This window comes from Ramlibacter sp. GCM10027632, assembly GCF_042675325.1.
Classification (GTDB): domain Bacteria; phylum Pseudomonadota; class Gammaproteobacteria; order Burkholderiales; family Burkholderiaceae_C; genus Ramlibacter.
Genome location: NZ_JBHTGW010000013.1, coordinates 1 through 55,391 on the forward strand (window position 1 = coordinate 1; position 55,391 = coordinate 55,391).

52 protein-coding genes are annotated in these 55,391 nt (G+C 70.9%); 36 read left to right on the top strand and 16 right to left on the bottom strand.

Features of this window, described 5'->3' with window-relative positions:
- Positions 1–188: 188 nt before the first annotated feature.
- Positions 189–1,112: an MBL fold metallo-hydrolase gene (locus tag ACFQZY_RS17050; protein ID WP_377418039.1), complete on the bottom strand. Its 924-nt coding sequence runs from the start codon at positions 1,110–1,112 to the stop codon at positions 189–191.
- 75 nt (positions 1,113–1,187) lie between these two features.
- Here ACFQZY_RS17050 and ACFQZY_RS17055 point away from each other — a divergent pair, with 75 nt between their 5' ends.
- Entirely contained in the window at positions 1,188–2,153 is a 966-nt protein-coding gene (locus tag ACFQZY_RS17055) for an esterase/lipase family protein (RefSeq protein ID WP_377418041.1), read from the top strand.
- On the opposite strand, the gene phhA is transcribed toward ACFQZY_RS17055, so the two are convergent.
- Positions 2,104–2,919, bottom strand: a complete 816-nt coding sequence (gene phhA, locus ACFQZY_RS17060; RefSeq protein WP_377418043.1) for a phenylalanine 4-monooxygenase — start codon at positions 2,917–2,919, stop codon at positions 2,104–2,106. The genes ACFQZY_RS17055 and phhA overlap by 50 nt on opposite strands.
- Positions 2,920–2,935: 16 nt before the next feature.
- The gene (hppD, locus tag ACFQZY_RS17065; protein ID WP_377418045.1) at positions 2,936–4,078 is read right to left on the bottom strand and encodes a 4-hydroxyphenylpyruvate dioxygenase; all 1,143 of its coding nucleotides are present in this window, start codon (positions 4,076–4,078) and stop codon (positions 2,936–2,938) included.
- Between the two features lie 133 nt (positions 4,079–4,211).
- On the opposite strand from hppD, the gene ACFQZY_RS17070 reads away from it, so the two are divergent.
- The 10 genes from ACFQZY_RS17070 to ACFQZY_RS17115 all read left to right on the top strand — a co-directional run bounded on the left by ACFQZY_RS17070 (position 4,212) and on the right by ACFQZY_RS17115 (position 15,237).
- Entirely contained in the window at positions 4,212–4,691 is a 480-nt protein-coding gene (locus tag ACFQZY_RS17070) for an Lrp/AsnC family transcriptional regulator (RefSeq protein ID WP_377418047.1), read from the top strand.
- Between the two features lie 84 nt (positions 4,692–4,775).
- A complete protein-coding gene (locus ACFQZY_RS17075; RefSeq protein WP_377418049.1) occupies positions 4,776–5,432 on the top strand; it encodes a GNAT family N-acetyltransferase in 657 nt (218 codons plus the stop codon).
- Positions 5,433–5,528: 96 nt separating this feature from the next.
- Positions 5,529–6,416 (top strand): HlyC/CorC family transporter, encoded by an 888-nt coding sequence (locus tag ACFQZY_RS17080; protein ID WP_377418051.1) that lies wholly within the window; start codon positions 5,529–5,531, stop codon positions 6,414–6,416.
- On the top strand, positions 6,413–7,909 hold the full coding sequence (gene lnt / locus ACFQZY_RS17085; RefSeq protein WP_377418053.1) for an apolipoprotein N-acyltransferase: 1,497 nt from the start codon (positions 6,413–6,415) through the stop codon (positions 7,907–7,909). Before ACFQZY_RS17080 ends, lnt begins: the two co-directional genes overlap by 4 nt.
- A 37-nt stretch (positions 7,910–7,946) precedes the next feature.
- Positions 7,947–8,852: a glycine--tRNA ligase subunit alpha gene (gene glyQ, locus ACFQZY_RS17090; RefSeq protein ID WP_377418055.1), complete on the top strand. Its 906-nt coding sequence runs from the start codon at positions 7,947–7,949 to the stop codon at positions 8,850–8,852.
- 4 nt (positions 8,853–8,856) lie between these two features.
- Positions 8,857–10,968 carry a glycine--tRNA ligase subunit beta gene (glyS, locus tag ACFQZY_RS17095; RefSeq protein ID WP_377418057.1) on the top strand — a complete coding sequence of 704 codons (2,112 nt, stop codon included), beginning with the start codon at positions 8,857–8,859 and terminating at the stop codon, positions 10,966–10,968.
- A gap of 34 nt (positions 10,969–11,002) precedes the next feature.
- Complete coding sequence (gmhB, locus tag ACFQZY_RS17100) at positions 11,003–11,560, top strand: D-glycero-beta-D-manno-heptose 1,7-bisphosphate 7-phosphatase (protein WP_377418059.1); 558 nt, start codon at positions 11,003–11,005, stop codon at positions 11,558–11,560.
- Entirely contained in the window at positions 11,560–12,345 is a 786-nt protein-coding gene (locus ACFQZY_RS17105) for a lysophospholipid acyltransferase family protein (protein WP_377418189.1), read from the top strand. Before gmhB ends, ACFQZY_RS17105 begins: the two co-directional genes overlap by 1 nt.
- Positions 12,317–13,300 (top strand): M48 family metallopeptidase, encoded by a 984-nt coding sequence (locus tag ACFQZY_RS17110; protein ID WP_377418061.1) that lies wholly within the window; start codon positions 12,317–12,319, stop codon positions 13,298–13,300. Before ACFQZY_RS17105 ends, ACFQZY_RS17110 begins: the two co-directional genes overlap by 29 nt.
- A gap of 5 nt (positions 13,301–13,305) precedes the next feature.
- Complete coding sequence (locus ACFQZY_RS17115; protein WP_377418063.1) at positions 13,306–15,237, top strand: ATP-binding protein; 1,932 nt, start codon at positions 13,306–13,308, stop codon at positions 15,235–15,237.
- A gap of 33 nt (positions 15,238–15,270) precedes the next feature.
- Here the strand turns inward: ACFQZY_RS17115 and ACFQZY_RS17120 are convergent, their stop codons facing one another.
- Complete coding sequence (locus ACFQZY_RS17120; protein ID WP_377418065.1) at positions 15,271–16,326, bottom strand: MBL fold metallo-hydrolase; 1,056 nt, start codon at positions 16,324–16,326, stop codon at positions 15,271–15,273.
- Between the two features lie 96 nt (positions 16,327–16,422).
- Between ACFQZY_RS17120 and ACFQZY_RS17125 the strand changes: the two genes are divergently transcribed.
- Genes ACFQZY_RS17125 through ACFQZY_RS17175 form a run of 11 tightly spaced genes read left to right on the top strand, consistent with a single transcriptional unit; the run spans position 16,423 to position 25,680 of the window.
- The gene (locus ACFQZY_RS17125; RefSeq protein WP_377418067.1) at positions 16,423–16,893 is read left to right on the top strand and encodes a MerR family DNA-binding transcriptional regulator; all 471 of its coding nucleotides are present in this window, start codon (positions 16,423–16,425) and stop codon (positions 16,891–16,893) included.
- A 58-nt stretch (positions 16,894–16,951) separates the two neighbouring features.
- Positions 16,952–17,416 (top strand): PaaI family thioesterase, encoded by a 465-nt coding sequence (locus ACFQZY_RS17130; RefSeq protein ID WP_377418069.1) that lies wholly within the window; start codon positions 16,952–16,954, stop codon positions 17,414–17,416.
- A 45-nt stretch (positions 17,417–17,461) separates the two neighbouring features.
- Complete coding sequence (locus ACFQZY_RS17135) at positions 17,462–18,640, top strand: isovaleryl-CoA dehydrogenase (protein WP_377418071.1); 1,179 nt, start codon at positions 17,462–17,464, stop codon at positions 18,638–18,640.
- A gap of 38 nt (positions 18,641–18,678) precedes the next feature.
- Complete coding sequence (can, locus tag ACFQZY_RS17140; protein WP_377418073.1) at positions 18,679–19,338, top strand: carbonate dehydratase; 660 nt, start codon at positions 18,679–18,681, stop codon at positions 19,336–19,338.
- 31 nt (positions 19,339–19,369) lie between these two features.
- The gene (gene aceK / locus ACFQZY_RS17145) at positions 19,370–21,175 is read left to right on the top strand and encodes a bifunctional isocitrate dehydrogenase kinase/phosphatase (RefSeq protein WP_377418075.1); all 1,806 of its coding nucleotides are present in this window, start codon (positions 19,370–19,372) and stop codon (positions 21,173–21,175) included.
- Positions 21,172–22,356 (top strand): acetyl-CoA C-acyltransferase, encoded by a 1,185-nt coding sequence (locus tag ACFQZY_RS17150; protein WP_377418077.1) that lies wholly within the window; start codon positions 21,172–21,174, stop codon positions 22,354–22,356. The genes aceK and ACFQZY_RS17150 overlap by 4 nt, the downstream gene beginning before the upstream one ends.
- 1 nt (position 22,357) lies before the next feature.
- Positions 22,358–23,026: an SDR family oxidoreductase gene (locus ACFQZY_RS17155; RefSeq protein WP_377418079.1), complete on the top strand. Its 669-nt coding sequence runs from the start codon at positions 22,358–22,360 to the stop codon at positions 23,024–23,026.
- Between the two features lie 18 nt (positions 23,027–23,044).
- Entirely contained in the window at positions 23,045–24,172 is a 1,128-nt protein-coding gene (locus ACFQZY_RS17160; protein ID WP_377418081.1) for an acyl-CoA dehydrogenase family protein, read from the top strand.
- Between the two features lie 28 nt (positions 24,173–24,200).
- On the top strand, positions 24,201–24,596 hold the full coding sequence (locus ACFQZY_RS17165) for a YchJ family protein (protein ID WP_377418083.1): 396 nt from the start codon (positions 24,201–24,203) through the stop codon (positions 24,594–24,596).
- Entirely contained in the window at positions 24,593–25,282 is a 690-nt protein-coding gene (locus ACFQZY_RS17170; protein WP_377418085.1) for an HAD family hydrolase, read from the top strand. Before ACFQZY_RS17165 ends, ACFQZY_RS17170 begins: the two co-directional genes overlap by 4 nt.
- Before the next feature lie 11 nt (positions 25,283–25,293).
- A complete protein-coding gene (locus ACFQZY_RS17175) occupies positions 25,294–25,680 on the top strand; it encodes a YkvA family protein (protein WP_377418087.1) in 387 nt (128 codons plus the stop codon).
- 7 nt (positions 25,681–25,687) lie between these two features.
- On the opposite strand, the gene ACFQZY_RS17180 is transcribed toward ACFQZY_RS17175, so the two are convergent.
- A complete protein-coding gene (locus ACFQZY_RS17180) occupies positions 25,688–25,957 on the bottom strand; it encodes a SemiSWEET transporter (RefSeq protein WP_377418089.1) in 270 nt (89 codons plus the stop codon).
- A 54-nt stretch (positions 25,958–26,011) separates the two neighbouring features.
- Between ACFQZY_RS17180 and ACFQZY_RS17185 the strand changes: the two genes are divergently transcribed.
- Positions 26,012–26,575 carry a restriction endonuclease gene (locus tag ACFQZY_RS17185; RefSeq protein WP_377418091.1) on the top strand — a complete coding sequence of 188 codons (564 nt, stop codon included), beginning with the start codon at positions 26,012–26,014 and terminating at the stop codon, positions 26,573–26,575.
- 24 nt (positions 26,576–26,599) lie between these two features.
- Here the strand turns inward: ACFQZY_RS17185 and ACFQZY_RS17190 are convergent, their stop codons facing one another.
- The gene (locus ACFQZY_RS17190; protein ID WP_377418093.1) at positions 26,600–26,959 is read right to left on the bottom strand and encodes a cupin domain-containing protein; all 360 of its coding nucleotides are present in this window, start codon (positions 26,957–26,959) and stop codon (positions 26,600–26,602) included.
- A 31-nt stretch (positions 26,960–26,990) separates the two neighbouring features.
- Positions 26,991–28,028 carry an AraC family transcriptional regulator gene (locus tag ACFQZY_RS17195; protein ID WP_377418095.1) on the bottom strand — a complete coding sequence of 346 codons (1,038 nt, stop codon included), beginning with the start codon at positions 28,026–28,028 and terminating at the stop codon, positions 26,991–26,993.
- Positions 28,029–28,123: 95 nt separating this feature from the next.
- Between ACFQZY_RS17195 and ACFQZY_RS17200 the strand changes: the two genes are divergently transcribed.
- Genes ACFQZY_RS17200 through ACFQZY_RS17240 form a run of 9 tightly spaced genes read left to right on the top strand, consistent with a single transcriptional unit; the run spans position 28,124 to position 35,560 of the window.
- Positions 28,124–29,731 carry a carboxyl transferase domain-containing protein gene (locus ACFQZY_RS17200; RefSeq protein ID WP_377418097.1) on the top strand — a complete coding sequence of 536 codons (1,608 nt, stop codon included), beginning with the start codon at positions 28,124–28,126 and terminating at the stop codon, positions 29,729–29,731.
- A gap of 39 nt (positions 29,732–29,770) precedes the next feature.
- Positions 29,771–30,022 (top strand): type II toxin-antitoxin system VapB family antitoxin, encoded by a 252-nt coding sequence (locus tag ACFQZY_RS17205; protein WP_377418099.1) that lies wholly within the window; start codon positions 29,771–29,773, stop codon positions 30,020–30,022.
- Positions 30,009–30,410, top strand: coding sequence for a PIN domain nuclease (locus ACFQZY_RS17210; RefSeq protein ID WP_377418101.1), 402 nt, complete (start codon positions 30,009–30,011; stop codon positions 30,408–30,410). The genes ACFQZY_RS17205 and ACFQZY_RS17210 overlap by 14 nt, the downstream gene beginning before the upstream one ends.
- 24 nt (positions 30,411–30,434) lie before the next feature.
- On the top strand, positions 30,435–31,214 hold the full coding sequence (locus ACFQZY_RS17215; RefSeq protein ID WP_377418103.1) for an enoyl-CoA hydratase/isomerase family protein: 780 nt from the start codon (positions 30,435–30,437) through the stop codon (positions 31,212–31,214).
- Positions 31,215–31,236: 22 nt separating this feature from the next.
- Complete coding sequence (locus ACFQZY_RS17220) at positions 31,237–33,231, top strand: acetyl/propionyl/methylcrotonyl-CoA carboxylase subunit alpha (protein ID WP_377418105.1); 1,995 nt, start codon at positions 31,237–31,239, stop codon at positions 33,229–33,231.
- A 20-nt stretch (positions 33,232–33,251) separates the two neighbouring features.
- Positions 33,252–34,160, top strand: coding sequence for a hydroxymethylglutaryl-CoA lyase (locus tag ACFQZY_RS17225; protein ID WP_377418191.1), 909 nt, complete (start codon positions 33,252–33,254; stop codon positions 34,158–34,160).
- Positions 34,160–34,663 carry a YbaK/EbsC family protein gene (locus ACFQZY_RS17230; RefSeq protein ID WP_377418107.1) on the top strand — a complete coding sequence of 168 codons (504 nt, stop codon included), beginning with the start codon at positions 34,160–34,162 and terminating at the stop codon, positions 34,661–34,663. The genes ACFQZY_RS17225 and ACFQZY_RS17230 overlap by 1 nt, the downstream gene beginning before the upstream one ends.
- On the top strand, positions 34,663–34,899 hold the full coding sequence (locus tag ACFQZY_RS17235; RefSeq protein ID WP_377418109.1) for a DUF1289 domain-containing protein: 237 nt from the start codon (positions 34,663–34,665) through the stop codon (positions 34,897–34,899). The genes ACFQZY_RS17230 and ACFQZY_RS17235 overlap by 1 nt, the downstream gene beginning before the upstream one ends.
- A gap of 22 nt (positions 34,900–34,921) precedes the next feature.
- The gene (locus ACFQZY_RS17240) at positions 34,922–35,560 is read left to right on the top strand and encodes a 2-hydroxychromene-2-carboxylate isomerase (RefSeq protein WP_377418111.1); all 639 of its coding nucleotides are present in this window, start codon (positions 34,922–34,924) and stop codon (positions 35,558–35,560) included.
- A gap of 5 nt (positions 35,561–35,565) precedes the next feature.
- Here the strand turns inward: ACFQZY_RS17240 and ACFQZY_RS17245 are convergent, their stop codons facing one another.
- The 3 genes from ACFQZY_RS17245 to ACFQZY_RS17255 all read right to left on the bottom strand — a co-directional run bounded on the left by ACFQZY_RS17245 (position 35,566) and on the right by ACFQZY_RS17255 (position 36,876).
- Complete coding sequence (locus tag ACFQZY_RS17245; RefSeq protein WP_377418113.1) at positions 35,566–36,132, bottom strand: hypothetical protein; 567 nt, start codon at positions 36,130–36,132, stop codon at positions 35,566–35,568.
- Positions 36,133–36,198: 66 nt separating this feature from the next.
- The gene (locus ACFQZY_RS17250; protein WP_377418115.1) at positions 36,199–36,549 is read right to left on the bottom strand and encodes a hypothetical protein; all 351 of its coding nucleotides are present in this window, start codon (positions 36,547–36,549) and stop codon (positions 36,199–36,201) included.
- A gap of 15 nt (positions 36,550–36,564) precedes the next feature.
- Positions 36,565–36,876: a hypothetical protein gene (locus ACFQZY_RS17255; RefSeq protein ID WP_377418117.1), complete on the bottom strand. Its 312-nt coding sequence runs from the start codon at positions 36,874–36,876 to the stop codon at positions 36,565–36,567.
- Positions 36,877–36,977: 101 nt separating this feature from the next.
- On the opposite strand from ACFQZY_RS17255, the gene ACFQZY_RS17260 reads away from it, so the two are divergent.
- The 3 genes from ACFQZY_RS17260 to ACFQZY_RS17270 all read left to right on the top strand — a co-directional run bounded on the left by ACFQZY_RS17260 (position 36,978) and on the right by ACFQZY_RS17270 (position 39,359).
- Positions 36,978–37,289 carry a DUF4212 domain-containing protein gene (locus ACFQZY_RS17260; RefSeq protein WP_377418119.1) on the top strand — a complete coding sequence of 104 codons (312 nt, stop codon included), beginning with the start codon at positions 36,978–36,980 and terminating at the stop codon, positions 37,287–37,289.
- Positions 37,290–37,465: 176 nt separating this feature from the next.
- Complete coding sequence (locus ACFQZY_RS17265; RefSeq protein ID WP_377418121.1) at positions 37,466–39,136, top strand: MFS transporter; 1,671 nt, start codon at positions 37,466–37,468, stop codon at positions 39,134–39,136.
- Positions 39,137–39,212: 76 nt separating this feature from the next.
- The gene (locus ACFQZY_RS17270; protein ID WP_377418123.1) at positions 39,213–39,359 is read left to right on the top strand and encodes a hypothetical protein; all 147 of its coding nucleotides are present in this window, start codon (positions 39,213–39,215) and stop codon (positions 39,357–39,359) included.
- A gap of 112 nt (positions 39,360–39,471) precedes the next feature.
- Here the strand turns inward: ACFQZY_RS17270 and ACFQZY_RS17275 are convergent, their stop codons facing one another.
- The 4 genes from ACFQZY_RS17275 to ACFQZY_RS17290 form a co-directional block, all read right to left on the bottom strand.
- Positions 39,472–40,170 (bottom strand): hypothetical protein, encoded by a 699-nt coding sequence (locus tag ACFQZY_RS17275; protein WP_377418125.1) that lies wholly within the window; start codon positions 40,168–40,170, stop codon positions 39,472–39,474.
- Between the two features lie 112 nt (positions 40,171–40,282).
- Positions 40,283–41,827, bottom strand: a complete 1,545-nt coding sequence (locus ACFQZY_RS17280) for a methyl-accepting chemotaxis protein (protein WP_377418127.1) — start codon at positions 41,825–41,827, stop codon at positions 40,283–40,285.
- Positions 41,828–41,862: 35 nt separating this feature from the next.
- On the bottom strand, positions 41,863–43,575 hold the full coding sequence (locus ACFQZY_RS17285) for a methyl-accepting chemotaxis protein (RefSeq protein ID WP_377418129.1): 1,713 nt from the start codon (positions 43,573–43,575) through the stop codon (positions 41,863–41,865).
- Positions 43,576–43,706: 131 nt separating this feature from the next.
- Positions 43,707–46,667 (bottom strand): PAS domain S-box protein, encoded by a 2,961-nt coding sequence (locus ACFQZY_RS17290; protein WP_377418131.1) that lies wholly within the window; start codon positions 46,665–46,667, stop codon positions 43,707–43,709.
- A gap of 226 nt (positions 46,668–46,893) precedes the next feature.
- Here ACFQZY_RS17290 and uvrA point away from each other — a divergent pair, with 226 nt between their 5' ends.
- Positions 46,894–52,590: an excinuclease ABC subunit UvrA gene (gene uvrA, locus ACFQZY_RS17295; protein ID WP_377418133.1), complete on the top strand. Its 5,697-nt coding sequence runs from the start codon at positions 46,894–46,896 to the stop codon at positions 52,588–52,590.
- Between the two features lie 25 nt (positions 52,591–52,615).
- Here uvrA and ACFQZY_RS17300 read toward each other — a convergent pair whose 3' ends face one another.
- Positions 52,616–53,593 (bottom strand): tripartite tricarboxylate transporter substrate binding protein, encoded by a 978-nt coding sequence (locus tag ACFQZY_RS17300; RefSeq protein WP_377418135.1) that lies wholly within the window; start codon positions 53,591–53,593, stop codon positions 52,616–52,618.
- 100 nt (positions 53,594–53,693) lie between these two features.
- Positions 53,694–55,325 (bottom strand): peptide chain release factor 3, encoded by a 1,632-nt coding sequence (locus tag ACFQZY_RS17305; protein ID WP_377418137.1) that lies wholly within the window; start codon positions 55,323–55,325, stop codon positions 53,694–53,696.
- Positions 55,326–55,391: the final 66 nt, after the last annotated feature.

The following is a 55,391-nucleotide window of genomic DNA, read 5'->3' on the forward strand; positions in this document are numbered from 1 at the left end:
CCGAACAGGACAGTGAAACGCCTCTGCGCCGATGATAGTGCGGATTCCCGTGTGAAAGTAGGACATCGTCAGGCTCTTACAGCAGCAAATACCCCCTGTGTCGAAAGATACAGGGGGTTTTTGTTTTTGCGCCTGGGTTGTCGGTTTGCAGAAATGACGCCGCAGGTTTGCGATCCTGCTGATGGCTATCAGGCGTCCACGATGTCCGTGCCCTCGCGGCGCAAGGCGCCCGAGGCGGCCAACTCGTCGACCACCTGGTCCAACCATGCCGAGGGCTCGATTCCCGGCGCCCAGCGCTCACGCACCAGACCCAGGTAGCGCGTGCGATCAGCCCAGCCGCGCAGCTCATCCTGGGTGAATCGCTTCAGTTCGAGGAGCTTGTATTTCAACAGCACCTTGGCGGCATAGCGGGCGTGGCGCGCCGGGTCCTCTTCGAACCCGCGAAGGCGCTTGCGCGCGGTGGCCAGCGCTCCCGTGACATCGGTGAAGACCGGGCCGTGACCCGGGATGACCACGCGGGGAGCCAGTGACTCGATGAGGTCCAGGGTCTGCCCGACTTCCGCGAAGGCGGACTCGCCCTCCAGCTCCGGGAAGACCACGCCAAAGCCGCTTTCCCACAACGCATCGGCCGAAACCAGGGTGCGCGAGGCTGGCTCGAAGAGGATGACCGAGTGCGGGTCGTGGCCCGGGGCCGCGTGGACTTCCCAACTCTGGGCACCCATGGCGAGCATACTGCCCGGAACGAGCGCCGCGTCGAGCCGGAAGCGAGGACACAGCTGGCCCGTGGGCTCGTAGGTGAGGGCCACCGGATCCCAGTCCCGCACCTGCTGCGCATGGCCCGGTGGAACCAGGGTCCGGGCTGCGGGATAACGCGCCTGGAGGGCCGCGTTTCCACCGCAGTGGTCGCTGTGAAGGTGGGTGTTCACCAGCAGGTCGAGCGGGCGTTCGCCCAGCGCGCGGGACACCAGCGCCAAGGTCTGTTCGGCGTGCGTGCAGTAGCCGCTGTCGATGAGGGTGGACGGGCCGTCGCCGACCAGCAGGATGTTGTTCGCGGAGAGCCATCCGCGTTCAAACACGGAAACACCGGCGGGCAAGGGGAGGGCGTGCGTCATGAAGCGCCCATTCTCCCGCGCAACCGCAGGAGCGCGCCCCCGGGACTGTCCGGAGCGCCGCGGCATACTGGGGCCATGCCCGCGCCTTCGTCCCTCGCACGCCTGCAACAGGTGATCACCGTGTGGGTGGCTGCGTGCGCACTCGGCTGGGCCTGGGCCTGGTGGGATCGGGCGGCGGCCGTCGCGATCCTGGGGGCGCTGGTGATCGCGTTCACTCACGCCTGGGTGATGGGCGCGGAGTTCCTGATGCTGCGCGAGGTCCGGCGTGAAGACCCGGCGCCTCGGGCGAGCGGGCGGCAGCTCCTTCTCGCCTGGGGCGCCGAGGCCTGCCTGGGCCTCCTGGTCTTCGCCTGGCGCCAGCCATTCCGCTGGCGCGCCATCCCGGACCGCCTCCAGGGACCGCGGGTGGCCGGCCGGCACGGGGTCGTGTTCGTGCATGGCTTCGTCTGCAACCGCGGATTCTGGACCCACTGGCGCCGCCGGCTCGAATCCGAGGGGCGGGCGCATGTGTCGGTGAACCTGGAGCCGGTGTTCGCCGCGATCGACGTCCACGTGCCGACCCTGGACGCCGCCGTGCAGGCGGTGCGGCAGGCGACGGGCCTGCCGCCGCTGCTGGTGTGCCACAGCATGGGCGGACTGGTCGCGCGCGCCTGGCTGCGCGAGCAGCGCGATGACGGGGCCGCGGCGCATGTGGTCACGATCGGCAGCCCGCATGCCGGCACCTGGCTCGCGAGGTTCAGCCACCTTCCCAATGGCCTGCAGATGCGCCAGGGCAGCGCCTGGCTGCGGGCGCTGGCTGAGGCGAGCCCCGCCGGGCGCGCTGCGCGCTTCACCTGCTGGTGGTCCAACTGCGACAACATCGTGATGCCCCCGTCCACCGCCAGGCTGGCGGACGCGGACAACCGCTTCGTGCCGGGCGCCGCCCACGTACAGCTGGCGTTCCGCCGCGAGGTGATGGCGGGCACGCTGGCCCTGCTCGCGGACCTGGACGCTAAGGCTGCAGCTCCGGAAGTCCGCGCAGCCGCTCGTAGATCGGCGTGAAGTCCGGCGCGGTCTTGTCGAACAGTTCCTGGAAGCTGTCGATGACGAAGTACGTGTGCTGGAAGGTGTCGATCTTGTAGCGCGTGCGCATGACGCGCTCGACGTCCAGCGCAAGCCGCTGCGGCTGCGGGCTTTCCACGGCGTAGCGCAGTTCACCAGGTGAACTGAGGATGCCGGCCCCGTAGGCGCGCAGCGCGCCCCGCTCGCGGATCAGGCCGAATTCCACCGTGTACCAGTACAGGCGGGACAGCTGCTCGCAGGCGCCGAGCCTGTGGGCCTTGAGGCCGCCCTGGCCATAGGCCTGCATGTGGTCGGCGAACACCGGATCGAACAGCAGCGGAACATGGCCGAAAAGGTCGTGGAAGACATCCGGCTCGACGATGTAGTCGAACTCCTCGGGCCTGCGGATCCAGTCGGTGACCGGGAAGCGCCGGTTCGCCAGCAGCGTGAAGAACGGCACCTCGGGGATCAGCCCGGGAACGCCCACGATCTCCCAGCCCGTGGCGCGCCGCAGGCGTTCGTTGATCGCCTCGAAGCGGGGAATGCGGTCGCTCGCGCCGAGCGCCGGCAGCGCCCGCACGAAGGCCTCGCACGCGCGCCCTTGCACCAGGGCAGCCTGGCGCGCGTAGAGGCGACGGTAGGTGTCGTGGTCCTGGGCCGTGTAGGCGCCAGGGTCCTGCGCGCAGGTGTAGTCGTCGGCCGCGCGGCTGTAGTCGCCGCGGGGCGGCCGGTCACTGGTGCCATAGACGACGGGCTGGACAGCCAAGGGACCTCCTGCGGGATCAGGGCGTCGCGGCGCCGGGGGCGAGCACGCCGCGGCGCATCTGGTCCAACTCCATGGACTCGAACAGCGCCTTGAAGTTGCCCTCGCCGAAGCCCTCGTTGCCCTTGCGCTGGATGAACTCGAAGAAGATCGGCCCGAGCTGGTTTTCGCTGAAGATCTGCAGCAGCAAGGCGTCAGGCAAGCCGTCGACGAGGATGTTGCGCTGGCGCAGGGCCTCCACGTCCTCGCGCAGGTCGGGAATGCGCCGGGGCAGCAGCTCGTAGTAGGTGTCGCTGGTCTCCAGCAGCTTCACGCCGGAGAGCTGGAGCGCGTCGACCGTCTCGTACAGGTCGGTCGAGGCCAGCGCGATGTGCTGGATGCCCTCGCCGTGGTAGCGGTCCAGGTACTCCTGGATCTGGCCGGCCTTGTCGTTGCCCTCCTCGTTGATCGGGATGCGGATCTTGCCGCACGGGCTGGTCATGGCCTTGCTCTTGACGCCGGTGGCCTGGCCCTCGATGTCGAAGTAGCGGACCTCGCGGAAGTTGAACAGCCGCTCATAGAACTCCGCCCACTCGTTCATGCGGCCCCGGTGCACGTTGTGCGTCAGGTGGTCGATGACGGTGAGGCCGAAGCCCGCCGGGTCCAGCGCCTCGACGCCGCGCGCGCCGGGCAGCGGTTCGAAGTCCACGTCGTAGAAGCCGATGTTGCCGATGTCGCCGGCTTGCGCGCCGTTCTTGCCGCGCCAGCGGTCCACCAGGTAGATGAGGCTGTCGCCGATGCCCTTGATGGCCGGGATGTTGAGCTCGCCCGGGCCGGCCTGGCCCGCGTAGCCCCACGCGCCCAGCGCGATCGCGCGCTCGTAGGCCGCCTTGGCGTCCTGCACCCGGAAGGCGATGGCGCAGATGCTCGGCCCGTGCTGGCGCGCGAAGCGCTGGGCGAAGGAGTCCGGCTCGGCATTGACGATGAAGTTGATGCCGCCCTGGCGGTACAGCGTCACGTCCTTGTGGCGGTGCCTGGCGATGGCTCGAAAGCCCATGCGCTCGAACAGCGCGCCCATGGCGGCCGGGTCGGGCGCGGCGTACTCGATGAACTCGAAGCCGTCGGTTCCCATGGGGTTGTCCCAGGTGGCCGCCGTCGTGCCGGCGGGCAGGGGGGCATTCATGCGCGTGTCTCCTTCAGGTGATTGACGCACTGTAGGCGGCTTGATCTTCACGATTCGTGCGATCTGGTGCCGTCAAAGCCAGCGACTTTGCAGGTTTTTTGCGTGCGCCCGCCGCGATGCAGATAATTCCAGCATGCCAGCCGCTGACCTCGACAAGCTCGACCGTGCAATCCTGCGCCTGCTCCAGGCCAACGGGCGCGAAACCTACGACGTGATCGGCGGCCAGGTGGGCCTGTCGGCCTCGGCCGTGCTGCGGCGGGTCAAGCGGCTGGAGGAAACCGGGGTGATCGACCGCTACGTCGCCCTGGTCCGGCCGGAGACCGTGGGCCTGGGCCTGACCGCCTACCTCAACGTGCGCCTGGAAAAGCACACCGAGAGCCACAAGCGCAACCCGATGGACCTGTTCCGCGCCAGCGTGCAGACCTGGCCGGAGGTGGTGGAGTGCGCCGCCCTGACCGGGGAGATGGACTACCTGCTGCGCGTGGTCGTCGAGGACATGGCGCACTACAGCCGCTTCATCATGGACACGCTGCTCAAGCACCCCAGCGTGGAGGACTGCAAGACCAGCTTCGTGCTCGACCGGGTCAAGGCCACCACCGCCGTGCCGCTCTGACCGGTTCCCTACCCGAAGTCCTGGCTGTAAGGTTGAGTAATTTTCTTGCTGCAGTGCAGCAGGAAATGCCCGACAATCCGACCCATGCCCGAGTCGTCCGACCTCCGGTCGAAGTTGTTCCACGTCCCCATCCGCTCGCTGGGCCCCGCCCACCGCGAGAAGATCGCCGAGCACCTGCTGGCGCTGGACGAGCACGACCGGTATCTGCGGTTCGGCTACATGGCCACGGACGAGCAGGTCCGCAAGTACGTCGACTCGCTGAACTTCGACCGTGACGAGATCTTCGGCATCTACAACCGCTGGCTCGAGCTGGTCGCCATCGCCCACCTCGCGTTCTCCGACCATCCCGGCTCGGCCAACTGCGCCGAGTTCGGCGTGTCGGTGGCGAAGAAGGCGCGCGGCCGCGGTTTCGGCTCGCGACTGTTCGACCGCGCCGTCATGCATGCGCGCAACGAGGGCGTGGAGCTGTTGTTCGTCCACGCGCTCAGCGAGAACGCCGCGATGATCAAGATCGCGCGCAACGCCGGCGCCACGGTTGAACGCGATGGCACCGAGACCGAGGCCCACCTGCGCCTGCCCCCGGCGACGCTGGACACGCGCGTGACCGAGCTGCTCGAGGAGCAGATGGCCCAGACCGACTACCGGCTCAAGCAGCAGGCGCGCCAGTTCTGGGACTTCCTCGGCGGTCTGCAGGAGGTCCGGCGGGGCGTGCGCGAAGGGCGCTACAAGTCCGGCCGCTGAAGCCGTGGCGGCCCCCGGTGCGCCGGGCGTGGCTGTCATTCGATTGGGCTATCCTTGGAGCCCTCCCAACGACCGCATGTCCTGCACCTCCTGACTGTGTCAGACCCCCACCCTGCGCGCGCTCCTGGCGAAAAGGAAGACAAGCGCACGTTCCTGCAAAAGCTGGCGGAATTCATCCACCCGGGCCCGGATTCGAAGGCCGAACTGATCGAGACGCTGGCGGACGCCGAGGACAACGACGTCATCGGGCCCGAGTCCCGCGTGATGCTCGAAGGCGTGATCCGCATGGCCGACCTCACCGCCGGTGACGTCATGGTGGCTGCGCCGCGGATGGACCTGGTCAACATCGACGCGCCGTACGAGGAGATCCTGCACCTGGTGATCGAGACGGCGCACTCGCGCTTCCCGGTCTACGAGGGGGACCGCGAGAACATCATCGGCATCCTCCTGGCCAAGGACCTCCTCAAGCTCCAGCGCGCGCCCGAGCTGAACCTGCGCGCGCTGCTGCGCCCGGCCTCCTTCATCCCCGAGAGCAAGGGCCTGAACGACCTGCTGCGCGAGTTCCGCGGCAACCGCAACCACCTGGCCATCGTGATCGACGAGTTCGGCCGTGTCGCCGGGCTGGTCACCATCGAGGACGTGCTCGAGCAGATCGTCGGCGAGATCGAGGACGAGTTCGACATCGCCGAGGACGAGGGCGACATCTTCGGCCTGGCCGACCAGACCTACCGCGTGAGCGGCGACACCACCCTCGAGCGCGTGAACGAGGCCTTCAGCGTGACGCTCGCGCCCAGCGACGCCGATGATGCCGACCTGCGCATCGAGACCATCGGCGGCCTGGTCGCCCACGAGATGGGCCATGTCCCCAAGCGCGGCGAGCGCACCTCCCTGGGTGGGCTCGATTTCGTCGTGCTCCACACCAAGGGCGGAGCGGTGCGCTGGTTCAAGGTGTCGCCGGCTGCGGCCCGCGACAGCACCGGTTGATCGCCGCCCGCCTGGCGCTGGCGCTCGCGGCCGGCGCCGCCCAGGGCCTGTCCATCGCCGCGCCCTGGGACGGCCAGCCCCTGTGGTGGCTGCAATTGCTGTCGCTGGGCGCGCTGGCGCTGCTGGTGCGCGACGCGCCCTCCTGGCGGCAGGCCGCGGCCACCGGCTGGGGCTTTGCCGTGGCCTGGCTGGCCGCCACCTGGTGGTGGCTGTTCATCTCCATGCATGTCTACGGCGGACTGGCCGCGCCCCTGGCGGTGCTCGCCGTGCTGGCCCTGGCCGGCTTCCTCGCCCTGTACTACGGCGCCGCCGCGGCGGTGGCCTGGCGCTGGGGGCGCGGCGGCGCGCTGGCGCTCGCGGGCGCCTGGCTCCTGGCCGAACTGATGCGGGCGCGCTGGTTCACCGGCTTCCCCTGGGGCGCCGGCGGCTATGCCCACGTGCAGGGGCCGCTGGCGGGCCTGGCGCCCTGGGTCGGGGTCCACGGCATCGGCTTTGCCGCGACCCTGCTGGCGGGCCTGCTGGCCGCCCTCGTGCGACCGGCGGGGCGCCGGCCCTGGGGCGCGACCGCGGGCGTGCTGGCCGTCGCCGCCGCGGCCGCCTGGGCGCCGGCCGGCGAGGGCGCGAGCGCGGGGCGGCTGCCGGTGGCGCTGCTCCAGGGCAACATCCCGCAGGACGAGAAGTTCCACTCCGGCACCGGCGTGCCCCAGGCGCTGGCCTGGTATGCCGACATGCTGCGCGCCGCGCCGGCCTCGCTGGTGGTGGCGCCCGAGACGGCCATCCCCCTGCTGCCCGCCCAGCTCCCGCCGGACTACCTCGACGGCATCGCCGCGCACTTCCAGGCCGGGCCGCAGGCGGCGCTGGTCGGCATTCCCCTGGGCAGCTACGCCGAGGGCTACACCAACTCGGTGGTGGGGCTGCGGCCGGGCGGGGGCGCCTACCGTTACGACAAGCACCACCTCGTGCCCTTCGGCGAGTTCATCCCGCCCCTGTTCCGGTGGTTCACCGACCTGATGCACATTCCCCTGGGCGACTTCAACCGCGGCGGCGTGGGCCAGGCCTCGTTCGAGTGGCAGGGCCAGCGCCTGGCGCCCAACATCTGCTACGAGGACCTGTTCGGCGAGGAGCTGGCGGCCCGCTTCGCCGACCCGGCGCGCGCGCCCACCGTCTTCGTGAACGTGAGCAACATCGGCTGGTTCGGCAACACCGTCGCCATCGACCAGCACCTGGCGATCAGCCGCATGCGCGCGCTGGAGTTCCGCCGGCCCGTGATCCGCGCCACCAACACCGGCGCCACCGCCATCGTCGACCACCGCGGCGTGGTCACCCACCGGCTCGCGCGCCACACCCGTGGCGTGCTGGCCGGCGAGGTCGAGGGCCGCGAAGGCCTGACCCCGTTCGCGCGCTGGTCCGCAGCCTTCGGCCTGTGGCCAGCCTGGGGGTTCGGCGTTGCTATCGTTTTGCTAGCTGGAAGGCGTTCCCGGCGCGTTGCCTGACCCGGGGCAGCCTCGGCCGCGACCTTAAAATCGGCCGATGCTCACCTTCCAGCAAATCATCCTGAAGCTGCAGTCCTACTGGGACGCGCAGGGCTGCGCCCTGCTGCAGCCCTACGACATGGAGGTCGGTGCCGGCACCTCGCACACCGCCACCTTCCTGCGCGCGCTCGGCCCCGAGCCGTGGAAGGCCGCCTATGTCCAGCCGAGCCGCCGCCCCAAGGACGGCCGCTACGGCGAGAACCCGAACCGCCTGCAGCACTACTACCAGTACCAGGTGGTGCTCAAGCCCGCGCCGGCCAACATCCTCGAGCTGTACCTCGGCTCGCTCGAGGCCCTGGGCTTCGACCTGAAGAAGAACGACATCCGCTTCGTCGAGGACGACTGGGAGAACCCCACGCTGGGCGCCTGGGGCCTGGGCTGGGAGGTCTGGCTCAATGGCATGGAGGTGACGCAGTTCACCTACTTCCAGCAGGTCGGCGGCATCGACTGCAAGCCCATCACCGGCGAGATCACCTACGGCCTGGAGCGCCTGGCCATGTACCTGCAGGGCGTGGAGAACGTCTACGACCTGAAGTGGACCGAGGGCCTGTCGTACGGCGACGTCTACCTGCAGAACGAGAAGGAGCAGTCGGCCTACAACTTCGAGCACAGCGACGCCGACTTCCTCTTCACCGCCTTCGCTGCCCACGAGAAGCAGGCCAAGTACCTGATGGAGCAGCAGCTGGCCCTGCCGGCCTACGAGCAGGTGCTCAAGGCGGCCCACAGCTTCAACCTGCTGGACGCGCGCGGCGCGATCAGCGTGACCGAACGCGCCGCCTACATCGGCCGCATCCGCAACCTGGCCCGCGCCGTGGCCCAGAGCTACTACGACAGCCGCGAGCGCCTGGGCTTCCCCATGGCGCCGAAGGAGTGGGTGGCCGAGATGACCAAGAAGGCCGCCTGACACCATGACCACTTCCCAGAACCTGCTCGTCGAACTGTTCGTCGAGGAGCTGCCTCCCAAGGCGTTGAAGAAACTGGGCCAGGCCTTCGCCGGCGTGCTGTTCGAGCAGCTGCAGGCCCAGGGCCTGGCGGGCGCCGGCTCCGAGCTGACCGCGTTCGCCTCGCCGCGCCGCCTGGCCGCGCACATCACCGCGGTGGCCTTCCAGGCCGCCGACAAGGCCGTCTCGCAGAAGCTGATGCCGGTGAGCGTCGGCCTCGACGCCGCGGGCAACGCCACCCCGGCGCTGCTGAAGAAGCTGCAGGCCCTGGGCGCCGATGCGTCCGCGGTGGCCGGCCTCAAGCGCGCGCCCGACGGCAAGGCCGAGGCCCTGTTCTACGAGAGCACCGCGCGCGGCGCCACGCTGGCCGAGGGCCTGCAGAAGGCGCTGGCCGAGGCCATCGCCAAGCTGCCGATTCCCAAGGTCATGACCTACCAGCTGGCCGACGGCTGGACCGACGTGAAGTTCGTGCGCCCCGCCCACTCGCTGGTGGCGCTGCATGGCGGCGCCGTGGTGCCTGTCACCGCGCTGGGCCTCACCGCCGGCAATACCACCCAGGGCCACCGCTTCGAGGCGGCGAGCCCGGTGGTGACCATCCCCGCGGCCGACGCCTATGCCGAGGTGCTGCAGCGTGACGGCGCCGTGATCCCCGGCTTCGAGGCGCGCCGCGCCGAGATCGCGCGCCAGCTCGCGCAGGCCGCGGCCCAGGTGGGCGGCGGCGCCCGCCCCATCGAGGACGAGGCCCTGCTCGATGAAGTGACCGCGCTGGTTGAACGCCCCAACGTGCTGCTGTGCCAGTTCGAGAAGGAATTCCTCGACGTGCCGCAGGAGTGCCTGATCCTCACGATGAAGGCCAACCAGAAGTACTTCCCGCTGCTGGACGCGGCCGGCAAGCTCACCAACCGCTTCCTGGTCGTGAGCAACATCCGCCCGGCCGACGCCAGCGCCGTCACCGGCGGCAACGAGCGCGTGGTGCGCCCGCGCCTGGCCGATGCCAAGTTCTTCTTCGACCAGGACCGCAAGAAGACCCTGGCCTCGCGCGCCGAGGGCCTGGCCAAGGTGGTCTACCACAACAAGCTCGGCACCCAGGGCGAGCGCACCGCCCGCGTGCGCGAGCTCGCGCAGGTGATCGGCGCCCAGCTCGGTGACGACCACCTGGCCTGGAAGTCGGACCTCGCCGCCAGCCTGGCCAAGGCCGACCTGCTCACCGACATGGTGGGCGAGTTCCCCGAGCTGCAAGGCATCATGGGTCGCTACTACGCCCAGGCCGACGGCCTGGACGCCGACGTCGCCGACGCGATCGAGGACCACTACAAGCCGCGTTTCGCCGGCGACGAGCTCCCGCGCAATTCCGTGGGCCTGGTGGTCGCCCTGGCCGACAAGCTCGAGACGCTGGCCGGCCTGTTCGCCATCGGCCAGCTGCCCACTGGCGACAAGGACCCGTTCGCGCTGCGCCGCCACGCCCTGGGCGTGGTGCGCATGCTCATGGAGCGTGACCTGTCGCTGTCCCTGGGCGAGATCCTGGCCGCGGCCGTGGGCCTGTTCCCGCAGGCCGGCGCCGAGACCACCGGGCAGCTGGCCACCTTCATCTACGAGCGCCTGGCCGGCATGCTGCGCGAGCAGGGCTACAGCGCCCAGGAAGTGGACGCGGTGCTGGCCCTGCAGCCGCAGCGCCTGGGCGATGTCGCCAAGCGCCTGGCGGCGGTGCGCGCCTTCGCCGCGCTGCCCGAGGCGCCGGCCCTGGCCGCTGCCAACAAGCGCATCGGCAACATCCTCAAGAAGGCCGACGGCGTGGTCGATGCCCATGTCAGCGAGGTGCTGCTGCGGGAGGATGCCGAGAAGGCCCTGTTCGCCGCCACCCGCCAGCTGGCCCCCGAGGCCGGGGCGAAGTTCGAGGCCGGCGACTACACCGGCTCGCTGCAGACGCTCGCCGCGCTGCGCGGCCCGGTCGACGCCTTCTTCGACGACGTGATGGTCAACGCCGAGGAGACCGACCTGCGCCTGAACCGCCTGGGCCTGCTGGCGACGCTGCACCGCGAGATGAACCGCGTGGCCGACCTGTCGCGCCTGGCGGCATGAGGATCATGAGCGCAGCGCCGAGCGTGGGGGCCGGATGAACCTGAAGCTGGTCATCCTGGATCGGGACGGCACGATCAACGTCGACAGCGACGAATACGTCAAGTCCGCCGAGGAGTGGGTGCCGCTGCCCGGCGCGCTGGAGGCCGTCGCGCGCCTGAACCACGCGGGCTGGCACGTCGCCGTGGCGACCAACCAGTCCGGCCTCGGGCGCGGCCTGTTCGACGTGGCCGCCCTCAACGCCATGCACGCCAAGATGCACAAGCTGCTGGGCGCGCAGGGCGGGCGCATCGACGCGGTCTTCTACTGCCCGCACGGCCCCGAGGAGAACTGCACCTGCCGCAAGCCGCAGCCGGGCCTGTTCGAGCAGATCGGCGAGCGCTTCGGCGTGGACCTCAAGGGCGTGCCCTGCGTGGGCGACACCCTGCGTGACCTGCAGGCCGGCGCCGCGGTGGGCTGCGAGCCGCACCTGGTCCTCACCGGCAAGGGCGCGGGCTTCCGCGGCCGGCCGCTGCCCGAGAACTTCCCCCCCGGCACCCGGGTCCATGAGGACCTCGCGGCCTTCGCCGACTACCTGATACGCCAGCCCCGATGATGAATTTCCTGCGCTCCCTCGTTCACGGCCTGTGGATGCTGGTGTCCGTGATCCCCTGGGGGCTGCTGATGCTGCTGGTGTCGGTGCGCGTGCGCGGCATTCCCCTGTACTGGATGGCGGCGCGCTGGCTGCGTGGCGCGGTCACCGCGGCGCGCTGGATCATCGGCATCCGCGTGCGCGTCACCGGCATGGAGCACCTGCCCCAGGGCGAGACCAGCCCGGCGATCCTGCTGGTCAAGCACCAGTCCACCTTCGAGACCTTCCTGATGCCCACGCTGATGCCGCACCCGCTGGCCTACGTGTTCAAGAAGGAGCTGCTGCAGATCCCGTTCTTCGGCTGGGCCATGGCCCGCCTGGACATGATCCACATCGACCGCAGCCAGCGCGCGGCCGCCTTCAACAAGGTGGTGTCGCAGGGCCAGGCGCTGCTGGCGCGCGGCATCTGGATCATCATGTTCCCCGAGGGCACGCGCATCCCGCGCGGCGAGAAGGGCACCTACAAGACCGGCGGCACGCGCCTGGCGATTGCCACTGGCGCGCCGGTGATCCCGGTGGCGGTGACCTCGGCCAAGGTCTGGCCGCGCAAGGCCTTCGTCAAGCGCCCGGGCATCGTCGATGTCTCCATCGGCCGCCCCATCCCCAGCGAGGGCCGCGACGCCGATGAGCTGATGCGCGAGGTCGAGGCCTGGATCGAATCCGAGATGCGCCGCCTCGACCCCGAGGCCTACCCCCCGCAAGCCCGGGCCGTGGCGGACGATGAACAGGCTCCTGCAACTCGCGCTTGACCTGTTCGACGCGCCGGCTCCCGCCAGCGCGCCACCCGCGCCGCCCGCGGCACCCGCGCCGGCCGCCTTTCCGGCCTCCACGCCGTCCCCCGCCCCGGCCGGCGTGACGCCCACCGGGGCGCCCCGGGTTCCCACGGCCTCCGCACCGGCCGCCCCGCCCGCGGAGCCCCTGTCCCGGGTGCTCGAGCCGGTGCGCTTCGCGCACCCGCGCGCCAACCGGGAGTCCCTGCTCGAAGGCACCCGCGTGGCCTACGAGCTGCGCCGCGCGCGCCGGCGCACCATCGGCTTCAGCGTCGGCGCCGAGGGGCTCACCGTCAGCGCGCCCCAGTGGGTCACGCTGCGCGAGATCGAGGACGCGCTGCGCCACAAGTCCGCCTGGATCGTGCGCAAGCTCGCCGAGATGCGCGATCGCGATGCCCGCCTGGAGGGCGCGCGCATCGAGTGGCGCGACGGCGCGGTCCTGCCCTTCCTCGGCGAGGACGTGATCGTGGTGCTCGACCCGCGCCATGGCTTCGAGGGTGGCGGCGTGCTGCACACCGACGCCCAGGCCCTGCCGGGCGTGCCGCGGCTCACCCTGCACCTGGGGCTGTCGCAGCAGGCCGGCCCCGTGCAGATCCGCGACGCCGCCCAGGCCTGGCTGATGCGCCAGGCGCGCCGGCTGTTCACCGAACGCCTGGAGCACTACGCCCCGCAGCTGGGGGTGCGCTGGACCAAGCTCAGCCTGAGCAGCGCCGCCACCCGCTGGGGCACGGCCAGCGCTGACGGCGCCATCCGCCTGAACTGGCGCCTGGTCCACTTCCGCCTGCCGGTGATCGACTACGTGGTGGTTCACGAGCTCAGTCACCTGCGCGTGATGGACCACAGCCCGCGTTTCTGGGAAACGGTGGGCACGGTGGTGCCCGATTACGCGGCGCTGCGCGCCGAACTCAGGGCCGACCCGCTGCCGCCCTGGTAGACCCCATGGCCTCCCGGGCCCAGGTGCGTGACAATCGCGTCCATGACTGCCCGGGGCCCGAGATGATCAGCCGCCTGAGCCTGAGCCTGCGACTGCGGCTGATGGCGCTGGTGCTGGCCACGCTGCTGCCGCTGGGAGCGCTGTCCATCTGGTCGGCGTATGCGGCCTCGCGCAGCGCGCTGGCGCAGACCTACGACCAGCTCGCGCTGACCGCCTCGCTGGTGGCCTCGCAGCAAGACCGCCTGGCCGACGCCGCCGAGCACCTGCTGGCGGTGATCACCGCCATCCCCGAGATCCGCCACCTGGAACGCGATCGCTGCGTCGATTACATGGCCGGCCTGCGCGGGCGCTACCCGATCTACGGGAACATCGGCATCCTCGACCTGCAGGGCAACCTGACCTGCCACGCCGGCGGCCGCCAGGGCGACTTCAACGCCGCCGACCGCGTCTACTTCCAGGACGCCATCCGCCTGCGCCGCTTCGTCATGGGGGACCTCGTCGTCGGCCGCACGATGAACCGCCCCGTCATCACCTTCGCCATGCCGATCCTCGAGGGCGGCGAAGTGCGCGGCGTCGCCTTCGCCGGCATCGACGTGGCGCAGATGCAGGCCGACCTCAACGAGGTGCCCCTGCCGCCGGGCGTGCGCCTGGTCCTCACCGACGTGGCGGGCCGCATCGTCATCGAGCGGGATGCCGGCGGGCTGGCCCCACGCCCGCCCGGAACACCCGCGGCCTCGCCGGCGCTGCGTGACGCCGCCGTGCGCATGGCGAGCGGCCAGGCCCGCACCAGCGGCCGCGACGGCACCCAGCGCATCTTCTCCTACCAGCCGACCCAGGCGGTCGGCGAGCGAAGGTTCATGGTCTTCGCCAGCATGGACGAGGCGCTCGTCGACGCCACCACCTGGGGGCGCGCCTGGCGCGAGCTGGGCGTGCTGGCCGCGGCGCTCGCACTGTGCCTCGCCGCGGCCTGGCTGGTGGGCCGGCGCATGATCACCGCGCCGGCCGCCGAGGTCGAGGCCGTGGCTCGCCGCCTCGCCAGGGGCGACCTGGCGGCGCGCGTGCCGCTGGCCACCGAAGGCCCCTATGACGAATTCGGCCACATTGCCGCGGCGCTGAACCAGCTGGCCGCCTCCCTGCAGGAGCGCCAGCGCGAGGTCGAGGCCGAACTGGCCAACACCCGGCAGGCCCACGCCATGCTGGACGAGATCAACCGCACGCTGGAGGACCGCGTCGCCGAGGCCACCGCCAGCCTGCGCCAGGCCAATCGCGACCTCGAGGCCTTTTCCTACTCGGTCTCCCATGACCTGCGCGCGCCCCTGGCAGCCATCGGCGGCTTCGCGCGGGCCGTGGCCGAGCGCATCGCCCCCGGGGCCGACCCCAAGCTGCACCACTACCTGGACCGGATCCAGTCCGGCGCCCTGCAGATGGAGCAGCTGATCGAGGGCCTGCTGCAGCTCTCGCGCGCCGTGCGCGACCCGATGGAGCAGGCGCGCGTGGACCTCACCACCCTGGCGCGGGATACGCTCGAGGGGCTGCACATGCAGGAGCCGCTGCGCGCGGTCCGCAGCACCGTGCAGGAGGGCCTGGCCGTCACCGGCGACGGCCGCCTGCTGCAGACGGTGATGCAGAACCTCCTGGGCAACGCCTGGAAGTTCACGTCGGGCCGGGAGCAGGCGACGATCGAGGTCGGCGCTGCCAGGCGCGAGGGCCGGGTCGAGTACTACGTGCGGGACAACGGCGCCGGCTTCGACATGGCGCACGCGCAGCGGCTGTTCAAGCCGTTCCAGCGGCTGCACCCGGCCAGCGAGTTTCCGGGCACGGGCATCGGCCTGGCGACGGTGCAGCGGGTGATCGAGCGCCACGGCGGAACCCTGCGTGCCGAGTCGGCGCCGGGCCAGGGCTGCACCATCTGGTTCACGCTGCCGCCGGCCGAGTGAGCGCGGGCCGTGACGCGCCGGGGCGCCCGCGCGTCACGCGGCCTCGAAGCGCCAGGCCCCGTCCTCGCCGCGCCGGCGGCGCAGCCTGCCCTGGCCACGCAGCGCGTGCAGGTGCGCCAGCGACTCGCCCAGGGCGAACAGCGTCTGCTGCGCGTCCAGCGTGCGGCGGAACAGGACCGGCAGCATGTCGACGGCGGTGTGCGGGCGCGCGCGGCAGGCGGCCAGCACCTCGGCCAGGCGCTCCTCGTGGTGGGCGAGCAGCTGGCCGACGCGCGCATGCAGCCCGGTGAACGGCCTGCCGTGCGAGGGCAGCACCAGCGTGGCGGCCGGCAACGCCAGAAACTTCTGCAGCGAGGCGAGGAAGGCGGTCAGCGGGTCGGCCTCGGGCTCGATGTCGTAGACGCTGATGTTGGTGGAGATGCGGGGCAGCACCATGTCACCCGAGACCAGCACGCCCAGCTCCCCGCAGTACAGGGCCATGTGGTCGGGAGAGTGGCCCTGCCCGCTGATGCACAGCCAGTCGCGCCCGCCGATGCGCAGCGTCGCGCCGTCGGACAGGCGCCGGAAGCGGGGCGGCAGCGCCGGCACCAGCGAGGCGTAGTGGCCCTCGCGCGAGCGCACCAGCGCCAGCACCTCGGCGTCCGCGAGGCCGTGTGACGCGAAGAACCGGGCCGTCGCCTCGCCGCCGAAGCCGGCCAGGCCCGCGGTGCCGGTGCAGGCCGCGTAGTAGTCCAGCGCGCTGATCCACAGCTCGCACTGCCAGCGCTCGCACAGCGCGTGGGCGAAGCCGACATGGTCCGGGTGCATGTGCGTGACCACCACCCGCAGCACCGGCAGGCCCTGCATCTCGCCGGCGAACAGCTGTTCCCACTGCGCGCGGGTGTCCGCGTGATGGATGCCGGTGTCGACCACGGTCCAGCCCTCGCGGCCGTCCAGCGTGTCGCGCAGCAGCCAGAGGTTGATGTGGTCCAGCGCGAACGGCAGGCCCATGCGGATCCAGCGCACGCCGGGCGCCACCTCGATCGTGGTGGCCGGCTCCGGCTGGCGGTCGGCGAACGGGTAGTCGAGCGTGGACGGTGGCGGCGGCATGCGGCTCCTGCGATTGACGTTGACGTAAACGTCAGATGTAATGCGGCATTCTAGGCGGGCCCCCGGCAGGGGGCCCGCATCTGCGAGACGGATCCCATGGCCACCACCACCTACACCATCAGCGACCTGGCGAAGGAATTCGACCTGACCACGCGCGCCATGCGCTTCTACGAGGACATGGGCCTGCTGCAGCCGCAGCGCACCGGCCCCGGCGGGCGCAACCGCATCTACAGCGCGCGCGACCGCACCCGCCTCAAGCTCACGCTGCGGGCCAAGCGCCTGGGCCTGTCCCTCACCGAGGCGCGTGACCTGATCGACATGTACGACAGCCCGCGCGACACCGGCCCGCAGCTACGCCGCTTCCTGGACATCCTGGCCCAGCACCGCCGCCAGCTCGAGGACCAGATGGCCGACCTCCAGGCCAACCTCGACGAGGTCAAGGTCCACGAGAAGGAGGCCCGGGCCCTGCTGGGGCGCATCGGCAGCGGCGAGAAGGGCGCGAAGGCGGAGGCGGCCGACAAGTCCGCAAAAGGCAGCGGGTCCCGGCCCCGGGCCAAGGCGGCATAATTGACGTTTACGTAAACGTCAATTTCGGGCCCGCCACAACGACACGGAGACCACCGCGATGCAGAACCCCCGCTTCGAGTCCCTCGACCCGGCCTTCGAGCCGCGCGTGCGCGCGAGTTTCAGCCGCCAGACCGCCATGGCCACGCTGGGCGCGAGGCTGCAGCGGGTGGATGCCGGCCAGGTCGAGATCGAGCTGCCGTTCGCGGCCCACATCACGCAGCAGCACGGCTTCGTGCATGGCGGCGTGATCTCCGCGGTGCTCGACTCCGCTTGCGGCTACGCCGCCTCCAGCCTGATGCCGGCCGACGCCGGCGTGCTCACCATCGAGTTCAAGGTCAACCTGCTGGCGCCCGCCAAGGGCCGCCGCTTCCGCGTCGCGGGCGAGGTCGTCAAGCCCGGGCGCACCATCACCGTGACCGAGGGCAAGGCCTGGGCCGTCGACGACGACGGCCGCGAGAAGCTGGTGGCCACCATGGTCGCCACCATGATGGTCATCACCGGACGCGACGGCATCCAGCACTGACCCCGCCGTACCGACAACCCCATTCCATCCGAAGAGAGACACGCCATGAACCTGCCCGGCCTCAATTTCCAGCTCGGTGAAGACATCGACGCCCTGCGCGACGCAGTGCGCGATTTCGCCCAGGCCGAAATCGCCCCGCTCGCCGCCGAGGTGGACCGCAGCGACCAGTTCCCCATGCACCTGTGGCGGAAGATGGGCGAGCTCGGCGTGCTGGGCATCACCGTGCCCGAGGAGTACGGCGGCGCGAACATGGGCTACCTCGCCCACATGATCGCGATGGAGGAGATCTCCCGCGCCTCGGCCTCCATCGGCCTGTCCTACGGCGCGCACTCCAACCTGTGCGTCAACCAGATCAAGCGCAACGGCACCGAGGCGCAGAAGAAGAAGTACCTGCCCAAGCTGATCTCCGGCGAGCATGTCGGCGCGCTGGCCATGAGCGAGCCGGGCGCCGGCTCCGACGTCATCTCGATGAAGCTGCGCGCCGAGGACAAGGGCGGCTACTACGTCCTGAACGGCAACAAGATGTGGATCACCAACGGCCCCGACGCCGACACCCTGGTGGTCTATGCCAAGACCGAGCCCGAGCTGGGCGCGCGCGGCGTCACCGCCTTCCTGATCGAGAAGGGCATGAAGGGCTTCTCCATCGCGCAGAAGCTGGACAAGCTGGGCATGCGCGGCAGCCACACCGGCGAGCTGGTGTTCCAGAACGTCGAGGTGCCCGCGGAGAACGTGCTGGGTTCGGTCAATGGCGGCGCCAGGGTGCTGATGTCGGGCCTGGACTACGAGCGTGCCGTGCTGGCCGCCGGCCCCATCGGCATCATGCAGTCGGTGATGGACAACGTGGTCCCCTACATCCACGACCGCAAGCAGTTCGGCCAGAGCATCGGCGAGTTCCAGTTGATCCAGGGCAAGGTGGCCGACATGTACACCGTGCTCCAGGCCGGCCGCGCCTTCTGCTACACCATCGGCAAGAACCTGGACATGCTGGGCGCCGAGCACGTGCGCCAGGTCCGCAAGGACTGCGCCTCCGTCATCCTCTGGTGCGCCGAGAAGGCCACCTGGATGGCGGGCGAGGGCATCCAGATCTTCGGCGGCAACGGCTACATCAACGAGTACCCCCTGGGCCGCCTGTGGCGCGACGCCAAGCTCTATGAGATCGGCGCCGGCACCAGCGAGATCCGCCGCATGCTGATCGGCCGCGAGCTGTTCGCGGAGACGATGTAAGGCGGCCGCGGCCTCTGGCCTCGCGGACAATCGGCACCATGACCCGAGAACTCGAAGACCTGTTTGCGCACAACCGGACCTGGGCCGCGGAGATCGAACGCGAGCGCCCCGGCTTCTTCACCCGCCTGAAGGCGCAGCAGGAGCCGCGCTACATGTGGATCGGGTGCAGTGACTCGCGCGTGCCCGCCAACCAGATCACCGGCCTGGACCCGGGCGAGGTCTTCGTCCACCGCAACGTGGCCAACGTGGTCGTGCCCACCGACCTGAACTGCCTGTCCACCATCCAGTACGCGGTGGACCAGCTCAAGGTCGAACACCTGATGGTCGTCGGCCACTACGGCTGCGGCGGCGTGAACGCGGCGCTGCGCGGCATCCGCGTGGGCCTGGCGGACAACTGGCTGCGCCACATCAAGGACGTGGCCGACCGCCACCGCGCCCTGATCGACGCCACGCCCGACGGGCACCGCCTGGACCTGCTGTGCGAGCTCAACGTGATCGAGCAGGTGGTCAACGTGGCCCACACCACGGTGGTCCAGGACGCCTGGAAGCGCGGCCAGTCCGTCACGCTGCACGGGTGGGTCTACGGCATCTCCGACGGCCTCCTCCAGGACCTGCACATGACGGTGGACTCGCCGGAGGACCTGCAGCGCGCCTACCGCGGCGCCGTCGGCGCCATCGGCGGGGCCAAGCGGGGCTGAGTCCCGCCGCCGCCCCGGGAGGCCCCTGGCGATGTTCCCCCAGCGACTCGATTCCCCGCTGGCCTACGACATCGCCCAGGCCCTGGTCGACGGCTTCGACCGGCATTACCGCCTGTTCCGCGCCGAAAGCGCGCGCGCCCGGCACCGCTTCGAGACGGCCGACTGGCACGGCCAGCAGCGCGCGCAGCGCGAACGCATCGAGTTCTACGACCTGCGGGTGCGCGAGGCCTCGCAGCGCCTGGAGACGGAGTTCCGCGCCCACGAGCAGCCGATGGAGGTCTGGCAGCAGGCCAAGCTGCACTACATCGGCCTGCTGATCGACCACCAGCAGCCGGAGCTGGCCGAGACCTTCTTCAACTCGGTCACCACCAAGATCCTGCACCGCACCTACTTCCACAACGACTTCATCTTCGTGCGGCCCGCGGTCAGCACCGAGTACATCGAGGACAACGATCCCGCCGCCAGCGCCACCTACCGCGCCTACTACCCCACGCGCGAGACCCTGCACGAGACGGTGGTGCGCATCGTCCACAACTTCCGCCTGCAGCGCCCGTTCGCCGACCTCGAGGCCGACGCGCGCCAGGCCAGCGACGCGATCGCGCAGCGCCTGGCCGGAGCCCGGCTGCGCGCCAACTTCCAGGTGCAGGTGCTGTCGTCCCTGTTCTTCCGCAACAAGGGCGCCTACGTGGTCGGCAAGGTCATCAACGGCTTCAGCGAACTGCCCTTCGCGCTGCCGATCGTGCACGGCGACGACGGCCGCCTGGTGATCGACGCCTGCCTGGTCGGCGAGGAGGACCTGCAGATGCTGTTCTCCTTCGCGCGGGCCTACTTCATGGTGGACATGGCGGTGCCCTCGGCCTGGGTGCAGTTCCTGCGGACGCTGATGCCGCGCAAGCCGCGCGCCGAGATCTACAACGCGCTGGGCCTGGCCAAGCAGGGCAAGACCCTGTTCTACCGGGACTTCCTGCACCACCTGCGCCACTCCAGCGACAAGTTCCGCATCGCGCCGGGCATCAAGGGGATGGTGATGCTGGTGTTCGACCTGCCGTCCTTCCCCTTCGTGTTCAAGGTGATCAAGGACCACTTCCCGCTGCAGAAGGAGACCACGCGCGAGCAGGTCAAGGGCAAGTACCTGCTGGTCAAGCAGCATGACCGGGTGGGGCGCATGGCCGACACCCTGGAGTACAGCGAGGTGGCCTTCGCGCGCGAGCGCTTCGAGGACGCGCTGATCGAGGAGATCCGCCGCTTCGCCCCCAGCCAGCTCGAGATCTCCGAACGCGACGGCGACGGCCGCGAGGAGGTGATCCTCAAGCACGTCTACATCGAGCGCCGCATGATCCCGCTGAACCTCTACCTGCAGGAGGCGCTGGACGCCGGCGGCGGCGAGCAGCTCGAGCGCGCGGTCATCGAGTACGGCAACGCCATCAAGGACCTGGTGGCCGCCAACATCTTCCCCGGCGACATGCTCTGGAAGAACTTCGGCGTCACCCGCAACGGCAAGGTGGTGTTCTACGACTACGACGAGATCGAGTACCTCACCGACTGCAATTTCCGCCGCGTGCCCCCGCCGCGCAACGAGGACGACGAGCTGGCCAGCGAGCCCTGGTACGCCGTCGGCCCGCGCGACGTCTTCCCCGAGACCTTCGGCCCCTTCCTCCTGGGCCACCCCGCGGTGCGCGATGTTTTCATGCGCCACCACGGCGACCTGCTCGACCCGGCGTTCTGGCAGGCCCACAAGGAGCGCATCCAGTCCGGACATGTCCTCGACGTGTTCCCCTACGACCCCGAGCGGCGGTTCGCCCGCCCACCCACCCCTTCCAAGGAGACCATGCCATGACCACCGAATCCATCGTCATCGTCGGCGCCGCCCGCACCCCCATGGGCAGCTTCCAGGGTGACTTCGCCTCGCTCGCCGCGCACGACCTCGGCGGCGCCGCCATCCGGGCCGCCATCGAGCGCGCCGGCGTGCCGGCCGACGCCGTCGACGAGGTGCTTTTCGGCAACTGCCTGATGGCCGGCCAGGGCCAGGCGCCGGCGCGCCAGGCGGCCTTCAAGGGCGGCCTGCCCAAGGGCGCGGGCGCGGTCACGCTCTCGAAGATGTGCGGCTCGGGCATGAAGGCCACGATGCTGGCGCACGACATGCTCCTGGCCGGCTCGGCCCAGGTCATGGTGGCCGGCGGCATGGAGAGCATGACCAACGCGCCGTACCTGCTGCTCAAGGGCCGCGGCGGCTACCGCATGGGGCATGACCGCGTGTTCGACCACATGATGCTCGACGGCCTGGAAGACGCCTACGAGCCCGGCCGCTCCATGGGCACCTTCGGCGAGGATTGCGCCGCCAAGTACCAGTTCACCCGCGAGCAGCAGGACGCCTTCGCCACCACCAGCGTGCAGCGCGCCCAGGCCGCCACGCAGTCGGGGGCCTTCGCCAGGGAAATCACGCCGGTCACCGTCAAGACCCGCGCCGGCGAGACCGTGGTGTCCATCGACGAGGGGCCGGGCAAGGTCAAGCTGGACAAGATCGCCTCGCTCAAGCCGGCGTTCAAGAAGGACGGCACCATCACCGCCGCCTCCAGCTCGAGCATCAACGACGGCGCGGCCGCCCTGGTCCTCATGACCGAGTCCACCGCCCGGCGCCTGGGCTGCAAGCCGCTGGCCCGCATCGTGGCCCACGCCACCCACGCGCAGGAGCCCGAGTGGTTCTCCACCGCCCCGGTGGGCGCCACGCAGAAGGCGCTGGCCAAGGCCGGCTGGAAGGTGTCCGACGTGGACCTGTGGGAGATCAACGAGGCCTTCGCCGTCGTGCCCATGGCCCTGATGGCCGAACTGGGCGTGTCGCACGACGTCGTCAACGTCCACGGCGGTGCCTGCGCCCTGGGCCACCCGATTGGCGCATCCGGTGCGCGCATCCTGGTCACCCTGATCCACGCCCTGCAGGCCCGTGGCAAGAAGCGCGGCCTGGCCACGCTGTGCATCGGTGGCGGCGAGGGAACGGCCATGGCCATCGAGCTGGCCTGACATGGGCACGGTCCTCGTCCTCGGCGCCTCGCGCGGCATCGGCCTGGAGTTCGTTCGCCAGTACCGCGCGGCGGGCGAGCGCGTGATCGCCACTGCCCGCGACGAGGCGGGGCTGGAGCGCCTGCGCGCGCTGGGCGCCACGGCGCTGCGGCTGGACGTCTGCCAGACGGCCAGCATCGCCGGCCTGGCCTGGCAGCTCGATGGCGAGAAGATCGACCTGGCGCTGTACGTGGCCGGCGTCATCGTCCGCGCCGACGCGAAGCAGCCGCCCACCGATGTCGACTTCGATCGCGTCATGCACACCAACGTGCTCGGCGCGATGCAGGCCATCCCGCAGGTCGCGCCGCTGGTGGAAGCAGCCCGCGGCCGTTTCGTCTTCGTCTCCAGCCGCATGGGCCGCATCGCGCAGGTGGAGTCCAGCGGCAGCTGGACCTACCGTGTCAGCAAGGCCGCCCTGAACATGGCGGTGGCCAGTGCCCAGCTCGAGTACCCGCAGGCCGTGATGGTGGCGATGAGCCCCGGCTGGGTGCAGACCGACATGGGCGGCGCGGTCGCCTCGCTCACCGTGGAGGCCAGCGTGGCCTCGATGCGCGGCGCCATCGCCCGCCTGACCCCTGAACACCGCGGCGCCTTCCTGGACGTCGACGGCACGCCCTTCGCGGGCTGGTAACCCTTCAATCCGACGACCATGCTGCTCACCCCCGACCAGGAAATGATCCGCGACGCCGTGCGCGCCTTCGCCCAGGACCAGCTGTGGCCCCATGCCGCCCGCTGGGACCGTGAGCACCACTTCCCGCGCGAGGCCCACCGCGGCCTGGCCGCCCTCGGCGCCTACGGGATCTGCGTGCCCGAAGCCTATGGCGGCGCCAACCTCGACTACGTCACCCTGGCCCTGGTGCTCGAGGAGATCGCCGCCGGCGACGGCGGCACCAGTACCGCCATCAGCGTGACCAACTGCCCGGTCAACGCCATCCTCATGCGCTATGGCAGCGAGGCGCAGAAGCAGCGCTGGCTCACGCCCCTGGCGCAGGGCGAGATGCTCGGTGCGTTCTGCCTGACCGAGCCGCACGTGGGCAGCGATGCCTCGGCGCTGCGCACCACCGCGGTGAAGGCGGGCGGCGACTACGTCATCAACGGCGTCAAGCAGTTCATCACCTCGGGCAAGCATGGCCACCTGGCCATCGTCATCGCGGTCACCGACAAGGGCGCGGGCAAGAAGGGCATGAGCGCCTTCCTCGTGCCGACGGACACGCCCGGCTACATCGTGGCGCGGCTGGAGGAGAAGGTGGGCCAGCACTCCAGCGACACCGCGCAGATCAACTTCGACAACTGCCGCATCCCCGCCGAGAACCGCATCGGCGAGGAGGGCGAGGGCTACCGCATCGCCCTGAGCGCGCTGGAGGGCGGGCGCATCGGCATCGCGGCGCAGAGCGTGGGCATGGCCCGCAGCGCCTTCGAGGTGGCGGTGGCCTATGCCAAGGAGCGCCAGAGCTTCGGCACCGCCATCGTCAACCACCAGGCGGTGGGCTTCCGGCTGGCCGATTGCGCCACGCAGCTGGAGGCGGCGCGCCAGTTGATCTGGCACGCGGCCAGCCTGCGCGACGCCGGCCGGCCCTGCCTCAAGGAGGCGGCCATGGCCAAGCTGTTCGCCAGCGAGATCGCCGAGAAGGTGTGCAGCGCCGCGATCCAGACCCTGGGCGGCTACGGCTACGTGGCCGACTTCCCGGTGGAGCGCATCTGGCGCGACGTGCGCGTGTGCCAGATCTACGAGGGCACCTCCGACGTGCAGAAGATCATCATCCAGCGCGCGCTCTGAGGGCCGGGGCTTCGGGGACAATCGTGGCATGCCTGATGTCGCATGTCCCTGCGGGCGCGAGTCCGCCCGCGGCCATCCCGTGAAGTTCTCCGAATGCTGCGGCCGCTGGCTGCAGCAGCCCGCCCCCGACGCCGAGTGCCTGATGCGATCGCGCTACAGCGCCTTCGTGCGCGGCGACGGCGACTACCTCCTGGCCACCTGGCACGCCAGCACCCGTCCCGCCTCGATCGACTTCGACGCCGGCACCCGGTGGCTGGGGCTGCAGGTGCGCGGCCACCGCGTCGTCGACGACACGCACGCCGAGGTCGAGTTCGTCGCCCGCAGCCGCCCCGCCGGGCCCGGCCCGGCGATGCGTCTGCACGAACGCAGCCGCTTCGTGCGCGAGGACGGCCGCTGGTACTACGTCGACGGAGACCTGCTGTGAGCCGCGCCGCCTCCCGCGCCCCGCGTTTCGACGCCGTGCTGTTCGACTGCGACGGCGTGCTGGTGGACAGCGAGCCCATCACCAACGGCCTGCTGCGCGACATGCTGGCCGAGGCCGGCTGGGAGCTCACGCCGCAGGAATGCATGCGCATCTTCCTGGGCAAGGCGGTGAAGGACGAGCGCGCCCGCATCGAGGCCCACACCGGCCGCCCGCTCACCGACGCCTGGCTCGCCGGCTTCCGAGAGCGACGCAACCAGCTGCTGCTCGAGCGCCTGACGCCGATCCGCCACGCGCCCGAGGCGGTCGAGGCCGTGCATGGCCTGTACGGCGGGCGCATCGCATGCGCCTCCGGCGCCGACCTGTACAAGGTCAAGCTGCAGTTCGAGAAGACCGGCCTCATGCGCTGGTTCGAGGGCCGCATCTTCAGCGGGCACGACCTGCCGCGGTCCAAGCCCTTCCCCGATGTCTACCTCGCCGCCGCTGCGGCCCTGGGCGCCGACCCGCGCCGCTGCGCGGTGGTGGAGGACACGGTCACCGGCGTCACCGCGGGCATCCGCGCGGGCGCCACCGTCTTCGGCTACAGCCCCTCGCCTCAGGGGCACGACGCGCCGGCTGCCCTGCGCGAGGCCGGCGCCTCGGTCATCTTCACCGACATGGCCGACCTGCCCGGCCTGCTGTCCGCCTGAGGGGCCAGGCCATGGCGCGCTGGCGAGACCGCACCCGCACCTGGGCCCGGAGCGTCAAGCGCGACGGGGTGAGCCTGTGGTTCGCGCTGCGCGACCCGCGCACGCCCTGGCCGGCGAAGCTGCTGGCGGGCATCGTCGTGGCCTACGCCCTCAGCCCGATCGACCTGGTGCCGGACTTCATCCCGGTGCTCGGCTACCTGGACGACGTGATCCTGCTGCCCGGGCTGATCTGGCTCACCGTACGGCTCATTCCGGACGATGTCCTCGCCGATTGCCGCGCCCGCGCCGAGGCCTGGATGGAGGCCCGCGGCCGCAAGCCGCGCTGGTGGCTGGGGGCGGTGCTGGTCGTGGCGGTTTGGGTGGCCGTGATGGTGGGCCTGTGGCGGTGGCTCGCCTGATGCGGGGCTACCTCTGCCCGGGCGGGTGGTAGCAGACCTTCATCGCCAGCACCGCGCACGACAGCGCCAGCGTGATCGCGTTGGCCACGATGATCGGCCACGCGCCCTGCAGCCACCCGTATGCCAGCCACAGCGCCACGCCGAGGGTGAACAGGCTGTACATGGTCAGCGAGATGCCGCTCACGTCGCGCGTGCGGAAGGTCTTCCAGGCCTGGGGCAGGAAGGCGGCGGTCGTGAGGGTGGCGGCCGCATAGCCGATCAGGTCTTTGAGCTCCATCGCGGCGGGAATTGTCCCATTGCCCGGCACAATCGCCCGGTCATGAAATTCCGGATGGCCCCCAATTCCCTGTTCGCGGTCCTGCTTCGCAAGCCGTGGTGGATCAGCCTGTTGGTCGCGGCCGTCGTCGCCGTGATCCCCTTCGCCCTGATGCCGAAGGACCTCGCCCCCTACGCGGCGGCCGGCTGCGCGCCCTTCCTGATCATCTCGGCCCTGGCCCTCAAGCGCCAGTGGCGCCTGCCCAGCGCGGCGCAGGTCGAGGCCACCACGAAAGCCGTCTCCGCCATGGGCTGGGAGGCCTTCCGCGGCGTGCTGGAGCAGGCCTTCGCGCGGGAGGGCTACGAGGTCGAGCGCCTGCACGGCGCCGCCGACCTGTGCCTGCGCAAGGGCGGCCGCAGCGTGCTGGTGGCGGCGCGCCGCTGGAAGGCCGCGCGCCAGGGAGAGGACGCGCTGCAGGCCCTGCAGGCCGTGCGCGAGGCGCAGGACGCGGGCGGCGCCATGTTCATCGCGCTCGGCGAGGTCAGCCCCCAGGCGCGCGCCTTTGCCGACGCCCGCGGCATCGCCCTCGTGCAGGGCGAGGCGCTGGCCCAGCTCCTGCGCGGCGTGGCGCTGCGCTGAGCCGGCGCCGGCAGGTTTTCCGCGCTAGGTTTCCTGTGGCCCGGTGCCGGCGTCGCCGGCATGCAGCACCAGGGTCGCCAGCACCGCGCTGTCCGCCCGGGCGCGCAGCCCGTGCACCTGGCCCGGCGGCAGCAGCACCAGCTGGCCGGGGCCGAGGCGGCGCACGCCGCCGGGCATCACCACCTCCACGTCGCCCTCCAGGCAGTGCAGGGTGCATTCGTCGTCGACATGGCGCAGGGGGTGGTCCTGGTGCGCGCGCAGCACCAGGTGCAGCAGCTGCAGGCGGCCGGCCTTGATCAGGCTGGTGCTGACGGCGGCGCCCAGCTGCGGGCCCAGGGGGCCGATGTCGATGACGTCCAGCGGGCGGGCATGAGGCAGGGCCATGGCGGGGCTCCTCTCACTCGGTGGGCGCACTCTACTCCGCGCGCACGCGCTCGCGGTACTCGGCGGGGGAGAAACCGGTCCAGCCGCGGAAGGCGCGGATGAAGCTCTTCTCGTTCAGGAAGCCCACCGCCGCCGCCACCTGCTTGACCGGCCGGCCGGTGCGATGCAGCAGCTCGCGCGCCCGCGCCGAGCGCACCTCGTCCTTCAGCGCCTGCAGGCTCGCGCCTTCCTCGCGCAGCTGGCGGTGCAGCGTGCGGGCCGACAGATTGAGCAGCGCCGCGACGCCGTCGGCGTTGTGCGCCGCCTCGGGGTGGGCGGCCAGGGCCTGGCGCACCTGCTGCACCAGCAGCCGGTCGCGGCGGTACTGGCGCACGGTGAGGGGCAGGGCGCGCTGCAGCATCTGGCGCAGGGCGGCCTCGTCCCGGCTCACGGGCAGGGCGAGGTAGCGCGCGTCGAAACGCAGGGCGGCCTGGGCCGCGCCGAAGGCGAGGGGGCCGGGGAACATGTGGCCGAAGGCGTCCGCATGCGCCGGCGCCTCGAAGGGGAAGGCCGCCCCCTGCAGCGGGATGCGCGAGTCCACGTACCAGCAGGCCAGGCCGTGGATGTTCCGCAGGATGTGGACCAGGCTGAACTCCCGCGCCTGCGGGGCCAGCGCCAGGTGCGCCGGCGACTCCTCGACGACCAGGCTGGCGGTGTCGCCGGTGGTGACCAGCCGCAGCAGCAGGTCCCGCGTGAGCAGGGCATGGTGGCGGCACCAGCGCCGCAGGGCCAGGCCCAGGTCGGGCGCGGTGAGCGAGGCGCGCGCCAGCATGCCGTAGCTGCCCCAGGGCAGCGCCCGGCCGAAGGCGCCCAGGGCCTCGTCGTCCAGCGCCTGCATGGCGGCGCCGGACAGCCACTCCATCTGCAGCGCGGTGATGCGCCCCCGCGGATTGAGCAGCTGCGATGGCGTGATCTGTGCCTGCTTCAGGACGCCTGCCGGGTCCAGGCCCCGCCGCCGGATCGCGTCCGCAATGACCCGCGCATAGGCCATGGGGGTGACGGCGGCGGGCAGTGCGGGGGCGGCGGACATGGCCGAAAGTATCCATGTCGATGGCGTGATTTGCAACCTCGCTGGCAGCACGCCGGCGACGCTCTTGCCTACAGTGGCGGGCAGCGAGGAGACCCATGCCCACGATCGAGTCCCAACTGAATCCCCGGTCCGCCGACTTCCAGGCCAATGCCGCCGCCATGCGCGGGCTGGTCGGCGAGCTCGAAGCCCAGGTCGCCCAGGCCGCCGCCGGCGGCGGCGAGGCGGCGCGCGCCAAGCACACCGCCCGCGGCAAGCTGCTGCCCCGCGAGCGGGTGCAGATGCTGCTGGATCCCGGCACCCCGTTCCTGGAGCTGTCGCCCATGGCGGCCCACGGCATGTACAACGGCGATGCGCCCTGCGCCGGCGTGATCGCCGGCATCGGCCGCGTCAACGGCGTCGACTGCATGGTCGTGTGCAACGACGCCACGGTGAAGGGCGGCACCTACTACCCGATGACGGTGAAGAAGCACCTGCGGGCCCAGGAGGTGGCGCAGCAGAACGGCCTGCCCTGCATCTACCTGGTGGACTCGGGCGGCGCCAACCTGCCGCAGCAGGACGAGGTCTTCCCCGACCGCGACCACTTCGGCCGCATCTTCTACAACCAGGCCCAGATGTCCGCGCAGGGCATCCCGCAGATCGCGGTGGTCATGGGCTCGTGCACCGCGGGCGGCGCCTACGTGCCGGCCATGAGCGACGAGACCATCATCGTCAAGAACCAGGGCACCATCTTCCTGGGCGGCCCGCCGCTGGTGAAGGCCGCCACCGGCGAGGTCGTGACCTCCGAGGACCTGGGCGGCGGCGACGTCCACACCCGCCTTTCCGGCGTGGCCGACCACCTCGCGCAGAACGACCTGCATGCCCTGGCCCTGGCGCGCCAGGCCGTGGCCAGCCTGAACCGCAAGAAGGCGGTGCCGGTGGCCCTGCAGCCGCCGCGCCCGCCCAAGTACGACCCCAGCGAGCTCTATGGCGTGGTGCCCACCGACACCCGCAAGCCCTTCGACGTGCGCGAGATCATCGCCCGCATCGTCGACGGCTCGGAGTTCCACGAGTTCAAGGCCCGGTACGGCGCCACCCTGGTGTGCGGCTTCGCCCACATCGAGGGCATGCCGGTGGGCATCGTCGCCAACAACGGCATCCTGTTCTCGGAGTCGGCGCAGAAGGGCGCTCACTTCATCGAGCTGTGCGGCCAGCGCAAGGTGCCCCTGGTGTTCCTGCAGAACATCACCGGCTTCATGGTGGGCCGCAAGTACGAGAACGAGGGCATCGCCCGCCATGGCGCCAAGATGGTGACCGCGGTGGCCACGGTCAACGTGCCCAAGTTCACCGTGATCATCGGCGGCAGCTACGGCGCCGGCAACTACGGCATGTGCGGCCGCGCCTACTCGCCGCGCTTCCTGTGGATGTGGCCGAACGCGCGGATCTCCGTCATGGGCGGCGAGCAGGCCGCCAGCGTGCTGGCCACCGTGCGCCGCGACGGCATCGAGGCCAAGGGCGGCACCTGGAGCGCGCAGGAGGAGGCCACCTTCAAGCAGCCGCTGCTGGACCAGTTCGCCCACCAGTCCCACCCGTACTACGCCACCGCCCGCCTGTGGGACGACGGCATCATCGACCCGGCCGACACGCGACGTGTGCTGGCGCTGGGGCTGTCGGCCTCGCTGAACGTGCCAATTCCGGACGCGCGGTTTGGCGTATTCCGCATGTAAAGCGTAGAGTGTGTATGAAACATCTCAACAGTACACATCATGCGCACGAACATCGAGATCGACGACGCGCTCATGGCCAACGCCATGAAGGCCGGCCCGTACAAGACCAAGAAGGACGCGGTCGAGGCGGGCCTGAAGCTGCTGGCGCGGCAGGCCGCGTACCGCGAGATCCTCCAGTGGCGGGGGCGGCTGCATTGGGAGGGCGACGAGTCGATCGACTGGACCGCCCCGGCCCCCGCCTCGCCGACGGTGCAGGAAGCCTCCGCCAAGCACCGCCGTGCTCGTCGTTGATTCCAGCGTCTGGATCGACTTCTTCGCGGACCGGCCGCAGCCGGCCTGCGACGTGCTGGCCCGCCTGCTGGATGAAGGCGAGGTCCGCCTCGTGGTGCCGGACCTGGTCTTGTTCGAAGTGCTGCGGGGCTTCCGCCACGAGCATGAATGGCGCCGGGCCCGTGCCCTGCTCGAGGCACTCGATGTCGAGCCCGCGAGCGACCCCGGCCTGGCCGTCGAGGCCGCAACCCACTACCGCGCGCTGCGCGCGGCGGGCGTCACGGTGCGCAGCCCGCTCGACTGCCTCATCGCCACCTTCTGCATCGACCGCGGCTACGCCCTGCTGCATCGCGACCGCGACTTCGATGCCTTCGAGGAATTGCGCGGCCTGCGCGCCTGGAACCCCTGAACCTCAGCGCGCCAGGAGGGCCGCATGAACCACCTGGACCTGACCTTCAACGCCGGCGTGGCCACCGTCACGCTCAATCGTCCCGAGGTGCGCAACGCCTTCAACGACGAGGTGATCGCCGAGCTCACCGCCGTCTTCGGCGAGCTGGGCCACCGGGCCGAGGTGCGCGCCATCGTGCTGGCCGCCAACGGCCCGGCCTTCTGCGCCGGCGCCGACCTGAACTGGATGAAGCGCATGGCCGGCTACAGCCGCGAGGAGAACCTCGCCGACGCCTCCGCCCTCGCGCGCATGCTGGAAGTCATCGCCAACTGCCCCCGGCCCACGGTCGCCCGCGTGCAGGGCGACGTGTACGCCGGCGGCATGGGCCTGGTCGCCGCCTGCGACATGGCGGTCTCGGCAGACACGGCGAACTACTGCCTCAGCGAGGTGAAGATCGGCCTGATCCCCGCCACCATCAGCCCCTACGTGATCCGCGCCATGGGCGCGCGCGCCGCGCAGCGCTACTTCCTCACCGCGGAGCGCTTCTCCGCGGCCGAGGCGCACCGCATCGGCTTCGTGCACGAGGTGGTGCCCGCCGCCGAACTCGACGCCCGGGTGGCCGCGCTCACCGGCGCGCTGGTCTCGGCAAGCCCCGAGGCGGTCAAGGCCTGCAAGCGGCTGGTGCACGACGTCGCCGGCCGCGAGGTCACGCCGGCGCTGATCCAGCACACCGTGGAGGGCATCGCCGACATCCGCGCGAGTGCCGAGGGCAAGGAGGGCGTGCGCGCCTTCCTCGAGAAGCGCAAGCCGTCCTGGCTGCAGTGATAAGCGAGCTAGCGGAGAGACCATGTTCAAGAAGATCCTGATTGCCAACCGCGGTGAGATCGCGTGCCGCGTGGCCGCCACCGCCCGCCGCCTCGCGGTGAAGACCGTGGCCGTGTATTCCGATGCCGACGCGAACGCCAAGCATGTGGCCGCCTGCGACGAGGCCGTCCACATCGGCGGCAGCGCGCCCAAGGACAGCTACCTGCGCTGGGAGCGCATCATCGAGGCCGCCCAGGCCACCGGCGCCCAGGCCATCCACCCCGGCTACGGCTTCCTCAGCGAGAACGAGGAGTTCGCCCAGGCCTGCGCCGACGCCGGCCTGGTCTTCATCGGCCCGCCGCCCTCGGCGATCCAGGCGATGGGCCTGAAGGCCGAGTCCAAGCAGCTGATGGAAAAGGCCGGCGTGCCCCTGGTGCCCGGCTACCACGGCAGCGAGCAGGACCCCGAGTTCCTCAAGGGCGCGGCCGGCCAGATCGGCTACCCGGTCCTGATCAAGGCCAGCGCCGGCGGCGGCGGCAAGGGCATGCGCGCCGTCGACCGGGCCGAGGATTTCGATGCCGCGCTCGCCTCCTGCAAGCGCGAAGCCGCCAACAGCTTCGGCGACGACGCGGTGCTGGTCGAGAAGTACGTGCAGCGCCCGCGCCACATCGAGATCCAGGTGTTCGGCGACACGCACGGCAACTACGTCTGGCTGTTCGAGCGTGACTGCTCGGTGCAGCGCCGCCACCAGAAGGTGCTGGAGGAGGCGCCCGCGCCCGGCATGACCGAGGCCCTGCGCCGGCAGATGGGCGAGGCCGCGGTGGCCGCCGCCCGCGCGGTGCACTACGTCGGCGCCGGCACGGTGGAATTCATCGTCGAGCAGAAGCCCTCGGGCGAGATGAGCTTCTTCTTCATGGAGATGAACACCCGCCTGCAGGTGGAGCACCCGGTGACCGAGGCCATCACCGGCCTGGACCTGGTGGAGTGGCAGCTGCGCGTGGCCTCGGGCGAGCCGCTGCCGCTGAAGCAGGAGCAGCTTCGCATCACCGGCCATGCCATCGAGGCGCGCATCTGCGCCGAGAACCCGGACAACAACTTCCTGCCCGCCACCGGCACGCTCGCGGTCTACCGCAAGCCGGCCTGCACCAGCTTCGAGCGTTCGCCGGTGCGCGTCGACGACGGCGTGCGCGAGGGCGACGCGATCTCGCCGTTCTACGACTCCATGGTCGCCAAGCTGATCGTGCACGGCGCCACCCGCGAGGAGGCGCTGGCGCGGCTGGACGAGGCGCTGGCCCAGACCCACATCGTGGGCCTGGCCACCAACGTGCAGTTCCTGCGCCAGGTGGCCCGCAGCCGCTCCTTCGCCCAGGCCGACCTGGACACCGCGCTGATCCCGCGCGAGCAGGCCGCGCTGTTCCACCAGCAGCCGGTGCCGCTGCCCCTGGCTGCCGCCGCCGCCGTGGCCCGCGCGCTGCTCGACGAGCGCGCCCTCGAGGGCGCCGACCCCTTCAGCCGCCGTGACGGCTGGCGCTCGCACGGCGTCAACGCGCGCCGTTTCGAGTTCGACTTCGCCGGCGAGCATGTCAAGGCGCTGCTCACCTACCGCCACGACGGCAGCCTGCACCTCGCGGTGGGCGAGGCCGAGGGCCTGCTCGCCTTCGAGGGCGCGGGCGACGATATCGACCTGCGCTTCGCCGGCTGGCGCGAGCGCGTGAGCGTCTACGCCCAGGGCGAGACCGACCATGTCTTCGCCGCCCGTGGCGCGGCCGCCATCGTCTCGCTGGACCTGCTGGCCCATGCGGGCGAAGGCCAGTCCGAGGGCGGGCGCCTGACCGCGCCGATGCCGGGCAAGGTGATCTCCTTCGCGGTCAAGGCCGGCGACACCGTTGCCAAGGGCCAGCCGCTGGCGGTGATGGAGGCGATGAAGATGGAGCACACCATCGCCGCGCCGGCCGATGGCACGGTGGCCGAGGTGCTGTATGCCCCCGGGGACCAGGTGGCCGAAGGCGCCGAGCTGCTGAAGCTGGCCGCGGCCTGAGGAACAATCACGCCATGTCCATGAACTATCCCCGCCAGGTCGCCATCGTCGACGTCGGCCCGCGCGACGGCCTGCAGAACGAGAAGCAGCCCGTGCCCGCCGAGGTCAAGATCGGCCTCGTCCACCGCCTGCAGGCCGCCGGCCTGCGCGAGATCGAGGCCACCAGCTTCGTCAGCCCCAGGTGGGTCCCGCAGATGGGGGACAACGCCGAGGTCATGGCGGGCATCCAGCGCCGGCCCGGCGTGTGCTACTCGGTGCTCACGCCCAACATGAAGGGCTTCGAGGGCGCGGTGGCCGCGGGCGCCGACGAGATCGTCGTCTTCGGCGCGGCCAGCGAGGCCTTCAGCCAGAAGAACATCAACTGCTCCATCGCCGAGAGCATCGAGCGCTTCGCGCCGGTGGTCGAGGCGGCGCTGGCGCGCGGCATCCGCGTGCGCGGCGCCATCTCCTGCACGGTGGGCTGCCCGTACGAGGGCGAGGTCGCGCCGGCGCGGGTCGAGATGGTGGCGCGCCTCATGAAGGAGATCGGCGTGCAGCTGGTCGGCGTGGCCGACACCATCGGCGTGGGCACGCCGCTGAAGGTGCAGCGCGCGCTGGAGGCGGCGCTGAAGCACTACGACGTCGACCATGTCGCGGGCCATTTCCACGACACCTACGGCCAGGCCCTGGCCAACACCCTGGCCTCGCTGGAGCTGGGCGTGTGGCACTTCGAGTCGTCGGTCGCCGGCCTGGGCGGCTGCCCGTACGCCAAGGGCGCCACCGGCAACGTCGCCACCGAGGACCTGGTGTTCATGCTGCACGGCATGGGCATCGAGACCGGCATCGATCTCGACCAACTGGTCGACGCCGGCGCCTACATCAGCGGGTTCCTGGGCCGCAGGCCCAACTCGCGCGTGGCCACCGCCCTCCTGAACCAGCGGGCCGGCTGATGTGCGGCGCCGAGCTCCAGGCCCTGCCTGACGGCGTGCAGCGCGTCGCCCGCGTGCTGCAGGACGCCGGCCACCCCCATGCGCCGGTGATGCTGGACGACGCGGCCCGCACCGCGCAGCAGGCTGCCGACGCCCTGGGCATCGCGCTGGGGCAGATCGCCAAGAGCATCATCTTCCGGCGCAAGGCCGACGGCGCGGCGGTGCTGGTCATCGCCTCCGGGGACCGGCGCGTCGACGAGAAGAAGGTCGATGCCCTCGTCGGCAAGACCGGGCGGGCCGATGCCGACTTCGTGAAGGCGCGCACCGGCTTTTCCATCGGCGGCGTCTCGCCCGTGGGGCATGCCGAGCCGCCGGTGACGCTGATCGACCGCGACCTGTTCCGCTTCGAGGTGGTCTGGGCCGCCGCGGGCCACCCGCACGGCGTCTTCCAGCTGCGCCCGCAGGACCTGGAGCGCCTGACCGGCGCGCCGGTCGCCGACGTGGTCAAGGAGCACGCCGCATGATGGACGCTGGCACGGCCGCCGCGCTGCGGGCGCGCGCCCGCGAGGTGCTCGAGGGCGAGGGCGCGGGCCCGGCGCCGTCGCCCTGCACCTCGGTGTGCCGCATGGACCCGGCCAACGGCCTGTGCGACGGCTGCCTGCGCAGCATCGACGAGATCGCCGGCTGGGGCATGCTGCCCGACGCGCAGCGCCGCGCGGTGTGGCGACTTCTCGAACAGCGCGCCGCGGCGCTGGCCTGACCTGACCTCACCTGGAGCGGCCATGAAGCAGATCACCTGCTACCTCGACTTCATCTCGCCCTATGCCCACCTGGCCTTCGAGCACCTGCCGCAGGCGCTGGAGGGCCTCAGCTACGCGGTGGCCTACCGGCCGGTGCTGTTCGCCGGCATGCTCAAGCACCATGGCCAGCTCGGCCCCGCCGAGATCGCGCCCAAGCGTGACTGGACCTACCGGCAGGTGCTGTGGCAGGCGCACCGCCACGGCATCGAGCTGCGCATGCCGGCCTCGCACCCGTTCAACCCCCTGCCGCTGCTGCGCCTGGCGCTGGCCTGCGGCGAGGGCGGGCGCATCAACCGCTACGTGGCCGAGACCGTGCTGCGCCATGTCTGGCGCGGCGGCGCCGACGCGGCGGACCCGCAGCGCCTGGCGGCGCTCACCCAGGCCCTGCAGCCGGCGCGCGACCCGGCGGGCGAGGCGGTGAAGGCCGAGCTCAAGGCCAACACCGACGAGGCCATCGCCGCCGGCGCCTTCGGCGTGCCCACCTTCGCGGTCGACGGCCGCCTGTTCTGGGGCTTCGACAGCCTGCCCATGCTGCGGGCCTGGCTGGAGGGGGATGCCTGGTTCGGCGGTGGCGACTGGGAAGCGGCGCAGGCGGTGTCCGCAGGGGTGCAGCGGCGCTGAGCGACTCAGCTCCGGCGTGAGAACGCCGAGGCGCGGCCGGTGCGGATCACGGCAACGATCCGGTCGGTCCACTGCAGGATCTCGGCCCAGCGCGCCGGGTCATCGCGGCCCAGGGTCCGCCGCAGCTTCTCCTCGCGGCTCGTGAAGCACTCGGCCTCGACCGCGCAGGGCAGGGCCAGCGTGAGGTCCGTCGCGTCGCAAGGCAGGCCGAGGCGGCAGGGGACCAGGCTGTAGGCCGCGGCGATCGCGGGATCTTCCGAGAGGGGGTAGGGCTGGCCGTCGAACCACACGGCCATGCCGCCTTGCTTCATCGCACCCAGGGACAGGCGCCAGCCGATGTCCTCGAACAGCCAGGGATCGGCCGTGGCCAGGACGGCAGCCACCGCCGCCTCGCGCAGGGCGGGATCGGGCGAGCGGCCCTCCCGGTGGAGCCGAAGGGGCAGCTTTGCCAGCGGGTCGCCCTGGGTGTCGGCCTCGCCGTACAGGGTGTCCAGTCGCTGTGCCGTGAGTTCGTCGTCCGCGAAGCTCGCGCAGCGCGCCTGGAGGTACTGGAAGGCCTGGAGCTGGGCCATCTGCTGCCGGGGGCCGGCCTGCGGGGGCGTGGCGGGCTGGGGGGCCTGCAGGTCGGGGTGGCCGCCTCAAACGTGGGCGCACCAGCGAACCGCCTGGGCGGCGTAGAAGACGCCCCCGGACCGGGGTTGCTTCAATGCCGAGAGGCTGAAGGAGCGCAGGTCCAGGGTCGTGGCGAATGCGCGCACCAGCGACGCCGTGCGTCGCGGGGACTCAGGGGGGCGTGCCGCATCGACGGGTTGCGCCGTGTGGTCGACCGCCAGGGGCCGAGTCCGGGCGGATGGTTGCGCCTCGAATGCGGTGGGCGCCGCTGGGGCGCTGCGGCTCCAGATCCTGGATCCCACGGCAAGGGTGGCGACCGCCGCACCCGAGGCCAGGATGGCCAGGCCGATGATGCGAATCGTCGACGGGTTCCTCATGCTCGGTCCTCCTGTTCAAGGTCGCATGGAGCCAGGGATCGGGGTCTGGGACAACTTGTCGGATGAAAGCCGGTCATTGGGCAGTACAGGCCACGATTCGCGAATGCCGTCTGCGTAGGTCACCGTAAAAGTGCGGTAACTCAATCCATCGATCGTGTAGGTCGAGCGGTTGCCGAACCCGTATTGCGCGATCAGATTCCGCAGGATCAGGTCGTCGAAGACGGCCGTTGCGGCCATCCACCTATCCATGAGGTCGTCTGTCGACTTCGTTGGCTTGAGCTCCTGGCCGATGAGGGCCACCCCGCAGCGTCCGGGGCGCCGGTCCATCGGTGGGCCCCTGATGGCACATCGCTCAGGGTTGAGGCGGGGTGCGCCCGGATGGCCGGGCACCGGCCGAGTCGCGGACAATGGCCCTGTCCAGCCTGCCGATGACCGACCCCTCCGACAACCACCGCCTCTACTGGCGCAAGACCCTGCGCCTGACCGCCGCCCTGCTGGCGGTGTGGTTCGCCGTGACCTTCGTCGTGCCGTTCTACGCCCGGGAGCTGAGCTTCGACTTCTTCGGCTGGCCCTTCAGCTTCTGGATGGGCGCCCAGGGCGCGCTCATCGTCTACGTGCTGATCATCTTCATCTACGCACGCTGCATGCAGCGCCTCGATGCCGAGCACGGCATGAACACCGACGAGGGATCCGACACGGGAAAACCCCAATCACCCGGCCACCCCCCTGCGGAGGGGTGAAAACCGCCGGATTGAGTCGATGTGAAATGGTTGTGCCGGGTTTCCCCTTGGTTTGTCAGGCGCGGATAAGTTTCGCGCAAGCTTGTGTTGGTTTGGAGAAAGGCCAGGGTCAGAGCCTCTCCAAAGAATGACTCCAGGTGCCCCTGTCGGGCGCTGACTTCTACAGGAGACATCCCATGGCAAGTTCTGCCGAAATCCGGCCGATGACCTCGGAGGAGAAGAAAGTCATCTTCGCCTCGTCGCTCGGCACCGTGTTCGAGTGGTACGACTTTTACCTGTACGGCTCGCTCGCCGCGATCATCGCCAAGCAGTTCTTCGCGGGCCTGGACCCCAGCGCCGCGTTCATCTTCGCGCTGCTGGCCTTCGCCGCGGGCTTCATCGTGCGACCCTTCGGCGCGCTGGTGTTCGGCCGCCTCGGCGACATGATCGGCCGCAAGTACACCTTCCTGGTGACCATCCTGCTGATGGGCCTGTCCACCTTCATCGTGGGCATCCTGCCGACCTACGCCAGCATCGGCGTGGCCGCTCCCGTCATCCTGATCGTGCTGCGCATGCTGCAGGGCCTGGCCCTGGGCGGTGAGTACGGCGGCGCCGCGACCTACGTCGCCGAGCACGCCCCGCACGGCCGCCGCGGCGCCTACACCGCCTGGATCCAGACCACCGCGACGCTGGGCCTGTTCCTGTCGCTGATGGTGATCCTGGGCACCCGTACCGCGATCGGCGAGGCCGCCTTCGCCGACTGGGGCTGGCGCGTTCCCTTCATTGTCTCGATCCTGCTGCTGGCCATCTCGGTCTGGATCCGCCTGACGATGAACGAGTCCCCCGCCTTCCAGAAGATGAAGGCCGAGGGCAAGACCTCCAAGGCCCCCCTGGCCGAGTCCTTCGGCCAGTGGAAGAACCTGAAGATCGTGCTGCTCGCCCTGTTCGGCCTCGTCGCCGGCCAGGCCGTGGTCTGGTACTCGGGCCAGTTCTACGCCCTGTTCTTCCTGACCTCGGTCCTGAAGGTCGACGGCGCCACCGCCAACATCCTGGTCGCCCTGTCGCTGATCATCGGCACCCCGTTCTTCGTGGTGTTCGGCGCGCTGTCCGACAAGATCGGCCGCAAGCCCATCATCCTGGCCGGCCTGCTGCTCGCCGTGGTGACCTACTTCCCGCTGTTCAAGATGCTGACCAACGCGGCCAACCCCGACCTGGCCGCCGCGCAAGCCAAGAACCAGATCGTGGTGACCGCCGCCAAGGGCGACTGCTCCTTCCAGGGCAACCCGGTGGCTCGCGAGATCGACTTCACCAAGTCCTGCGACATCGCCAAGCGCTTCCTGGCCCAGAACTCGGTGTCCTATGACAACGCGGTGGCTGCCGAAGCCGGCCCGGCCAAGGTCAAGATCGGTGACAAGGAAATCGTGGCGCCCGTCGCCAAGGTCGTGAACTCCAAGTTCGACGAGGAGAGCGCCAAGGCCATCGCCGCCTTCAAGAAGGAAGTGACCGACGCCCTCAAGGCCGCCGGCTACCCCACCAAGGCCGACCCGGCCAAGGTCGACAAGGCCACCATCGTGATCATCCTGTCGATCCTGGTGATCTACGTGACCATGGTCTACGGCCCGATCGCCGCCATGCTGGTGGAGCTGTTCCCGACCCGCATCCGCTACACCTCGATGAGCCTGCCGTACCACATCGGCAACGGCTGGTTCGGTGGCCTGATGCCCACCATCGCCTTCGCGATGGTCGCCCAGAACGGCAACATGTACTACGGCCTCTGGTACCCCATCGTGATCGCTGCCGCCACCTTCGTGATCGGCCTGCTGTTCGTGCGTGAGACCAAGGACGTGGACATCTACGCCAACGACTGAACGCGATAGCAAAGCCTGAAGGGCCGCCGCGAGGCGGCCCTTTGGAGTCTGCTTTCAAACTCTGGAGAAGAACACCATGTGGAAGATCTTTGTCGGCTTCATCGTTTTTGCCGCCCTGGCCCTGTTCGTGATCATGAAGGGGGGGGACAACCTCGACATGGGCGGCGAGAAGCACGGCACCGAGACCACGGCCCATGAGCCGGCACCCGCCGCCTCGAAGTAAGGCACCGCCCCAACGACAAAGCCGCGCCCGAGGGCGCGGCTTTTTTGTGTGCGGCCTTCGTGGGCCGCCGGCGCGGCGGTTCGACCGGTGCGACCGCGCCGACGGCGCAGGCTCAGCGCCAGCGCAGGGGCGGCGCGCCCAGCAGGGCGGCCGGGTAGACCGCCTCCAGCGGCAGGGTGTACTCGGCGTAGCCGGTGTCGTCGCGCTGGCAGCCGGCCTCGCCGGGCAGGCGCCACGAGCGGATCCAGCTGTCCTGCGGACGGTTGCGGGCGAGGTAGATGAAGCGGCCCTCGGGCTCGTCCACCGCGAAGGCGATGGCGTCGAAGCCGGCCGCGCTGGGGTGCACGGAGACCTCCGGCGTGCCCGAGCAGTCGGGGCGGCGGTACACCAGCATCAGGGGTGCGTTGGTCCCCCAGGCCAGGCTGTCGCCGTAGTGGCAGCGCGTGCCGTCGCAGCGCATGTCGGGCGCCAGCCCGGCGATGACCGTGCTCAGGCCGTTGACCCGGGCGACCACCAGGGGCTCGTGGGTGAGGAAGCCGGGATGGGCCCGTCCGACCGGCCGGCCCGTGCGGTCCACCAGCAGCAGGCCGGCGGCGCCCTCCGCCGGCGGCGCCACCAGGGGCGGGCGGGCCGCGCCCGCCAGCTGCGAGGCGGGCATGCGGTTGGGGCTGGCGACCGGCGTGCCCTCGCGCTTGCGCGCGAGCCCGGGCGGCAGGCCGGCCGCGGCATCGAAGGGGGGCGCCGCGAGGGCCTCCCCTACCGTGAAGGCCGCGGACAGGCCGGCCAGGACGAACAGCGTGAAAAACCTCATGGAATTCCTCCTTGTTTCGGGAGGCGCCACGATAGGAGGCCGGGCCACGGCCGCCATCACCTGTTTCAAACTTTTTCCCGGCTGAGTCTCCACGGCCGGGAAGGCCCCCGGTTCAGGTGGCCGCGAGGCGGAAGACCGAGACCACGCCGACCAGGTTGCGGGCCTGCGACTGCAGGCTGTCGGAGGCGGCGGCGCTTTCCTCGACGAGTGCGGCGTTCTGCTGGGTGGTGGTGTCCATCTGGTTGACGGCCTCGCCGATCTGGGCGACGCCGGCGCTCTGCTCGGTGGAGGCGCGCGAGATGCTGGCCATGAGGTCGGACACGCGCTGGATGGCGTCGACGACTTCGCCCATGGTGGTGCCGGCCTGGTCGACCAGGGCGCTGCCTTCGCCCACGCGCTCGACGCTGGTGGTGATGAGGTCCTTGATCTGCTTGGCGGCCTCGGCGCTGCGCTGGGCGAGGGTTCGCACCTCGCCGGCGACGACGGCGAAGCCGCGGCCCTGCTCGCCGGCGCGGGCGGCCTCGACGGCGGCGTTGAGGGCCAGGATGTTGGTCTGGAAGGCGATGCCGTCGATGACGGAGATGATGTCGGCGATCTGGCGCGAGGAGTCGTTGATGCCCTTCATGGTCTCGACGACCTGTCGCACGACCTCGCCGCCGCGCTGGGCGACGCCGGAGGCCTCGCTGGCCAGGCGCGAGCCCTGCTGGGCGTTGGCGGCGTTCTGTTCGACGGTGGAGGCCAGCTCCTTCATGGAGGCGGAGGTCTGCTCCAGGGCGCTGGCCTGTTCCTCGGTGCGGCTGGACAGGTCGGTGGTGCCCTGGGAGATCTGGGCGCTGGCGGTGGCCACGCCTTCGGCGCCGGAGCGCACGTTGTGGACGATGGCCGCGAGGCTGTCCTGCATGCGCTTGAGGGCGGCCATGAGGCTGGCGGAGTCGCCGTTGCGCAGGGTGATGGGGGCGCTGAGGTCGCCGTCGGCGACGCGGCGGGCCAGGGCGGCGGCCTCGGCGGGCTCGGCGCCGAGCTGGCGCGTGATGCCGCGCACGATCCACACGCCCAGCACCGCAGCCATCGCGATGGCCAGGACCAGCATGGCCAGCAGCCAGCGCTGCGCCTGCGCGTAGGTGTCGCGCGCGGTGGCGGCGGCTGCCTTGGAGCCTTTCTCGTTGACCGCGGCGACCGTGCGCAGGTCGACGATCATGGCGTCGAAGGCGGCGCGCGACTCGCCGTCGTACAAGGCCCTCGCGGCATCGCCGGCGCCGTCGCGCGAAAGCGCCAGCAGCTTGTCCTGCGCCGCGAGGTAGCGGGCGCGGTCACGGGCGTAGGCCTCGAAGCCGGCGCGTTCCTCGCCCGGCGCGGCGATGTCGTCGTAGGCCTTGTCCTTCTTCAGGAAGTCGGCGTTGAAGCCGGCCAGGCGCTTTTCGATGTCGGCCTTCTGCGCGGGCGTGGCCGCCATCACGTGGTCGGCCTCGGTGCGGCGGATGCGGTTGGCGGCGGTGCGCAGGTCGTTGACCGCGTTGATGCGCGGGAGCCAGCGTGCGTCGGTCTCCGCCGCGCTGGCGCTCACGCGCGACAGCCGCTCGGCGCCGAGGCCGCCCACCCCCAGGGTCAGCCCCAGCATCAGGGTGAAGGCCAGGCCCAGGCGCTGGCCGAGTGTCATGGCGTTGCTTCGCATGGCGTGCTACCCGGCGGGTGTCAGAAGCTGTTCCACTCGTCGTGGGTGCCGGTCGCGGCCGGGGCAGCGGCCGGCACCGCGGCGGGGGCCGGGCGCGGCTTGAAGCTCGGGCGCACCACGTTGCCGGCCGGGGCCTTGGCCGGGGCGGCGGTGGGCGCCGTCACGGCGGGAGCCGGGGCGCGCGAGGCGGTGCCCAGCTTGAACACGGCGACCGTCTCCACCAGCTGGCCGGCCTGCGAGCGCAGGCTGTCGGAGGCGGCGGCGCTTTCCTCGACGAGTGCGGCGTTCTGCTGGGTGGTGGTGTCCATCTGGTTGACGGCCTCGCCGATCTGGGCGACGCCGGCGCTCTGCTCGGTGGAGGCGCGCGAGATGCTGGCCATGAGGTCGGACACGCGCTGGATGGCGTCGACGACCTCGCCCATGGTGGTGCCGGCCTGGTCGACCAGGGCGCTGCCTTCGCCCACGCGCTCGACGCTGGTGGTGATGAGGTCCTTGATCTGCTTGGCGGCCTCGGCGCTGCGCTGGGCGAGGGTGCGCACCTCGCCGGCGACGACGGCGAAGCCGCGGCCCTGCTCGCCGGCGCGGGCGGCCTCGACGGCGGCGTTGAGGGCCAGGATGTTGGTCTGGAAGGCGATGCCGTCGATGACGGAGATGATGTCGGCGATCTGGCGCGAGGAGTCGTTGATGCCCTTCATGGTCTCGACGACCTGTCGCACGACCTCGCCGCCGCGCTGGGCGACGCCGGAGGCGTCGCTGGCCAGGCGCGAGCCCTGCTGGGCGTTGGAGGCGTTCTGTTCGACGGTGGAGGCCAGCTCCTTCATGGAGGCGGAGGTCTGCTCCAGGGCGCTGGCCTGTTCCTCGGTGCGGCTGGACAGGTCGGTGGTGCCCTGGGAGATCTGGGCGCTGGCGGTGGCCACGCCTTCGGCGCCGGAGCGCACGTTGTGGACGATGGCCGCGAGGCTGTCCTGCATGCGCTTGAGGGCGGCCATGAGGCTGGCGGAGTCGCCGTTGCGCAGGGTGATGGGGGCGCTGAGGTCGCCGTCGGCGACGCGGCGGGCCAGGGCGGCGGCCTCGGCGGGCTCGGCGCCAAGCTGGCGCGTGATGCTGCGCACGATCCACACGCCCAGCACTGCGGCCACGGCCATGGCCAGGACGATCATGGCCACGCTCCACACGATGGCGGAGCGGTAGGCCGCGGCGGCCGCGGCGACGGCTGCGTCCGAGGCCTTGTCATTGACCTCTACGAGCCTGCCGATCTCGCCGACCAGGGCGTTGAAGGCGGCGCGCGAGTCGCCGCGGAACAGGGCCTTGGCCTCGGCGAGGGTCTTGTCGCCACCGCGCGACACCGCGATGACCTTGGGCTGGATCTCGAAGTAGGTCGCGGTCTGCTTGCGCAGGGCCTCGTAGGCCTCGCGCTCGGCGGGCGACGCCACCAGGCGGTCGTAATCGCGCAGCTTGGTCTCGTAGGAGGCCTTGAGGTCGGCCAGGCGCTTCTCGAGCCCGTCCATCTCGGGGAGGTCGCTGGACAGGAGATGGTCGGCTTCCACCCGGCGAATCTGGTTCGCGTTGGCTCGCAGGTCGCCCAGCGCCTTGATGCTGGGTAGCGAGTTGGTGCCGATCTCGACGGTGCCGGCATTGACCTGGGCGAGGCGGCTGATCGCGAAGCCGCCGACCAGCATGGTCAGCATCACCATCGCGAGGAAGGCCAGCCCCAGCCGGGTGCGGAGTTTCATGGTCTGGGTGTTCATGGGCGCAAGGACAGGAAGGTGGTCAAGGGGGCTGCGGGACGTTGCAGCTCCGGGGAGCTCCACCTTAGGTCCTGGCCGGCGCCGGCCAAGCGCCGAAAACCGGCAGGAAACCGGCCTTATCCGCGATCGGTCTGCGCCTCGGCCGACGGCAGCAGCTCGGCGATGCGCTGGCACAGCTCGTCGATGCCGGCCGGCTTGTCGAACAGGCAGTTCACGCCGGCCTCGGCCGCGCCGGCTCGCAGGTCGGCGCTGAGGTGGCCGGAGGCCACGATCACCGGCAGGCCGGGCCGCAGGCGGCGCGCGGCGCGGGTGAGGTCCAGGCCCGACATCTCGGGCATGTTGTAGTCGGTGATCAGCAGGTCGATGTCGTCGGCGTTCGCCTCGATGAAGGCCAGCGCGCGGGGGCTGCTGTCGAAGCCGCTGACGCGGAACCCCTGGCCCTCCAGGACCGCGGTGACCATGGCCACCATGGCCTCATAGTCGTCCACATACACCACGTGGCGGCCGCTCCCTTCGGGCGCTGCCGCCTCGGGCCGAGGTGCGGGTGCGGGTGCGGGTGCGGGGGCCGTCTCCGGCGGCAGGGGGACCGGCGCCGGCGCCAGGCGCGAGGGCGGCAGGCGCACGGACTCCGGGTCGAACCGCCCGTCCGCCGGCGGCGCGATGGGCAGCAGGATCTCGAAGCGGCAGCCCTTGCCGGGCGCGCTGGTCACCGAGATGCGCCCCTGGTGCGCCTCGACGATGCCCTGGACGACGGACAGGCCCAGGCCGGTGCCCTCGCCGTCGGGCTTGGTCGTGAAGAACGGCTCGAAGACGCGGGCCTGGGTGGCCGCGTCCATGCCGTTGCCGTTGTCCTCGAACACCAGGCGCACCCAGGGCGCGTCCGGCTCGCGCTCGATCGCCACGTCGATGCGGCCGGTGCGCTGGCCCATGGCCTGCCAGGCGTTGGTGCCGAGGTTCATCACCACCTGGTGCAGCTGCGTCGCGTCGGCGCGCACCGGGGCATGGGTGTCCTCGCCGCGCAGCGAGATCGTCACGCCCGAGGGCAGGGTGGCGCGCAGCAGGTCCACCGCCTCGCGCAGCACCGGCCCCAGCGGCTGGCGCACGAAGACCGCGGGCTGCTTGCGGCTGAAGGTCATGATGCGCTTGACCAGCTCGCGCGCGCGAAAGCCCGCGCTGTTGATTTCCTTGAGGTAGTGCGCGGTCATCGCGGCCTCGCCCAGGTGGCCCTGCGCGAGCCGGGCGTTGCCCAGGATGGCGGCGATCACGTTGTTGAAGTCGTGCGCGATGCCGCCGGCGATGCTGCCCAGCGCCTCCATCTTCTGCGACTGCCGCAGCTGGTTCACCAGGGCCGCCTGCGCCGCCTGCGCCAGGTGGCGCTCGGTCACGTCGTGCAGGATCACGCTGCTGCGGTGGCGGCCGCCGCTGTCCATCCAGGCGCTGAAGGCGGCCTCCAGGTGCACGGTGGTGCCGTCCGGCCGGGCCACGGTGAACTGGCCGCGTGCCTGGCCGGCGAAGCGGCATTCCTCCAGCGCCAGGTCCAGCGCGTTCTCCTCGCTGCGCAGCACCTCCAGGCCCCGCTCGAGGACCTGCGCCTCCGTCAGCCCCAGCAGGCGGCAGGCGGCCGGGTTGACGCGGCCGACCTCGCCCACGTCGTCGCCCAGGAGCAGGCCGTCCAGGTTGTTCTCGAACAGCAGCCGGTAGGACTCCTCGCTGTCACGCAGCTTGGCCTCGGCCGCCAGGCGCGCGGTGATGTCCCGCAGCACCACGGAATACAGGGGCTGGCCATCGATCTCGATGGTGGAGATGGAGGCGTCGGCCGGGAACTCCTGGCCGTCCGCGCGCAGCGCCCAGATATGGCCGCCGCGGCCCATCGAGCGGGGCGTGGCATGCGTGTGGGAGAACTGCTGCATGTGCCGCGGGTGGGCGGAGCGGAAACGCCGGGGCAGCAGGAGGCCCACGGGCTGGCCCAGGGTGTCGACCGGGTCGCGGCGGAACATGTCGGCCGCCGCAGCGTTGAACACCACGATGCGCTGATTCGAGTCGACGGTGATGATGGCGTCCATCGCCGACTCGATGATGCCGGCCAGCCGCTGTTCGCTGGCGCGCAGGCGAGCCTGCGCCCGGTCGTGGCGGGCGATGGCGAGGGCCAGCGCGGCGCCGCCGGCGAGCAGCAGCGCGGTCACGGCCAGGGCCGTCCACCGGTAGCGGGCATTGCGGTCCGCCACCGACTGCATGACGCCGGCAAAGGAGGTCCCCACCATCGCGGTCAGGCCATAGTTCTCGATGGATCGCCAGCTGTAGAAGCGGCGCACGCCGTCCACCGGGCTGTCGGCGACGGCGTGGCCGATGGCCTGGTTCGCGACCTCCTTGCGCAGCGGGGCGTTGCCCTGCGTGTCGCCGAGCCTGTCGCCGAAGCTGTAGTCGGAGCCGGTACGCCGCGCGCGGCTGCGGCCGTCGCTTCCGAGCAGCACGATCACGTCGCTGTCGCCCAGCGGCGCCTTCTGGAAGAACTCGAGGAAGGCGCGGGGGTCGAGGCGCGCGTAGACCACGCCGATGAAGTTGCCCTGCCGGTCCAGCAGCGACCGCGAGAGGGTGGTCACCCAGCCCTCGCCGGTGACATCCCGCTCGGGCACCTGGACATAGGCCTGCCAGGGGTCGCCGCTGCGGTGGTGGGCGCGCAGGCGCTCGGTCCAGCCGGTGGGCAGCTGGCCGTCGTCCCCGGCGCGGCGGCCGCGGTCGTCCGCCAGCCCGATGCGCAGGCCCCGCTGGGCCAGGTGGCGCGGCACCCCGGCCTCGCCGGCCAGCATGCGCTCGACGAGCTCGCGGTCGTCGGACAGCGTCAGCAGCGCCTCGTCCAGCGTGCGCAGCACCAGGTGCACCTGCTGCTCGTGCGCCAGGGCCAGGCGGTCGTTGCGCTCGGCCTCGTCGATGCGGGCCTCCGCCATTTCATGGGCGCCGCGGTCCAGCGTGAACCACCACATGGCGCCCAGGGCCAGGCAGACCACGGCCGCCAGCGCCGTCAGCCTGGAGGCCAGGGTCTGGGGGTGGAGGGTGGGCAGCAGGCGGGAAGCGATCATGGGCAGGTGGCGGACGGGTGTCCGCAGACTGAAGCATAGGCATGCCGAAAGCTTCCGTGGGCCCGAACAGAGGGCAAATGACCGCCTTTTTACGCACGGCTTGAGGATTCGCAGGCGCGGAGTGAATCCAAAAGAATTCATGGCCGCCGGATGCGGGGGCGGCCGGCCGGCGGGCCTGCGGAGGCGTTCCTAGAATGTCGGGCCCCCACCCAGAACCAAGAGCCGTATGACCCAGGGATTGATCCGCATCCGCGGCGCCAGGCAACATAACCTCAAGAACCTCGACCTCGACCTGCGCACCGGCGAGCTGACCGTGGTCACCGGCCCCAGCGGCTCGGGCAAGTCGAGCCTGGTGTTCGACACGCTCTACGCCGAAGGCCAGCGCCGCTACGTGGAGACCTTCTCCGCCTACGCCCGCCAGTTCCTGGACCGCATGGACAAGCCCGCGGTCGACCGGGTGGAGGGCGTGCCGCCCGCCATCGCCATCGACCAGACCAACCCGGTGCGCTCCTCGCGCTCCACGGTCGGCACGATGACGGAGCTGAACGACCACCTCAAGCTGCTGTTCGCCCGCGCCGCGCAGTTGTTCGACCGCCAGACCGCGCAGCCGGTGCGGCACGACACGCCGGACACCATCTACGCAGACCTGCTGGCCCGCACGAAGGAAGCCGACCCGCGCCTGGTCGTGACCTTCCCGGTCGAACTGCCCGCCTCCACCACCGCCGAGGAAGTGGAGCAGTGGTTGGCCGCCAGCGGCTTCACCCGGGTGCATGCCGAGCGCGAGGTGGCCACGGTCACCGGCCCGCGCAAGGTGCTCGACGTGGTGGCCGACCGCTTCCGGCTCCAGGGCACGGAGCGGATCCGCGCGATCGAGGCGATCGAGGTCGCCCTCAAGCGCGGCGCGGGCCGGCTCACGGTCTACGCCCAGGTCGGCGAAGAGGCCTGGGAAGCGTGGCGGTTCTCCACCGGCCTGCACTGCCCGGACAGCGACATCCGCTACGCCGACCCGATCCCCTCCATGTTCTCGTTCAACAGCGCGGTGGGCGCCTGCGAGGCCTGCCGCGGCTTCGGCCGCGTCATCGGCGTGGACTGGGGCCTGGTGATCCCCAACGAGAAGCTCACGCTGCGCGCCGGCGCGATCAAGCCGATCCAGACCCCGGCCTGGGCCGAGTGCCAGGACGACCTGATGCGCCATGCCGAGACCGCCGGCATCCCGCGCGACACCCCCTGGTACAAGCTCACCCCCGAGCAGAAGGCCTGGGTGCTCGATGGCACGCCCGGCTTCAAGGAGGGGCAGTGGAACAAGCAGTGGTACGGCATCAAGCGCTTCTTCCAGTACCTGGAAAGCAAGGCGTACAAGATGCACATTCGGGTGCTGCTGTCCAAGTACCGCAGCTACACGCCCTGCGAGACCTGCGGCGGCGCGCGCCTCAAGACCGAGCCGCTGCTGTGGCGCCTGGGCTCCAGGGAAGATGCCGACGCGGTGCTCGCCCCCGCCAAGCGCTTCCAGCCGGTGGGCACCGGCTGGAGCCGCGAGCAGCTGGAGGCGCTGCCGGGCCTGTCGCTGCATGACCTGATGCTGCTGCCGATCGACCGGCTGCGGACCTTCTTCGACCGCGTCGCCCTGCCCGCGGGCGAGGACGCGCAGGCGCTCAAGCTGCTGTTCGAGGAAATCACCCACCGCCTGAAGTACCTGGTGGACGTGGGCATCGGCTACCTCACGCTGGACCGCCAGAGCCGCACCCTCTCGGGCGGCGAGGTGCAGCGGATCAACCTCACCACTGCGCTGGGCACCTCGCTGGTGAACACGCTGTTCGTGCTCGACGAGCCCAGCATCGGCCTGCACCCGCGCGACATCCACCGCATCACCGAGGCCATGAAGCGCCTGCGCGATGCCGGCAACACCCTGGTGGTGGTGGAACATGACCCGGCGGTGATGCTCGCCGCCGACCGCATGATCGACATGGGCCCCGCGCCCGGCGAGAAGGGCGGCCAGATCGTCTTCGACGGCACCACCGACCAGCTTCGCCATGCCGACACCCTCACCGGCGCCTACCTCGGCGGCCGCCGCCAGGTCGGCATGGGCTTCAAGCGCGCGGTGACGGATTCCACGCCGCGCCTGGTGCTCGAAGGCGCACGGGAGCACAACCTCCAGGACCTGTCCATCGAGTTCCCGCTGCAGCGCCTGGTGTGCGTCACCGGCGTCTCGGGCTCGGGCAAGTCCACCCTGATCCAGGACATCCTCGCACCCGCGCTGCTGCGGCAGTTCGGCAAGGCCACCGAGTCGGCCGGCCGGCACGACCGCCTGCTCGGCGCCGACCACCTCGGTGACGTGGTGTTCGTGGACCAGTCCCCCATCGGCAAGACCGCGCGCTCCAACCCGGTCAGCTATGTCGGCGCCTGGGACGCGATCCGCGAGATCTTCGCCACCGCGCCGCTCTCGCGGCAGCGGGGCTACACCGGCGCGAAGTTCAGCTTCAACAGCGGCGACGGCCGCTGCCCCACCTGCGGCGGCTCCGGCTTCGAGCATGTGGAGATGCAGTTCCTCTCCGACGTCTACCTGCGCTGCCCCGACTGCGACGGCAAGCGCTACCGGCCGGAGATCCTGGAGGTCACCATCGAGCGCCAGGCCGTGGGCGAGCTGCGCCCCCGCACGCTCAACGTGGCCGACGTGCTGGAACTCACCGTCAGCGAGGCGGCGCAGCTCTTTGCCAATGACCGCGACGTGATCCGCGCCCTGCAGCCCATCGTCGACGTGGGCCTGGAGTACGTGAAGCTGGGCCAGCCCGTGCCCACGCTCTCGGGCGGCGAGTCGCAGCGCCTGAAGCTCGCCGGCTTCCTGGCCGAGGCGGCCGGCCGCCGCAGCCACCAGCCCCTGGCCACCAAGGGCACGCTGTTCCTGTTCGACGAGCCCACCACCGGCCTGCACTTCGATGACATCGCCAAGCTGATGCGGGCGCTGCGCAAGCTGCTGGAGGCGGGCCACTCGCTGGTGGTGATCGAGCACAACCTGGACGTGATCCGGGCCAGCGACTGGCTGATCGACCTCGGCCCCGAGGGCGGCGACGCCGGCGGCCTGCTGGTGGCCGAGGGCCCGCCCGAGGAGGTGAAGAACCACCCCACCTCGCACACCGCCCAGGCCCTGCGCGAGTACGACCATGCGCTGGGCGCCGGCCCGCAGAAGGCCGAGGAGGGCCGCCCGCTGCAGGCGGTGGTGAAGGCTCGCCGCACCGAGGCGATCGAGATCGTCAACGCGCGGGAGCACAACCTGAAGTCGATGACGGTCAGCATCCCGCACAACAAGTTCAGCGTGGTCACCGGCGTCTCGGGCTCGGGCAAGTCGACCCTGGCCTTCGACATCCTGTTCAACGAGGGCCAGCGCCGCTACCTCGAGTCGCTCAACGCCTACGCCCGCAGCATCGTGCAGCCGGCCGGCCGGCCCGAGGTGGACGCGGTCTACGGCATCCCGCCCACGGTGGCCATCGAGCAGCGGCTCTCGCGCGGCGGCCGCAAGTCCACGGTGGGCACCACCACCGAGGTCTGGCACTTCCTGCGCCTGCTGTACGTGAAGCTCGGTATCCAGCATTGCGTGAAGGACGGCGCCGAGGTGCGCCCGCAGACGCCGGACAGCATCGCCGCCCAGCTCCTGACCCGCTACCGCGGCCAGCACATCGGCCTGCTCGCGCCCCTGGTGGTGAACCGCAAGGGCGTCTACACCGAGCTGGCCGAGTGGGGCCGCGCGCGCGGCTACACCCACCTGCGGGTGGACGGCAACTTCCTGCCCACCACCGGCTTCCCGCGCATCGACCGCTTCAAGGAGCACACCATCGAGCTGCCGGTGGCGGACTTCACCGTCACGCCGGAGGTCGAGCCGCAGCTGCGCGAGGCGCTGGCCGCGGCCCTGGAGCATGGCAAGGGCGTGCTGCACGTGCTGGCCCCGCTGGACGGCCTGCGCGAGGCCTTCGAGATGGGCCTGGGCAACCACCACCACATCGGGAAGGTGGAGGTGTTCTCGGCCCGCCGCGCCTGCCCGGTGTGCAGCACCTCCTACCCGGAGCTGGACCCGCGCCTGTTCTCCTACAACAGCAAGCATGGCTGGTGCCCCGACTGCGTGGGCACCGGCGTGCGCCTGACCAAGGAGCAGCGCCGCGCCTACGACGAGACCCTGCAGGCCGAGGACAACAAGGGCCGCGAGCAGACCTTCGCCGAGCCCGAGGTCGAGGACGTGAGCGACGAGACCTGCCCCACCTGCGCCGGCACCCGCCTCAATGCGCAGGCCCGCAGCGTGAAGTTCAACGGCATCGGCATCGCCGAGATCGCGGCCCTGTCGGTGATCGACGTGCGCCAGTGGGTCGAGGGCCTGCAGGCCGGCAACGCGCTCTCCACCCGCGAGCAGGGCATCGCCCGCGACCTGATCCCCGAGATCCGCAGCCGGCTCGAATTCCTGGAGGAGGTGGGCCTGGGCTACCTGACCCTGGACCGCGGCGCGCCCACGCTCTCGGGCGGCGAGGCCCAGCGCATTCGCCTGGCGGCGCAACTGGGCTCCAACCTGCAGGGCGTGTGCTACGTGCTGGACGAGCCCACCATCGGCCTGCATGCCCGCGACAACCAGATCCTGCTGAACGCCCTGCACAAGCTGGGCGACAAGGGCAACACCCTGGTGGTGGTGGAGCACGACGAGGACACCATCCGCCGCGCCGACCACATCATCGACATCGGCCCCAGCGCCGGCAAGCGCGGCGGCCGCGTGGTGGCCCAGGGCTCGGCCTCGGAGGTCACCTCCAACCCCGACTCGCTCACCGGCCGCTACCTGCTGCACGCGATGAAGCACCCGCTCAAGCCGCGGCGCGGCCCGGGCGAGCGCCACCTGCAGCTGCGGGGCGCGGACCTCCACAACCTGCAGGGTGTCGATGTGGACGTGCCGCTGCAGCGCCTGGTCGCCGTCACCGGCGTCTCGGGCTCGGGCAAGTCCACCCTGGCGCGCGACGTGCTCCTGCACAACGTGCAGCAGGCCGTGCAGCTTCGCAGCACCAAGGCCGGCCGCGAGGCCGACGACCGCGGCGAGCGCCCGGGCTGGCTGGACTGCCGCTCGCTCGACGGCTACCAGGGGGTGGACCGCGTGCTGGAGGTGGACCAGACCCCCATCGGCAAGACGCCGCGCTCCTGCCCCGCCACCTACATCGGCTTCTGGGACACCATCCGCAAGCTGTTCGCCGATACGCTGGAGGCGCGCGCCCGCGGCTACGGCCCCGGCCGCTTCTCCTTCAACACCGGCGAGGGCCGCTGCCCCACCTGCGAGGGCCAGGGCATGCGCACCATCGCCATGAGCTTCCTGCCCGACGTGAAGGTGCCGTGCGAGTCCTGCCGCGGCGCCCGCTTCAACCCCGAGACCCTGGCGGTCACCTGGCGCGGCAAGAGCATCGGCGACGTGCTGCAGATGGAGGTGGACGAGGCGGTGGAATTCTTCGCCTCCATGCCCTCCATCAGCCACCCGCTGCAGCTGCTCAAGGACGTGGGCCTGGGCTACCTCACGCTGGGCCAGCCCTCGCCCACGCTCTCGGGCGGCGAGGCGCAGCGGATCAAGCTGGTCACCGAACTGAGCAAGGTGCGTGACGACGTCACCCGCCGCGGCCAGAAGGCGCCGCACACGCTCTACGTGCTGGACGAGCCCACCGTGGGCCTGCACATGGCCGATGTGGAGAAGCTGATTCGCGTGCTGCACCGGCTGGTGGACGGCGGCCACAGCGTGGTGGTGATCGAGCACGACCTCGACGTCATCGCCGAGGCCGACTGGATCGTCGACCTCGGGCCCGAGGGCGGCACCGGCGGCGGACGCGTGGTGGCCAGCGCGCCGCCCGAGGAGGTGGTGCGCCTGGGCACGCACACCGGCCTGGCGCTGGCGCCGGTGCTGGCGCGGGCCTGAGCGTTCGGCGAACCGGGGGAGGGCTTCAGGGCTGCCGCAGCAGCCCGAGCTTCTCCACCAGCGCCTTCTCGGTGGCGAAGGTCTCCTGCGCGAACCGGGCATAGGCCGCCGGGCCCATGTACATCGGCACCATGTCGTAGCGGGTCAGCGCCTGCACGTAGCTGGGCTCCTCCATCGCCTTGCGGAAGGCGTCGTGCAGCTTCGCCACCACCTCGGGCGGCGTGCCGCGCGGGGCGCCGATGCCGAAGGGCGAGTTCTGCACGATGTCCAGGCCCAGCTCGCGCAGCGTGGGCGCGTCGGGGAATTTCTCGAGGCGCTTCTCGCCCCAGGTGTTGAGGACCCGCAGCTTGCCCGCCGCCACCAGCGAGGCGAAGCCGGTGGAGTCGGCGGCGGCCATGAGGTGGCCGCCCGCCAGCGCCTGCATCAGGTCGGCGCTGCCCTTGTATGGCACGTGATTGAGCTGCAGCCCGAGGCGCTGCGCGATCAGCTCGGTGGTCAGGTGCGGGCTGGTCAGCGTGCCGGTGGAGCCGTAGGACAGCTTGCCGGGGTTGGCGCGGGCGTAGGCCACGAAGTCGGCCCAGGTGCGGATCGGCCCGTCGGCCGGCACCACGATGCCGAAGGCGTAGCCGGTGAGGTTCAGGATGTAGCTGATGTCCTTGACCGGGTCCCAGGTGATGCGGGTGGTGTAGGGCAGGCGGAAGACCCCCAGCGGGATCTGCGCCAGCAGGTAGCCGTCGGCCGGCGCCGTCTGCAGGGCCTGGGCCGGCAGGGTGCCGCCGGCGCCCGGCTTGTTCTCCACGATCACCGGCTGGCCCAGCACCTTGCCGGCGTTGTCGGCCAGCTGGCGCATGGTGATGTCGGTGGGGCCGCCGGCGGGGAAGGCGATCTGCAGCTTGACCGGCCGGCTCGGGAAGTTGTCGGACTGCGCGCGCGCGGGCAGGGCGCTCAGGGTGGGAAGGGCCGCCGCGGCAGCGGCCCCTTGGACGATCAGGCGTCGGCGCATCGGTGTCTCCAGGAGGTCCGGACCCTCGCATTGGAGGGTCGGCCCCCCGGGGGAACAATCCGGGAACACCCGGACGGCGCGGCCTGCCCCGGCGCGGCGATCAGCCTTGCAGCGCCAGGCCCGCGTGCTCGCGCAGCGGGTGGAAGTGGATCTTGGGGAAGCGCTCCTGGGCCAGGCGCACGTCGTAGGGCGAAGTGCACAGGAAGGCCAGGGCGTCCGCCGCGTCCAGCGCCATGCGCTGCGGGTAGGCGTCGCAGAAGGCGCGCAGCTCCTGGGGCGTGTCGGCGGTGATCCAGCGCGCGCCGGTGTACTGGCAGCCCTCGAGGCGGATGTCGGCGTCGTATTCGGCCTTCAGGCGGTGCTGCACCACTTCGAACTGCAGCTGGCCCACGGCCCCCAGCAGCATGGCGCCGCCGGCCTGCGGGCGGAACACCTGGATCGCGCCTTCCTCGCCGAGCTGGGCCAGGCCCTGCTGCAGCTGCTTGGTGCGCAGCGGGTTGCGAAGCAGCACCGTCATGAACATCTCCGGCGCGAAGAACGGCAGGCCGGTGAACTGCAGGTTGGCGCCATCGGTGATGGTGTCGCCGAGCTGCACGCCGCCATGGGTGGTGAAGCCGATGATGTCGCCGGCGTAGGCTTCATCGACCGCCTCGCGGCGCTGCGAGAGGAAGGTCACCACCGAGGTCGGGCGCAGCTCCTTGCCGGTGCGTTGCACCTTGAGCTTCATGCCCGGCGTGTACTTGCCCGAGGCCATGCGCACGAAGGCGATGCGGTCGCGGTGGTTGGCGTCCATGTTGGCCTGCACCTTGAACACCACGCCGGCGAAACCGGGGTCGTCGGGCTGGATGGTCTTCTCGACCAGCTGCTTGTTCACCACCAGCGAGCTCTTGCGGGGCTGCGGCGCAGGGGCGAGGTCGACCAGGGCGTCGAGCACCTCCATCACGCCGAAGTTGTTCACGCCGGAGCCGAAGAACACGGGCGTCTGCTTGCCGTCGAGGAAGGCGGGGTGGTCCCAGGCGGGCGAGGCGCCCACGGCCAGCTCCATGCTGTCGGCGGCGGCGGTGTACTCGTCGCCGAAGCGGGCCTGCAGGGTGGCGGCGTCATCCAGCGGAATCGTCTCGAAGTCCTGCGGGCGGCGCTCGCTGCCGGACTCGAACACCGTCATGGCATTCGTGCGCAGGTTCATGATGCCGCCGAACAGCTTGCCCTTGCCCACCGGCCAGGTCATGGGCACGCAGGGCATGCCCAGCTCGCGCTCCACCTCGTCGAGGATGTCCAGGGGCTCGCGCACCTCGCGGTCCATCTTGTTGACGAAGGTGATGATGGGGGTGTTGCGCTGGCGGCAGACCTCGATCAGGCGGCGCGTCTGCGCCTCCACGCCGTTGGCCGCGTCGATCACCATCAGGGCGGCGTCGACCGCGGTCAGCACGCGGTAGGTGTCCTCGGAGAAGTCCTTGTGGCCGGGGGTGTCCAGCAGGTTGATCACGTGGTCGCGATACAGCATCTGCATCACCGAGGAGGCCACCGAGATGCCGCGCTGCTTCTCGATCTCCATCCAGTCGGAGGTGGCGTGGCGCGAGGCCTTGCGCGCCTTCACGCTGCCGGCGATCTGGATCGCGCCGGAGAACAGCAGCAGCTTTTCCGTCAGCGTGGTCTTGCCCGCGTCGGGGTGGGAGATGATGGCGAAGGTGCGGCGACGCCGGGTCTCGGCGGCAAACGGTGAGGCGGACACAGGGAAGAAACTCCGTCGGGACGGCAGGTTGCCAGGAGACTGCAGGGCGCCTGCAGCCGAACCCCC

Bases quoted from the DNA above. Each gene is read 5' to 3' on its own strand.
- ACFQZY_RS17050 (WP_377418039.1), bottom strand. From the start codon at position 1,112: ATGACGCACGCCCTCCCCTTGCCCGCCGGTGTTTCCGTGTTTGAACGC.
- ACFQZY_RS17055 (WP_377418041.1), top strand. From the start codon at position 1,188: ATGCCCGCGCCTTCGTCCCTCGCACGCCTGCAACAGGTGATCACCGTG.
- hppD (WP_377418045.1), bottom strand. From the start codon at position 4,078: ATGAATGCCCCCCTGCCCGCCGGCACGACGGCGGCCACCTGGGACAAC.
- ACFQZY_RS17070 (WP_377418047.1), top strand. From the start codon at position 4,212: ATGCCAGCCGCTGACCTCGACAAGCTCGACCGTGCAATCCTGCGCCTG.
- ACFQZY_RS17075 (WP_377418049.1), top strand. From the start codon at position 4,776: ATGCCCGAGTCGTCCGACCTCCGGTCGAAGTTGTTCCACGTCCCCATC.
- glyQ (WP_377418055.1), top strand. From the start codon at position 7,947: ATGCTCACCTTCCAGCAAATCATCCTGAAGCTGCAGTCCTACTGGGAC.
- glyS (WP_377418057.1), top strand. From the start codon at position 8,857: ATGACCACTTCCCAGAACCTGCTCGTCGAACTGTTCGTCGAGGAGCTG.
- gmhB (WP_377418059.1), top strand. From the start codon at position 11,003: ATGAACCTGAAGCTGGTCATCCTGGATCGGGACGGCACGATCAACGTC.
- ACFQZY_RS17105 (WP_377418189.1), top strand. From the start codon at position 11,560: ATGAATTTCCTGCGCTCCCTCGTTCACGGCCTGTGGATGCTGGTGTCC.
- ACFQZY_RS17110 (WP_377418061.1), top strand. From the start codon at position 12,317: ATGAACAGGCTCCTGCAACTCGCGCTTGACCTGTTCGACGCGCCGGCT.
- ACFQZY_RS17115 (WP_377418063.1), top strand. From the start codon at position 13,306: ATGGCCTCCCGGGCCCAGGTGCGTGACAATCGCGTCCATGACTGCCCG.
- ACFQZY_RS17120 (WP_377418065.1), bottom strand. From the start codon at position 16,326: ATGCCGCCGCCACCGTCCACGCTCGACTACCCGTTCGCCGACCGCCAG.
- ACFQZY_RS17125 (WP_377418067.1), top strand. From the start codon at position 16,423: ATGGCCACCACCACCTACACCATCAGCGACCTGGCGAAGGAATTCGAC.
- ACFQZY_RS17130 (WP_377418069.1), top strand. From the start codon at position 16,952: ATGCAGAACCCCCGCTTCGAGTCCCTCGACCCGGCCTTCGAGCCGCGC.
- ACFQZY_RS17135 (WP_377418071.1), top strand. From the start codon at position 17,462: ATGAACCTGCCCGGCCTCAATTTCCAGCTCGGTGAAGACATCGACGCC.
- can (WP_377418073.1), top strand. From the start codon at position 18,679: ATGACCCGAGAACTCGAAGACCTGTTTGCGCACAACCGGACCTGGGCC.
- aceK (WP_377418075.1), top strand. From the start codon at position 19,370: ATGTTCCCCCAGCGACTCGATTCCCCGCTGGCCTACGACATCGCCCAG.
- ACFQZY_RS17150 (WP_377418077.1), top strand. From the start codon at position 21,172: ATGACCACCGAATCCATCGTCATCGTCGGCGCCGCCCGCACCCCCATG.
- ACFQZY_RS17155 (WP_377418079.1), top strand. From the start codon at position 22,358: ATGGGCACGGTCCTCGTCCTCGGCGCCTCGCGCGGCATCGGCCTGGAG.
- ACFQZY_RS17160 (WP_377418081.1), top strand. From the start codon at position 23,045: ATGCTGCTCACCCCCGACCAGGAAATGATCCGCGACGCCGTGCGCGCC.
- ACFQZY_RS17165 (WP_377418083.1), top strand. From the start codon at position 24,201: ATGCCTGATGTCGCATGTCCCTGCGGGCGCGAGTCCGCCCGCGGCCAT.
- ACFQZY_RS17175 (WP_377418087.1), top strand. From the start codon at position 25,294: ATGGCGCGCTGGCGAGACCGCACCCGCACCTGGGCCCGGAGCGTCAAG.
- ACFQZY_RS17180 (WP_377418089.1), bottom strand. From the start codon at position 25,957: ATGGAGCTCAAAGACCTGATCGGCTATGCGGCCGCCACCCTCACGACC.
- ACFQZY_RS17185 (WP_377418091.1), top strand. From the start codon at position 26,012: ATGGCCCCCAATTCCCTGTTCGCGGTCCTGCTTCGCAAGCCGTGGTGG.
- ACFQZY_RS17190 (WP_377418093.1), bottom strand. From the start codon at position 26,959: ATGGCCCTGCCTCATGCCCGCCCGCTGGACGTCATCGACATCGGCCCC.
- ACFQZY_RS17195 (WP_377418095.1), bottom strand. From the start codon at position 28,028: ATGTCCGCCGCCCCCGCACTGCCCGCCGCCGTCACCCCCATGGCCTAT.
- ACFQZY_RS17200 (WP_377418097.1), top strand. From the start codon at position 28,124: ATGCCCACGATCGAGTCCCAACTGAATCCCCGGTCCGCCGACTTCCAG.
- ACFQZY_RS17205 (WP_377418099.1), top strand. From the start codon at position 29,771: ATGCGCACGAACATCGAGATCGACGACGCGCTCATGGCCAACGCCATG.
- ACFQZY_RS17215 (WP_377418103.1), top strand. From the start codon at position 30,435: ATGAACCACCTGGACCTGACCTTCAACGCCGGCGTGGCCACCGTCACG.
- ACFQZY_RS17220 (WP_377418105.1), top strand. From the start codon at position 31,237: ATGTTCAAGAAGATCCTGATTGCCAACCGCGGTGAGATCGCGTGCCGC.
- ACFQZY_RS17225 (WP_377418191.1), top strand. From the start codon at position 33,252: ATGAACTATCCCCGCCAGGTCGCCATCGTCGACGTCGGCCCGCGCGAC.
- ACFQZY_RS17230 (WP_377418107.1), top strand. From the start codon at position 34,160: ATGTGCGGCGCCGAGCTCCAGGCCCTGCCTGACGGCGTGCAGCGCGTC.
- ACFQZY_RS17235 (WP_377418109.1), top strand. From the start codon at position 34,663: ATGGACGCTGGCACGGCCGCCGCGCTGCGGGCGCGCGCCCGCGAGGTG.
- ACFQZY_RS17240 (WP_377418111.1), top strand. From the start codon at position 34,922: ATGAAGCAGATCACCTGCTACCTCGACTTCATCTCGCCCTATGCCCAC.
- ACFQZY_RS17245 (WP_377418113.1), bottom strand. From the start codon at position 36,132: ATGGCCCAGCTCCAGGCCTTCCAGTACCTCCAGGCGCGCTGCGCGAGC.
- ACFQZY_RS17250 (WP_377418115.1), bottom strand. From the start codon at position 36,549: ATGAGGAACCCGTCGACGATTCGCATCATCGGCCTGGCCATCCTGGCC.
- ACFQZY_RS17255 (WP_377418117.1), bottom strand. From the start codon at position 36,876: ATGGACCGGCGCCCCGGACGCTGCGGGGTGGCCCTCATCGGCCAGGAG.
- ACFQZY_RS17260 (WP_377418119.1), top strand. From the start codon at position 36,978: ATGACCGACCCCTCCGACAACCACCGCCTCTACTGGCGCAAGACCCTG.
- ACFQZY_RS17265 (WP_377418121.1), top strand. From the start codon at position 37,466: ATGGCAAGTTCTGCCGAAATCCGGCCGATGACCTCGGAGGAGAAGAAA.
- ACFQZY_RS17270 (WP_377418123.1), top strand. From the start codon at position 39,213: ATGTGGAAGATCTTTGTCGGCTTCATCGTTTTTGCCGCCCTGGCCCTG.
- ACFQZY_RS17275 (WP_377418125.1), bottom strand. From the start codon at position 40,170: ATGAGGTTTTTCACGCTGTTCGTCCTGGCCGGCCTGTCCGCGGCCTTC.
- ACFQZY_RS17280 (WP_377418127.1), bottom strand. From the start codon at position 41,827: ATGACACTCGGCCAGCGCCTGGGCCTGGCCTTCACCCTGATGCTGGGG.
- ACFQZY_RS17285 (WP_377418129.1), bottom strand. From the start codon at position 43,575: ATGAAACTCCGCACCCGGCTGGGGCTGGCCTTCCTCGCGATGGTGATG.
- ACFQZY_RS17290 (WP_377418131.1), bottom strand. From the start codon at position 46,667: ATGATCGCTTCCCGCCTGCTGCCCACCCTCCACCCCCAGACCCTGGCC.
- uvrA (WP_377418133.1), top strand. From the start codon at position 46,894: ATGACCCAGGGATTGATCCGCATCCGCGGCGCCAGGCAACATAACCTC.
- ACFQZY_RS17300 (WP_377418135.1), bottom strand. From the start codon at position 53,593: ATGCGCCGACGCCTGATCGTCCAAGGGGCCGCTGCCGCGGCGGCCCTT.